We start from the raw sequence: 42,501 nt of genomic DNA on the forward strand, positions 1-42,501 counted from the left end.
ACGAAGATGAATTTAGATTTCAAAAAGATTAAAACTACAGCAGAAGAATATAAAGATGATATGACTAAATTTTTACGTGCCCTTATAAAAGCAAAGGGCGAAAGTACAGAAGAAAAAGAAAAAGTGTATCTAATTAAAGCTGAAATGGAGAAATTAGGCTTTGACAAAGTTTGGATTGATGGAATGGGAAATATTCTTGGATATATGGGAACAGGAGAAAAAATTATAGGATTTGATGCTCATATTGATACAGTAGGAATTGGAGAAATTGAAAATTGGAAATTTGATCCATATGAAGGATATGAAGACGAAGAAACAATTGGTGGTCGTGGAGCTTCTGACCAATTAGGTGGAATTGTAAGTGCTGTATATGGAGCTAAAATAATGAAAGATTTAGGACTTTTAAATGATAAATATAAAGTTTTAGTGACTGGAACAGTACAAGAGGAAGATTGTGACGGACTTTGTTGGCAATATATTATAAATGAGGATAAGATAAAACCAGAATTTGTAGTATCAACAGAACCGACAAATAACAATATTTATAGAGGACAAAGAGGAAGAATGGAAATTCGTGTTGATGTAAAAGGAGTTTCATCCCATGGGTCAGCTCCAGAAAGGGGAGATAATGCTATCTATAAGATGGCTGAAATTCTTCAAAATATTCGTGATCTTAATGAAAATGATACAGCTGAAGATAAAGAAATTAAAGGTTTAGTTAAGATGTTAGATGAAAAATATAACTCAGAGTGGAAAGAAGCTCGTTTTTTAGGTCGTGGAACTGTTACTGTTTCTGAAATTTTCTTTACATCACCAAGCCGTTGCGCAGTAGCGGATTCTTGCTCTATTTCATTAGACCGACGTATGACGGCTGGTGAAACTTGGGAAAGCTGTTTAGAAGAAATCCGTCAGCTTCCAGCTGTAAAGAAATACAATGCAAAGGTAAGCATGTATACCTATGAAAGACCGTCATGGACAGGCTGTGTTTACCCAACGGAAGCTTATTTCCCAACTTGGGTAGTGCCAGAAGAGCATCAAATAACCCAAGCCATGGCTGAGGCTTATAAAGCAATGTATGGAAAGCCCAAAATTGATAAATGGACATTTTCAACAAATGGGGTAGCGATAATGGGAAGAGAAGGTATTCCAGTAATTGGTCTTGGACCTGGTAAAGAGGAAGAAGCACATGCTCCAAACGAAAAGACTTGGAAGTCAGACTTAGTAAAATGTGCTGCAATATATGCAGCTCTTCCAACAATTTATATTAAAAATAATTAGATTTTGACTTTTCTAGAAAATAAAGATTTTATAGTGGGACGGTCTACCGTCCCTAAAGGTTTTTAAATAATTTTAGAGAAGGTGAAGAAGATATGACTAAATCTATGAAACCAATTCCTTTTGAAAGATTCATTGATATATGTATAAATGATTATTATTCAAAAAACAAAATAATGGAAATTGATAAAAGTGATTTTTTTAAGGGAGATAGTGAAAATGTTTGCATGAAATTTAATGGAGAATTTCTAAGGTTTCCTATAGGACCTGCAGCTGGACCGCAAACTCAATTATGTCAGAATCTTTTAACTGCATACTTGACAGGGGCTAGATTTTTTGAGGTCAAAACTGTTCAAGTAGTAGATGGAAAAGAAATGCAAGAAATGATTTCAAAACCTTGTATAGAAGCAAAAAATATAGGATTTAATGTAGAATGGTCAACAGAACTAACAGTAGAGGAAGCAAAAGAAGAATATATTAAAGCTTCAGTATTAATGCAGGTATTTGCAATTGAACTAGGATTGTCAGATATAAAGGATTTCGTAATTAATATAAGTGTAGGGTACAGCTTAAAAGGAATAAAATCAAAAAAAATTTCAAATTTCATAGATGATTTAAAGGATGCTTCAAATACAGAAATATATAAGGAATGCATTGAATTATTGAAGAAGAATATACACAAGTTTAAGAGATTTAAATTACAAGATATAGAAAAGATTACACCTCATATTACTAATACAGTAACATTATCAACTATGCATGGTGCAAAGCCAGAAGAAATTTTTGAAATAGCAGCCTATTTGATAACTGATAAGAAGTTAAATACTTATGTGAAATTCAATCCTACATTACTAGGATATGACAATGTGAGAAAAATTTTATACAACTTAAAATATCATGATGTAGTAGTAAAAATAGAAGATTTTAAAAATGATTTACAGTTTGATAAAGCTGTTGAAATTATTACTAGATTGCAAAAATTAGGCAGAGAGAATAACTTAAATGTGGGAATCAAACTCACAAATACTCTACCTGTATATAACTCAAGAGGTTATTTATCTGGAGAAAACATGTATATGTCAGGAAAACCTCTTTATCCAATAGCTATAAATGTAGCTAAAATATTTGCTGAAAAATTTGATGGGAATATTAATATTTCCTTCTCAGCAGGTATAGATATAAACAATGTTGCAAAGGTTTTCAAAACAGGAATATCACCTATTACATTCTCAACTATTCTTTTAAAGCCAAGAGGATTTATAAACATAAAAGATATCATAAACGAGATAAATGGAAAAACTGTCTCATGTAGCAAATTAGATGTAGAAGCTATTAAAGAACTAGCTAAAGCTGCAAAAACAGATTGCAATTATAAGAACAGAGGGGAAGGGAGATTATTAGAAGATACACTTTCAATATTTAATTGTTTCAAAATAAAATGTGCTTTATGTGTTGATGTATGTCCAAATAGAGCAAATTTAAAAGTTTACGATGAACATTTTGAATCAGCATATCAAATACTACATATTGAAGATAGATGTAATGAATGTGGCAATTGTCATACATTCTGCACAAGAGGAGGATATCCCTATTTCAAAAAACCAACATTATATTCGACATTATCAGATTTTGAAAAATCAAGAAAATCAGGTTTTGTTAAGATTGAAGGAAATAAATTTAGAGTAAGAGATGAAGCCAATGATGTTTATGATTATGAACCTGATTTTGATAAGCCAAATGAAGAAAAAGAAAAAATACAAATATTCCTTGAAACAATAATAAGAGAATACCCTTATTTGATTTAGTAAAAATAAAATAGTAATTGGACCAGGTAAAAATGCTTTAGGAAATGATACTAAATTACAAAAAAGTAGTTGAATTTATATTAAAGCCTGAAAGACAGAGTCTAATTATTTCTTTAGAAAAAGCAGTTTATGATTTAGAAGAAAAGGCTTGAACTTGGATTATTTCTGAATAAAGGAGTAATGAGAATGATTATAGGTAATGGCAGAATAATAACAAATGATTCAAATAATGCTTTTATAGAAAACGGAGCTGTTCTTATTAAGGATAACATCATAGAAGATATAGGATATTTTGAAGCTCTTAAAAAAACGTTTCCTAAAGAAGAAATTATAGATGTAAAAGGAAAAGTCATAATGCCAGGAATGATATGTACACATAGCCATATATACAGTGCTTATGCTAGGGGGATGGATGTAAGTAAGCCTCAAAGAAATTTTTGTGAAATTCTTAAAAATTTATGGTGGAATCTTGATAAAAAGCTGACATTGGAAGATGTAAAACTTAATGCTTTAACAACTTATATAGAATCAATTCAAAATGGAGTTACTACTCTAATAGATCACCATTCTGGACCAAATTCAGTTACGGGAAGCCTATTTACTATAGCGGAAGCTGCAAAAGAAATAGGTATGAGAACTTCCTTATGCTATGAAGTATCTGACAGAGATGGTGAAGATATTGTATTAAAAGAGATTAAAGAGAATATTAACTTTATAAAGAGAATTCAAAAAGATGATGATGGTGATATGATTAAAGGATTATTTGGGCTTCATGCCTCCTTTACATTAACCAATAAAACTCTATATAGGGTAAAAGAGGCAATGGAAGGAATCTATGATGGGTATCACATACATATTGCAGAGGGAATAGAAGACCAATATGATTCTCTAAAAAAATATGGAAGAAGGGTAATTGAAAGGCTTTACGACTTTGGAATTTTAGGTGAACGTACAATAGCTGTTCATGGAGTCCATATAAATCACAGGGAAATTGAAATATTAAAGGAAACTAATACTAATGTAGTACATAACCCTGAATCCAATATGAACAATGCAGTTGGTGCTCCACCAGTAGTAGCAATGATTAAACAAGGCATAAGGGTAGGTCTTGGTACAGATGCATATACCAATGATATGTTTGAGTCTATGAAGGTTGCAAATATATTACAAAGTCATCAATTATGTGACCCAACATTTGGATTTAATGAAACCCAAATAATGCAGTTTAAAAATAATCCTGAAATTCTCAAGAAATATTTCAAAAGGGATTTAGGGGTGTTAAAAAAAGGTGCCTATGCGGATATTATAACTGTAGATTATGAACCATGGACACCAATAAATAAGGATAATTGGTTTGGTCATGTTCTTTTTGGAATGACAGGGAGATTAGTAAATGACACAATAATAAATGGTAAATTTATCATGAAGAATAGGAAGTTTTTATCTGTTGATGTAAAGGAAGTATATGCAAAATCAAGGGAAAGAGCAAAAAAAATATGGACCTTGATGTAGAGTACATTTATGGTTAAATTTAGGGGGGAAAAAAATGATTAGTAACAACAAGACTAATACTTCACTTTTTAGTTTGGAAGGAAATCCAAGTATCAAAGGAGTTATTCCTTTATCATTTCAGCATTTGTTAGCAATGATTGTTGGGAATGTACTGCCTGCATTGGTATTATCAGGGGCAATAGGATTGACTTCAAACCAGCAAATACAACTAGTTCAAGCAAGTATGTTTATTGCTGCAATTGGAACTTTTGTACAATCATTTTCTGTATTTGGAGTTGGTGCAAAGCTTCCTGTTATTATGGGTGTAAGCTTTGCTTATATACCTACAATCCTATCGATTGGTAAAGGATATGGAATAGGTGCAATATTTGGTGCTCAGCTTATAGGAGGTATTATAGCCTTTATAGTGGGTGTGTTTATAAAAAAAATAAGAAAATATTTTCCGCCTATGGTAGCTGGAACTGTAGTATTTACAATAGGACTTTCCTTATATAGAGTTGCTGTAAACTATATGGCAGGTGGCTTTAGGCCTATAGATCCAAGATATGGAGGCTTAGTATATTGGGGTATAGCAATTTTAACTCTTGCTGTGGTATTGATATGTAATATGTTTGGAAAAGGTTATATAAAACTAGCTGCAATATTAATAGGAATTATAGTTGGATATATAGCAAGTTTAATAGCTGGCATAGTATCCTTTGATTCCATAGGGAACGCTTTATGGTTTGATTTACCTACTATATTGCCATACAAACTAGAATTTCCAATAGTTGCAATTATAACTATGTCTGTAATGTATGTAGTTAATTCAGTTCAAGCTATAGGAGATTTATCAGCAACTACTGTTGGAGGGATGGATAGAGAAGCTACAGATAAAGAAATTTCAGGTGGAATTAAAGGAAATGGTATATTGAGTATTATTGGAGCCTTAATAGGAGCACTACCGACTGCTACTTATAGTCAAAATGTTGGGATAGTATCAATGACAAAAGTAATAAGCCTAAAAGTATTTAGAATTACAGCAGCAATGATATTTGCAGCTGGATTAATTCCTAAATTTGGTGCTATAATAACTTCAATTCCCCAATGCGTTATAGGTGGTGCCACAATATCTGTATTTGCACAAATTACCATGACAGGAATGAAATTAATAGTACAAGATGAAATGTCTGTAAGAAATACAACGATTGTTGGACTTGGAGTTGCATTAGGTATGGGAATAACTCAAATACCAGTGGAAGGATTACAATATCTTCCCAATTGGTTCAAAATGATATTTGCAAGCTCGCCAGTAGTGCTTGCTACAGTTGTTGTATTTATTTTAAATATTATATTACCTAAAAAAACAATAGCTGAAGAGCAGCTTGAAAGAGAAATAATAGAGAAAAAACATAACAAATAGGTCCATATTATAGAAGCTTTATATTTTTACGGGATAATCTTTACCTACATTTGATATATAAATAATATGCTTTAAAGCAGGTGATATTTTGGATATGATAATTAAAAATGGTTTAATAGTCAATTCAGAAGGAAGCTTTACTGGTGATATATTCATTGAAAATGGACTGATAAAAAGTATTAAACCTGAAATATATAAAGAAAATTGTAAGATAGTAAATGCTGAAGGCAGACTTGTCCTACCAGGAGGTGTCGATGTACATACACATATGGATTTAGACCTAGGGGAATACAGGGCAGTTGATGATTTTTATACTGGGACAGTTGCAGCTTCCTTTGGAGGAACTACAACTATTGTAGATCATATTGCCTTTGGACCTAAAGAGTGCAGTTTGAATTATATGATCGATAAATACCATGAATTAGTAGAGGGTAACTCTATTATAGATTATAGCTTCCATGGAGTAATTCAGCATGTAAATGAAAATATACTAAAGGAAATGGAAGAAATAGCTAAAAGGGGAATAACTAGCTTTAAGATATATATGACATACGACAATAGACTTAATGATGAGGATATATTAAGGGTTTTAATAAAGGCAAAGGAATTAGGAGTTGTAATTGCAGTACATGCTGAAAACCATGGAGCAATACAATATTTAAGGAATTATTATGCTTCTTTTAAAAGCTCAAAGCCCATATACCATGCTTTAAGTAGACCTGTTGCGACAGAAGTAGAGGCCATAAATAGAATGATTTATTTAAGCGAAATAGCTGGATTTCCACATCTGTACTTTGTTCATGTATCTACTAAAAAAGGCTTAGATGAGATTGTTCGTGCAAGAAAAAATGGAGCAAGTAATGTATATTGCGAAACATGCACTCAATATTTAACATTGACAGAAAAATGTTATAAAGAAGATATCGAAGGATTTAAATATATTATGGCTCCTCCATTGAGAAAACAAGAAGATATAGAGGCTCTATGGAAGGGAATTGCAAGTGATCAGGTTGATGTAATCGCTACAGATCATTGCCCTTTCTTTATCGAAGAAAAAATGAATGGAAAGTTTGATTTTAGAATAGTACCAGGAGGAGTTCCAGGAGTTGAAGAAAGAGTGGAGATTGTATTAACTGAGGGAATTAAAAGAGGAATATCTATAAACAAGTTAGTAGATAAATTATCAAAGAGACCAGCAGAAATATATGGACTCTATCCCCGAAAAGGAACTATAGAAATAGGAGCAGATGCAGATATAACAATACTCGACAAGAGAGAAAAGATTATAAATATAGATAATAGACACAGCAGAGTAGATTACACACCATATGACGGTTTTAAAGTAAATTATGTTGTGGAAAAAGTCATACAAAGAGGAAATATATTAATAGATAATGGTAAACTCATTGCTAAAAATGGTAAAGGAGTATTCTTAAAAAGGACAAAAATATAAAATAGGATAACCTTTCATTAAAGATAAAAATTTCTTGTGAAGGAATAGCAAATTTTATTATATAGAGAGGGGCTTAATATGTTTAAAATAAAAGTTAACGGGAAGGAATATCAATCTGAAAAGGATATGAAGCTAATAGATTTTTTACGTGATGAATTGGGAATAATGTCAGTTAAAAATGGATGTAAGGAAGGTGCCTGTGGTACTTGTACAGTTCTAATAGATGGCAAAGCAGTTCGTTCCTGTGTGCAAAAGCTCTCGAGGTTAAAAGGAAAAGAGATACAGACCATAGAAGGGTTTACAGAAAGGGAGAAAAAAGTATTTTCTTATGCATTTGCTAAAGCTGGAGCTGTACAATGTGGATTTTGTACCCCAGGTATGATTATAGCCAGTAAAGCTTTAATAAATAAAAATCCAGACCCTTCTAGAGAAGATGTAAAAAATGCTATTCGCAACAATATCTGTCGTTGTACAGGATATAACAAAATTGAAGAAGCTATTTTATTAGCAGCAAAATTTTTTAGAGAAAATCTAGAAATACCAAAATTTGAAGATGCAGTAAAAGTAGGAAAGAAAATTTTCCGTATAGATGCTATTCCAAAAGCATTGGCAGAAGCAAAATTTGCAGATGACTATATGTTTGAAGGTATGCTCTATGGCAAAAATGTATTTAGCAAATATCCTCGTGCAAAAGTATTATCCATAGATACAAGTAAAGCTCTTGAGATGCCAGGAGTTGTAGCTGTATTTATAGCTAAGGATATTCCAGGAAATAGATATATAGGTCATATAGCTCAAGATTGGCCGGGTATGATTGATGTAGGAGAGGAAACAAAGTGTATAGGAGATACTCTTGCTATAGTTGTAGCAGAAGCTAGAGAGCAGGCAGAAAAAGCTGCAAAGGCTGTAGAAGTAGAGTATGAAGTATTAAAACCAGTTACAAATCCTGAAGAAGCTATGAAACCAGATGCTCCTCAAATACATGGAGAAGGATTTATGCAATTTGGGAAATTTAGAATTCCTAAAAATAATTTATTTGATTATGAAAAAGTAAAAAGAGGAGATGCAGAAGCTGCCCTTAAGAAATCCAAATATGTAGTGGAAGGTACTTTTTACGTTCCACCGACAGAACATGCATTTATGGAACCTGAAACAGCAGTTGGATTACCAGATGGGGATGGTATCAAAGTTATCACAGGAGATCAAGGTATCTATGATGATAAACGTGAAATTGCAAACTACCTTGGAATTCCAGAAGAAAAAGTAAGAATTCAAAGTGCTTTTATAGGTGGAGGATTTGGTGGTAAAGAGGATATGAGTGTACAACATCAAGCAGCCCTCTGTGCATATCTTTTAAAGAGACCTGTAAAAGTATATTTTAGCCGTCAAGAAAGTATTAACTACCATCCAAAACGTCATTCAATGAAGATTTATTGTAAAATAGGTTGTGATGAAAATGGTATACTACAAGGAATGAAAGCTAGGTTTACATCTGATACTGGAGCTTATGCATCTTTAGGTGGACCTGTACTCCAAAGGGCATGTACTCATGCAGGAGGTCCATATAACTATAAAAATGTTGATATTGAAGGATATGCATATTACACTAATAATCCACCAGCAGGTGCCTTCCGTGGTTTTGGAGTAACTCAATCTGTTTTTGTAGTAGAATCTTTAATAAATCAGTTGGCAGAAAAGGCAGGATTTTCAGAATGGGAGATTAGATATAGAAATGCTATAAGACCAGGTCAAGTACTGCCAAATGGACAAATAGCAGATGAAGGTACTGCTATGGTGGAAACATTGGAAGCAGTAAAAGAAGAATTTGAAAAATATAAAAACAATCATGATTATTATGTAGGAATTGCATCAGCTATGAAAAATTCAGGGCGTGGAGTAGGACTTCCTGATCCAGGCCGTTGTAATTTAAAAATAATACAAGGAAAAGTTCACGCTAGGTCTTCTGCAGCTACAATTGGGCAGGGTGTTCAAACTGTAATACTGCAAATGATATGCGAAACAACAGGATTAACTTTAGATAAGATAGTAGTTGAGCAAGCTGATACGAAATACACCCCAGATGCAGGAACCACAACGGCCTCACGTCAAACAGTATTTACTGGAGAGGCAGCACGTAAAGCTTCTTTAGAGTTAAAAGCTGATTTAGAAGGTGGAAAGACTTTAGAAGATTTAGAAGGCAAAGAATATATTGGAGAATTTGACTTTAAAACAGATCCAATTGGCTCTGATAAACCAAACCCAGTAAGTCACATTGCATATGGATATGCGACACAGCTTGTTATTATAGATAAAGAAGGAAAACTAGTAAAGGTTGTTGCTGCACATGATGTTGGAAGAGTAGTAAATCCTCTTTCTATAGAAGGTCAAGTAGAAGGTGGAGTAGTAATGAGTCTTGGATATGCTTTAACTGAAGATTTCCCACTAAAAGATGGAGTGCCTCAAGTTAAATTTGGAACCTTAGGTTTATTAAAAGCCCATCAAATACCACCAATTGAAATGCATTTTATTGAAAAAAATGATCCGAATGGAGTAGCATATGGTGCTAAAGGAATTGGTGAAATAGCAGCAATTCCAGCAGCTCCAGCAGTCCAAAATGCTTACTATAAGAAGGATGGGGTATTTAGATATAAATTGCCTCTTGAAAATACCTATTATCGTAGAACGAAAATTCAAAAATAGAGGATAAAAATAACAATTTAAGGTGTTGTTGGAAAGATATGACTAAGATAAGTGCGATTGTTATGGCGGCTGGCATGAGTAAAAGAATGATGGCGGATAAACTTCATTTGAAAATAAAAGATAAGTATATATATGAATATATTTTACAAACCATTAAAGGATATAATTTTTTTGAAATTATAGTAGTTGCCAAGGATGAAGAAATTTTAAGAAAAGCAAAACATATGGGATATTTAGCCATAAGAAACCCTAGATATTACTTAGGGCAGAGCGAATCTATAAAGGAAGCTTTGATAAATTCAAAAGAAACAAATGGATTTATGTTTTTTGTAGCAGATCAACCTTTTATTAAAATAGAAAGCATAAAAAAGTTATGTAGTGAATTTCAGTGTAATTCATCCAGTATTGTGCTACCTCATTATAACGGAATAAAAGGAAACCCCGTTATATTTCCATATCATTTAAAAAAACAACTTTTACTCTTAAGAGAAGATCAGGGGGGAAAGATTGTTATAAACAATAATAAGGATAAGGTAATAAGAGTAGATATTGAAACGGAGTACGAAAATTTAGATATTGATACAGTAGATGATTATGAAAAGGCAAAGAAAATACTAGATTATAAATAAAGTTTAAATTAAAGAAGTTAGAATATCAAAGGGTCAATTCCCTTTGATATTTTTCCTAACGTTATATTTTTAAAGATATAACGAAATATGATTTGTGATTTATTATAAGTGGGTGGGAAATATGTATTTCAATTATAAAGTCTGGCTAGTAAATGAAGAAAATAAGAAATTCTTTGGAATAGGACCAGTTCTTCTTTTGAAAAAAATAGAAAAATTAGGCTCTTTGAATAAGGCAGCTATTGAGATGAATATGTCATACAGTAAGGCTGCTATATTGATTAAAAATGCTGAAAAAGAGCTATCTGCAAAGCTATTAGTACGACAGGTAGGAGGGAAGGATGGTGGGGGTTCTTATATCACAGAAGAAGCAAAGGAGTTGATTAAAAAATATGACGAATTCTATGTGCGATCAGGTGGAGCAATTGAAAAAATATATAATGAGATATTTCAAGGAAAGTAAAAAAAGACACTTGCTTATAACAGGCAGTAGAAGGTCAGGAAAAACAGAGATATTAAATGCAATATTAAAATATACAAATTCTTTTGGAGGGATTATTACATATCCAGTAAGAGATAGCAAGTTCTTTCCAAGATGTGTTATACTCGAAGATATTAATGATTCAAGTGAAAGAGGAATAATAGCTGTAAGAAATGAAGTATGTACAGCATTGCTTCCTAATATTGATGGATTTGAAAGAATAGGCAAAAGAATTCTAAATAGGTATGCCGATTCTAATGTAGAATTAATTGTTATAGATGAAATAGGATTTTTAGAGAATAATGCTGAGGATTATCAAAATACAGTACTTAGCTGTATGGATAAAAAGAGGACTATATTAGTTTTAAGAAATGAATCGACTACATTTATAAATAAGATTATAAACAGAAAAGATGTTTACATGGTTGATCTTGATTGCTGTAACAAAAAAATGTTTAGATGGACAAAAAAAAGTATTAAGTGGTATTTAGAAGCAGAAAAAAATACTAAATTTTATAAGAATGTGATAGAAAATATGGAGAAAGATTTAAAATATGTAAAAACAGCACTTGATATAGGATGTGGTCTCGGAGGAATATCAATTGAACTGGCAAAAAAAGATATATCTGTAACTGCTTTGGATATATCGCCTTTAGCTGTTGAAACCTTAAGGAAAAGAGCAGAACAATGTAAGCTTAACAACGTTAAAATAATAAATGATGATTTTGAAAAAACAACTATTAAAGAAAAGTATGATATGGTAATAGGAAGCTATGTAATGGGATTAATTAATTATGAAAATTTTAACAAATTTCTTAATTTGACCAATAAATATTTAGTTTTTATATTACCAATAGAATGTATTAAAAATGATTTCTCAATACAGGAGTTGTATAAAAAGATTAACAATGACTTAATTTCATTAAATCAAAAAACACATTTGGATGTAATAATGATTTTAAATAAAAAAGGGCTTAAATATAAAATAAAATTTTTTGAAACTAAATTTAATCAGCCAATAGATTCTATAGAAGGAGGATTAGAATTTATCAAATATTACTTTAGTGATGCAATAGATTTTGAAAAAGAAATAATAGAGTGGCTAAGGGAGAAAATAAAGGTTGAGCATAATAGATTTTATATTCCTAGTTTAAGAAAAAGCGCTATAATTATTTTGAAAAAATAGGGAGGCAAAGAGAATGTTATTAAAAAAGTTTACTTTAAAAGATTTAATTTATATATCTTTATTGGCTGCTATTGCAACTATAACAAAGATTCCTTTAAAGATGGCATCTAAGCTATTTGCCAGCACCTTTGGATTACCAGGCGGAATTATTAATGGAATGTATTATATGTTTTGGCTTATAGCTGCCTATGGAATAGTGGGAAAAAGAGGGACTGGAATATTATTTTGTATAATTCAGGCGGGATTATCAATATATATCTTTTCAATGCCTAGTATTAAAGTTATTACTTTTATACCTCCAGGGCTTGCTGTTGATTTGCTTAATGTGATTATAAATTGTAAAAAGGATACGAAGGTATTCATGGCATTAGGTGGAGCAGTTGCTAATGTTGCAGGAACTTTGACTATGAGTATATTAGTTATGAAGGTTCCACTTATAGGATTAATTATGGCATCAATGATTGCAAGTATTTCAGGGGGGATAGGAGGTTATTGTGCATATATAGTTGTGAAGAATTTGAAAATCTATCAATTGCAAAGCTAAATTCTAATCTATAAAAGGAAGTGCTTAAAATGTTTAGCAAAAACACTATTGTAGCTGTTCGTGGTGGAGGAGATATAGCAAGTGGAATTATTCATAGACTTTTTAATGCAGGACTTAAAGTTATGGTTTTGGAGATAGAAAAACCTACAGTTATTAGAAGAAAAGTTTCTTTTGCTGAAGTTATTTACGAAAAGGAGATTAATGTTGAAGGTATCACGGCAAGCTTGGCAGTAAACTATGATGATGCAATAAAAATTATAGAAAAAAATCAGGTACCTGTTTTAGTTGATCCTAATGGAGAAATTATTAATAAGCATAATTTTACAGTTGTAGTTGATGCCATACTAGCTAAAAAAAATCTTGGGACTAAGAAAAACATGGCTCCTTTAGTAATAGGAGTTGGACCAGGATTTGTTGCTGGAGAAGACGTTCATGTAGTTATTGAGTCAAATAGAGGACATCATCTAGGTAAAATAATTTTAAAGGGTATGGCTGAGGAAAATACAGGAAAGCCTGGGGAGATACAGGGCTTTTCTGAGGAAAGAGTTATAAGGGCTAACAGCAATGGTATCATAAAGGTTATGAAAGATATTGGGGCAATTGTTGATAGTAATGAAACAGTTGCAGTTATCGGCAAAGCACAGATAAAGACAAAAATAAAGGGGGTAGTACGAGGTATGATTCATGATGGATTTTATGTAATTAAGGGAATGAAGATAGGTGATGTAGACCCAAGAGGAATCATAAACCACTGCTATACCATTTCAGATAAGGCTAGGGCTATAGGCGGAGGTGTATTAGAAGCAATATGCAATTTTTTGAGCAAAAAATAAAAAATATATATGAAGGATTGGATATTAATCTAGAAAAAAAAGAAAATATTTGCTTTATAGGGGCTGGGGGCAAAACTACAGCAATGTTTAGACTTGCAAGGGAATTGAAGTCCTTAGGGAAAAAAGTTCTTGTTACAACGTCAACAGCTATATATTATCCTTCAGAAAAATATATAGATAGAGTTTTAGTTGCAAATAACATTTCAAAAATAAATGATTTAAAATCACAAAGAGGCTTAATGATTGTTATAGGGAAGGATATATCTTGGGAAGGAAAACTATTGGGATTAGATAAATGTTTTATAGATAAAATTTGTAGTAAAAATATATTTGATTACATACTGATAGAGGGTGATGGTGGGAAGTGCAGACCAATTAAGGCGCCTGGTAATCATGAACCTGTTATTCCATTTATTACTTCAATCACTGTAGGAGTAGTAGGACTTGATTCGATAGGTAGATTTATAGAGGATAGATATGTTCATAGACCTAAAATATTTGAGGAGATAACTGGTAGTTTGCCTTATGAAATTGTAACCGAAGAAAAAATAGTGAAATTAATTACATCAGATATAGGATTATTTAAGAATACACCTAAAAATTCAAAAAAATACCTTTTACTAAATAAGGCAGAAGATGAGGAAAGAAAAAAGTCTGCTTATATAATTAGAGATTTGATAAGAAAAAAAGGCTTTAAAATAGATGGAATTATAATATCCTCTTTACTTAATAACGACATTTTTAGAAACTGATTAAAATATTCATAAGAATTATTAAGGTGTCTGGTTCTGATAAATGAATAACGAGAGACAAATCAATTTTTAATATTGATAACTGAGAGAATTTTATTAGGATGAAAGATTTTTTTGGAGGTGTCAATATGGAACATAAGTTACTTGAAGAATTAACAAAAAAAATAAAAAATGGAGCAAAGGCTGCACTAGCAATAATAACAAAAATAAGTGGCTCTACTCCTAGAATAGAAGGATCAATGATGATTATATCAGAGGATGGTACAATACAAGGAACTATAGGTGGAGGAATATTTGAATCTAAAATAATTAGTGAGGCTAAAAAATGCATGGCTGAAGGTAAAAACAAGAGCTATCATTTTAAATTAAATGATGATGAAGGAAGTCTTCATATGCAGTGTGGAGGAGAAGCAGAAGTTTTCATAAAGGTATTTAATACACAGAGTAGGCTTTTAATCGTAGGTGGTGGACACATATCACTAAAGCTTTATCTTTTAGGCAAAATGCTAGGCTATTATACTGTGATATTTGATGATAGAGAGGAATTTTGTAATCACGACAGATTTCCAGAAGCAGATGAACTTCAATTTGGAGATATTAAGGAAAAACTGAGGAACTATTCAATAGATTCAAACAGCTATATAGTAATAGTAACTAGAGGTCATGAAAATGATGAAATTGCTTTAAAAGAAGTTTTGAATAGAGGAGCATGTTATATAGGAATGATAGGGAGCATACAAAAAACAAACTATATAATGAATAATATGATAAAAGAAGGATATGACAAGGATGTTCTCGAGAAGGTTTATGCGCCAATAGGATTAGAATTAGGAGGGGAAACTCCTGAGGATATTGCACTTAGTATTATGGCAGAAATTCAAATTATTAAAAACCAAGGTAAGCTAAGACACATGAAGCGTAGTTTTGTTATCTCTTAAATAAAATTTATGAAGGGCGGTAGTCGGTATCTATAAAAATACTTGCAACTAGAACGCATTGGAATGTATTTTTGATAAGAATTTAATCGAACAAAGTATAGAAAAAGCCATATAAGGCTTTTTCTATCTCAAATTTTTTGAATCCAAAATAATTTTTTGCAAATTTTCTTTACATCCGAATGATAAGAAGTTAAGAATTGGAGAATCAATAATAGAACTAAATTGTTCATCTGTTACACTATAATCATCAAATTTATGGTAGAGTTTTATGGCTTTGAGAAAATCCTTAATAATACTACTTAATTTAGAAGCTGCTTCCTTATCTGATAAAGAATTTAGAGTATTATCAAATATTCTTGCTATAGTTGCAAATTTAGTGGTATTTAAATGATATTGCATATGTAAAAATTCTGGAAAGACAAGAGCCAAAGCTTCACCATGACTAATACCTGTAACACCACCGATAATTTCACTAAGTGGATGTGGCGCAGAAGCACCAGCATTTGATAAGGCAATACCAGCCAAGGTCTGTGCATATAACAACTGCTTTCTATAAAAAATATTATTTAAAGATTCAATTGATTTTGGCAAATAATTTTTAATAACTTTTATTGCTTCTAGAGAAGCTAATTCACTAAAAGGGGAAGCCATAGGATTAATATAACTCTCAAATGCATGGCAAAAAGCATCAAAACCAGTGGAAGCAGTTAATTTACTTGGTAAAGTTAATAATAAATTAGGGTCTAAAATAGCATGAGCAGGATAGTTTAGAGGATGAAAAATAGTATTTTTATCATTATCTATAGAGATAACTGCTGCTTGAGTTACCTCTGAACCAGTTCCAGCAGTGGTTGGTATAGCAATTAGAGGTATATGCCTATTATGTATTGGTTTATAATGGATATGTGGATTATTGTATTTATCAAATAAATTAGACCAATCAATATCCTTAGACTCGTTGAGTAAACAAATTATTTTAGCAGTGTCTATACTAGAACCGCCACCAACAGAGATGACAAAATCGATTTTATTATCTTGAAGTAAACGGATTCCCTTTTCAACGATTTCTGTTGTTGGATTTGGTATTACTTCATCAAAATGAATAACTTCAAAATTATTTTGTGACAGAACTCCTTTCAATCTTGTAAAAACTTTTTCAAGAGGATGTGTGTTTTTGGTTGTAACAAGTAAACATCTTTTACCATACTCTTTGGCAATATCAGTTAGAGTTTCAATTTTACCTATACCAAAGTGTATTTTTGTTGGCACACTAAAAATTGAATCCATCTAATTCATCTCCTTTACTTTTAAGAAATTTTTTAATTGCGTATATAACTAGATTATGATCTTCTTCTGGCTTGAGACCAGCTACTGTAATTGAACCTATTATGCCTGTATTTCTTACTATTATGGGAACAGAACCACCAGTGGCTGAGTATTCATCAACTGGCAAACCATATTTATCAAAAAGATTAGTACCATCTTTCTCAAGTTTTTTTGCTATGTATATGGAACTGGTAAAAAAGTGATGTACTACATTTCTCTTACGTATAATCCATAAATCCTTATCAGGAGTTGTCCCGTCAAAGGAAAAATGAAATAATTGGTGATTAAATTTACTGATATCAATAGTTATTGCATAGCCATTTTTTTTAGCTATATCAATAATATAATTACCAATGGTTAATGCTATTTTGCTATTAAAATTATCAAAAACTAAGTCGTTTAGCTCATCTTTATATTTTTCAATTATTGTTTCATTAATAGTTATCATAACCCCACAACCCTTTAGTTTTGTTAAATTATATCACATTTTAAGGATTGCAAATTATAATTATATTTCTATAATGATGTAGTAAAAATTTAAAATAAAAGAACATGAATCAATATCATTTTATAAACTTCCTTAATTCAAATTATTACCGTATTGATTGGGAAACAAATGATATATTTATAAACATTGAGGTAATTGATTTTAGATTATATAATAGGGCTATGGAAATATAGATATTCCAGTAAAATAGTTAATCTAAATTCTTGGTTTAAGATATTTTAATTTAATGTAGAATTTACTATAATTAATATTTAATAGATGATAATAGGAGGTTTTTATGAAAAATTGTTTAGTTGCACAATCTGGAGGGCCAACATCTGTAATAAATGCCAGTGTAGTTGGTGTTGTAAATGGAAACAAAGAATTAAAGGGTTATGATAATGTGTATGGAGGCATTAATGGTATTGAAGGAATTTTACAGAGTAATATTATAAATTTATCTAAATTAACAGATATAGAGTTAGAGGCATTAAAATATACACCATCATCTTCATTAGGGTCATGTAGATACAAAATGAAGGACTTTAAAATTAATGATGAAGAATATAAGAGATTATTTGCTGTATTAGATTCTTTTGATATTCAAACTTTATTTTATATTGGTGGAAATGATTCAATGGATACAGTAAATAAGCTCAGCGAATATGCCAAACTAAAAGGAATTGACAAGCAAATTATTGGAATACCAAAAACTATTGATAATGACCTATATCATACTGACCATACACCAGGGTATGGGAGTGCTGCTAAATTTATTGCCACAACAGTATTGGAAACATATTTAGATTCTAGTGTATATATTAACAATGGAATTTTTATTATCGAAACAATGGGAAGGGATACTGGTTGGTTAGCTGCAAGTGCAGCTCTTGCAAAAATAAATGGAGAGGCAGTTGTCGATTTTATTTACTTACCTGAAGCTGAGTTTTCAGAGGAGCAGTTTTTAAAAGATGTTGCTAAAAGGTTTAATGAAAAAAATAAAGTATACATAGTAGCTTCGGAAGGCATAAAAGATGGAGGTGGAAGATATCTTTTTAAAACTAATTTTGCAAATAAGCATGATTCTTTTTCGCATGTACAGTTAGGTGGAGTTGGAAATTATTTAAAAAGATTAATAATTGAAAATCACATCACTTCAAGGGTTAAAGTATTAGAACTTGGAGTAACTCAGCGTTCTGCTATGCACTGTGTATCACAAACAGATATTGAAGAAGCATATAAAGTAGGAAAAGCAGCTGTAAAATATTCTATTCAAGGACATACAGGACTTATGGTTGGGATGAAAAGGATACAAAATAATCCTTATACTATTGAAACATATAAAATTGAAGCTTCAAAGGTTGCTAATAATATAAAATACTTTCCAGCAGAGTGGATTACAGCAGAAAAAAATAATGTTACAAAAGAAGCTGTTAAATATATTTATCCATTAATTTTAGGCTCGCCGAATATTATTATTGAGAATGGTCTTCCTAAATATTTGACATTGTATGATAAATATATTGATGTGTAAGCAAGAATAGAAAATAGGGGTCAGGCTAGAACACGTAATTTAAAATAGTTATTTATAACTTTATTTTTATGTGTTCTAGCCTGACCCCTAAAATATACTATGGGTATATTGTAAAAATATTTTTGAAATATTATGAATATGAAAAAAGTAAAATTTTATATTGACTAATGCAAATAGAGATATTAAAATAATAAAAAACAATTTATTGCTTTATCACGATGAAGCAATAAATCAATAAATTAAAGGATTGGTGTTTTTATGGTTTTCAGCAAGGATATTTTTCCAGAGGGAGTAGAGGATTTATATTGTAAAGAGTATGAATTTAAAGAAAAAATAGTTACGGTGATAAAAAATATTTTCAAAAGCTTTGGGTACAATCAGATAGTTACTCCTAGCTTTGAATACTATGATTTATACAATGGAATAGACGGAGTTTTGCCAAGGGAGAATATGCTTAAGCTCATAGACAATAGTGGAAGAATACTGGTTTTAAGACCTGATGCAACTATTCCAGTAGCTAGGATGGCTGCTACCAACTATAAGAATAATAAAGAGATGCTGAAGCTTTCATATGTTACAAATATTTTTAGAGCCAACAAATCGGGAACGGGAGATAAGAGAGAGTTTATTCAAGGAGGAATTGAGTATTTTGGTAATAATAAGCCTGATTGTGATGCTGAAATAATAGCAGTAGGCATTAAATGCTTATTAGAATGTGGATTTAAAGATTTTCATGTAGATTTAGGTCAAGTAGAATTTATGAAGGGACTTATTGATGAAGCTAACTTAAATAAATTTGAAAAACTTAAACTTCATAATTTAATTGAAAACAAAAATTATGGAGATTTAAAGGAATTCCTTGAAAATACTGACATAACATCAAGCTTGAAAGAAAAATTTTATATGATACCTAAGCTGTATGGAAAACCTAAAAAGGTTTTAGATATGGCTAGAGAGTTAGTTATAAATGAAAAGATGGATAAGGCACTTAATAATTTAGAAGATGTATACAATATACTAAAAGATTATGATTTTGATAAATATATATTATTTGATTTAGGATTTACAAAGGAACAGGGATATTATACTGGAATAATGCTTAAGGGTTATGTAAATAACTTTGGTGAAGTTGTTTTAAGCGGTGGGAGATATGATAATTTAACTAAACAGTTTGGTGCAAACAAGCCAGCATGTGGCTTTGGATTAAATATAAATAAAATAATTGAGGTGATGGAAATGTATGATATGAAAAGGGATGTGGACTGTTTTACGGATTATTTAGTTCTCTATAAAGAAAATTTTAGAGGGAAGGCTATAAAGCTTTCTCAAAATTTAAGGGATAGAGGATTTGTGGTTGAAACAAACCCTTATGAAAATGATATTAAATTTTATATAGAGAATTCAACCTTTAGAAACACTAAAAAAATCATTGAAGTAGAAGAGCTTCTAAAAGTAATTAATATCTATAAAAATGATGTTAAAAAATATAATGAAAATCAATTTTATAAAGACTTAGATTATAATGAAATCATTGCTTCTATACATTAGGGGGTATTCTAGTGGATGCAGTTAAAATAGCCTTAGCAAAGGGTAGGTTAGCAGATGATGCAATAACTTTGCTAGGGAAGATAGGTATTAATTTTAATGATTATTCTAAAAAAAGCAGGAAACTTATTTTTAAAGATGACTGTGAAAAAATAAAACTGGTATTTGTTAAATCCTCAGATATACCTGTATATGTTGAAAAGGGAGCCGTTGACATAGGTATAGTAGGTAAAGACGTACTACTTGAAAATGAGGCTGATGTATATGAAATATTAAATCTTAATGTAGGAAAATGTAAAATCTGTGTTGCTGGATTTAAAAACTATGAAAGAATCCATAGCAGGAAATTGATTATAGCATCTAAATATCCTAATATAGCCAAAAAGTACTTTAATAAAAAAGGAATATTCAATGAAGTGATTAAGCTAAATGGTTCTGTTGAGCTTGCACCAATATTAGGGCTTTCTGATGTAATTGTAGATATAGTGGAGACCGGCACAACATTAAAGGAAAACGGATTAGTAGTACTAGAGGAAATACATGACATAAGTGCAAGACTGGTAGTAAACAAAGTAAGTTTAAAGACAAAGAATGAAGAGATAGAAAAGATTATAAGCGGGTTAGAAAGGATTGTTTAAATTGAAGATTATCGAAATACAAGGAGAGAATTATAAGGATGTAATAGATTCTTTACTAAAAAGGGGAGAAGATGATTTTACAGAAGTTGATCAGGTTGTTTATGAAATCATAAGTGATATAAAACGTAATGGAGATAGAGCATTGATAGAATATACAGCTAAATTTGATAAAGCTCGTTTAGAAGGTATTAAGGTTAGTGAGAATGAGATAGCTGAAGCCATAAAGGTAGTAGGTGATGAATTCTTAAAGATTTTAGAAGAAGCTAAGGAAAATATAACTGACTACCATAAAAAACAATTACAAAATTCGTGGATGAGCAATGAACAAGAAGGTATTATACTAGGGCAGGTAGTATCTCCATTAGAAAGAGTAGGGATTTACGTACCAGGTGGAAAGGCTGCATATCCATCTACTGTTCTTATGAATGCGCTGCCTGCAAAAGTAGCAGGGGTAAGCTCTATAGCTATGGTTACTCCTCCTAATAAAGAAGGAAAGGTTAATCCATATATTTTAGCAGCAGCATACATTGCAGATGTTGATGAGATATATAAGGTTGGTGGAGCCCAATCCATAGCTGCCTTAGCATATGGAACAGAAACAATAAAGCCTGTCAACAAAATAGTAGGACCAGGAAATATCTATGTTGCTAGGGCAAAGAGAGCAGTATTTGGACTAGTGGATATAGATATGATAGCAGGGCCAAGTGAAATATGTATAATTGCTGATGAAAATAAAAATCCAAGCTTTATAGCTGCTGATTTACTGTCTCAGGCAGAGCATGATGAGATGGCATCATCAATACTTATTACAACCTCTAAGGATTTAGCTATGAAGGTTAAAGAAGAGGTAAAGATTCAAACAGAGAAAGCTGAAAGAAGAAAAATCATTATGCGGGCTATCTCAAACTATGGATATATATTTATAGCAAGGAATATAGACGAAGCCATAGACATAGCAAATGAAATAGCTCCAGAGCATCTAGAGGTCATGGTTGACAATCCCTTTGAACTACTTCCCAAAATAAAAAATGCAGGAGCAATATTTTTAGGAGAATATACTCCAGAGCCAGTAGGAGATTATTTTGCAGGTCCTAATCATACACTTCCAACTTCAGGGACTGCAAAATTTTCATCGCCTCTAGGAACCTACGATTTTATGAAAAAATCCAGTTTCCTTTACTATAGTAAAGAAGCCCTTAGAAATATAAAGGATAAAGTGATTTCCTTTACTGAGGCTGAAGGTTTATCAGCTCATGGAAATTCAATAAAAGTGAGGTTTTAGTAATGAAGGATTTAATAAAAAAAAGCATAAAGGACTTAAAGCCATATAAGGTTATAGAAGAGGAATATCGAATTAAGCTTGATGCAAATGAAAGTCCCTATAATATTTTTCAATATATAGGAGAATTGATATTAAAAGAATTAACAGCTTTAACACCTAATAGATATCCAGATAATGAAGCTATAGATATTAAAAAAGCTTTGTCAATGTATATTGGTGTAAATGAAGAAAATATATTATGTGGCAATGGTTCTGATGAGATTTTAAAGATTATCATAGATACATTTGTTGACAAGGGAGATACTGTTGTTAGTCACAGCCCATCCTTTGCAATGTATAGGATAATAACTCAGATTGCAGGTGGAAGTTTTTTAGAGGTTGAGGGTGACAAGGATTTTAGTATCGATATAAATAAAATTATTAATAAGGCTAATGAGAATAATGCAAAGGTCATATTTTTATGTAGTCCTAACAATCCTACTGGAAGGATAATTAGCAGAGAGGATATAATAAGGGTTTTAGATAACACAAAGTCTTTGATAGTTGTGGATGAAGCTTATTATGAATTTTATGGAGAGACAATAGTAGATAAAATAGATGACTATGAGAGACTAATAGTACTTAGAACACTATCAAAGGCCTTTGGGCTTGCAGGATTGAGAATAGGATATGGAGTTGCTAGTAAAAATATGATAGAAACTATAAGCAAGGTAAAGGCTCCCTATAATTTAAATTCTATTTCTAAATGTATTGGAAGAATAGTATTGGATAATAAGGAAATTGCTTTTAAAAATATAGAAGCAATAAAAAATGAACGTGACAGGTTATACAAGGAATTAAAGAAAATCGAAGGAATCCAAGCTATACCAAGTAAAAGTAACTTTATATTAATTAGAACAAATAAATATAAGGCTTTAATGACAAGGTTTAAGGAAGAAAAAATACTAGTAAAGGGCTTTGGAACAGAAGGTGTATTGGAGAACTGTATTAGATTGACAGTTGGAACAGATGATGAAAACATGGAAGTATTGAAGATTTTAAAGGAAGTGTAAATATGATAAGAATTGCTGAGATTACTAGAAAAACTACAGAAACAGATATTACTTTAAAACTTGACCTAGACGGTAGTGGAAAAGCTAAAATAGACACAGGCATAGGATTTTTAGATCATATGTTAAATTTAATGAGTAAACATGGACAACTAAATCTTGAAGTAAAGTGTAAGGGGGATTTAGAAGTAGATACCCATCATACAGTGGAAGATTTAGGAATTGTGCTTGGAAAAGCTATTAAAAAAGCTTTAGGAAATAAATCAGGAATAAAAAGATATTCTACGGTTTTTACACCAATGGATGAAGCACTTTCGATGCTTTCAATTGATATAAGCGGAAGAAGCTTCTTAAAGTTTAACGTTCCTTTGACTAGAGAATACATTGGGGACTTTGAGACGGAAACTTTAAGGGAATTTTTTATAGCTCTTACCAATAATTCCAACATAACCCTCCACATAAATTTACAGTATGGAGAAAACAACCATCATATTATAGAATCTATATTTAAAGGCTTTGGTAGAGCCTTAAAGGAGGCGGTGACAATAGATAAAAATATTGAAGGAGTTATGTCGACGAAGGGGATATTATAAAAGAAGTGGAAGATAGGAAAACGAATAAAGGGAGAAGGTGCAACATGATTGCAATTATAGATTACGGAGTTGGAAATATAAAAAATGTATATACTGCATTTAATAATTTAGGCTTCGATGCTGTGATAACCTCAGAAAAAGCCCTTATAGATAAAAGTTCTGCAATAATTCTGCCAGGAGTAGGAGCTTTTAAGGATGCAATGGACAATCTATATAAACACCATCTAGTAAATTGCATTAGGGAAAATGTAGATAAAGGAAAGCTTTTATTTGGTATTTGCCTTGGAATGCAGCTTTTATTTGAAAAAAGCCATGAAGATGGTGAGTGGAATGGCTTAGGGCTTTTAGAAGGCGAAATAGTAAGATTTGATGACAGTTTAAAGGTACCCCATATGGGTTGGAATAAATTGATAAAGGCAAAGGATGATGAAATAGTTAAAGGTATAAATAATGGCGAATACGTATATTTTGTTCATTCATATTATCTAAAAGCTAAAAATAAAGATGATATTGTAGCATTTTCTGATTATGGGGTAAAGGTACCAGCCATAGTAAGAAGGGATAATATAATAGGAATGCAGTTTCATCCTGAGAAAAGCGGAAAAACAGGAATGAAGCTATTAAAGAATATCGAGGAGATGATAAAGTGATAATCTTTCCAGCAGTAGATATAAAGGACGGAAAATGTGTTAGACTTTATCAGGGAAAAGCTGATAAAGAGACTGTATATAATGATGACCCATTATTTTCAGCAAAAAAATGGGAGGAAAACGGAGCAAAGTATTTACATATTGTGGACTTAGATGGTGCTTTTACTGGAGAATTAAAGAATAAGATTATCATAAAAAAAATAGCTGATAATTTGAATATACCTATTCAAGTAGGTGGAGGTATTAGAAACCTTGAAAGAGCAAAGGAAATACTATCTTTGGGAGTAGAAAGAATTATAGTTGGAACCTCTGCCGTTAAAAAAAAGGGTTTTGTAGATGAGCTTGTTAAGGAGCTTGGGCAGAGAGTGGTGGTATCAATAGATGCTAAGGAAGGATATGTTTGTGTAGATGGCTGGGTAAACATCAGCAGTATTAAGGCAGTAGACTTTGCTAAGGAACTGGAGAAAAAGGGTATAAAAACCATCGTATATACGGATATTTCTAAGGATGGTACAATGATAGGACCAAATTTTGATGAGCTTAAAAGACTCAAGGATAGTATAGATATAAATATAATTGCTTCTGGAGGAATAGGAAGTAAAGAGCATGTAGATAAGCTAAAAAACTTAAAGCTTTATGGAGCCATAATAGGTAAGGCACTTTATGAAGGTAAAATAAGTTTAAAGGAATTATAGGAGGTTTTTTATGCTTACTAAAAGGATAATTCCATGTCTTGATGTAGACAAGGGCAGAGTAGTTAAAGGAAAGAAATTTAAAGACATTAAGGATGTAGCTGATCCAGTAGAGCTTGCTAAATATTACTCGAAAAATGGAGCTGATGAACTTGTTTTTTATGATATAACAGCTTCTAACGAAGATAGGGATATTTTTATTGATGTAGTAGAAAGGACGGCAGAAAATATCAATATTCCCTTTGCTATAGGCGGGGGAATAAGAAGTATAGAAGATTTCTCAAAGGTCCTAAGGGCTGGAGCTGATAAGGTATCCATAAATTCAGCTGCTGTAAAAAGACCAGAGCTTATAACTGAGGCAGCCTTAAAGTTTGGAAGTCAATGTGTTGTACTTTCTATGGATATCAAAAAAAATGGACAGAGCTGGGATGTATATATTAATGGTGGCAGGATTAATACAGGACTTAATGCTGTAGAGTGGGCGATTAAAGGAGAGGGCCTTGGAGCAGGAGAGATTGTCCTTAATTCTATAGATTCCGATGGAGTAAAACAAGGATATAGTATAGAAATAACTAGGAGAATTTCAGAAATCGTAAAAATACCTGTTGTAGCTTCAGGTGGAGCAGGAAAAAAGGAAGATTTTTTAGAGGTTTTAAAGATAGGAAAAGCTGATGCAGCGTTGGCAGCATCGGTATTTCACTATAAAGAGATTGAAATAAAAGACCTTAAGGAATATCTTTATAAAAATGGTGTAGAAGTCAGGAGAGATTTTTAATGATAGATATAAATAAACTTAAATACGATAAAAATGGATTGATTCCCGCAATAATACAGGATTGTATTACAAAAGATGTTCTAATGCTTGGATATATGAATAAAGAATCCCTAAAGCTTACTATAGAAACTAAAAGGACTTGGTTTTTTAGCAGAAGCAGGCAAAAGCTATGGAATAAAGGAGAGACATCAGGTAATTTTCATGATGTAAAGGAGATAGGGTATGATTGTGATAAAGATGCATTATTAATTAAAGTAAAGCCTAATGGTCCAACCTGTCATACAGGAGAAAATAGTTGTTTTTATAGGTCTATATATGAAGAAGAATCGAAGGATATAGAAACCTCAAAGGTATTGGATCTACTGTATGAAAGGATTATAAATAGAAAAAAGGAGTCTATAGAAGGTTCTTATACAAAATATTTATTTGAAAAAGGAATTAATAAAATACTAAAAAAGGTTGGTGAAGAAGCCAGCGAGGTTATTATAGCTGCTAAGAATGATGCTAAAGAAGAAGTTATATATGAAGTTTCAGATTTAATATATCATTTACTAGTTTTATTAGTATATAAGAATATATCCTTTGATGAAATAAGAGGAGAATTATATAAAAGGTATAAAAAATGAATAATACTTTTTTATCTACCCTAGTTTATTAGGGTATTTTTATTTTTTGAATAAAACTGTACTCAGCTAATTCACCTCTGAGAATAATCTTAAAACAAATTATAAAAATATTGATAGATGTTTTTGATATTTTACCACATCAATCTGGCAACAGTAGTCAATATACTATTACTTAAAACATGATATGATTAAAACAAGAAAGGATAAATTGTATATAAAAGAATGGAGTGAATAATGATGGAGAAGATTATTGATATAAATTTAATAGATTTAAATCTAAACTGTTTAAATAAAGAGGATGCTATAATATCTATGGCAAATCTACTAGAAAAATGTGGGAGGCTTAACAATAAAGAAGAATATATAAATGAAGTAATTAGGAGAGAGAAATTATCTTCAACTGGAATAGGTTTTGGAATAGGAATACCTCATGGGAAAAGTAATGCAGTTAAAGTTCCATCTTTAGTTTTTGGAAGAACTAAACAAGGAATTGAATGGCAGTCACTGGATGGAAAGCCTGTAAATATTATTTTTTTAATTGCAGTACCAGAAAAAGCATCAAATCAACACTTAAAGATATTAGCTTCATTATCTAGAAAACTTATGAACCAAGAATTTAGAAAACAACTTAGTGAAATTACGAATAAAAAAAAGCTGATAGAGATGCTCAATGGATTAATATATTAGATTTTTAATAAAAATATGAATAAATAAAAGCAATATTATTATAAACACTATGAGGGAATTTATTTAAATACCTTCACAAAAACATTTATGTTCCCATTTCGGCTTTATTTATTAATGACATACGATTGATTATTACATGTGAAAGGTTTAAATTTCCCGAGTGTTATTATAAATTAAAGGAGGGTTTATTAATGAAAGATGAAGTTAAAAATCTAAGAAGCTATTTGATGACAGGGGTATCCTATATGATACCAATTGTTGTAATAGGTGGTGTATTGATTGCATTATCTATAGCATTAAGCGGAGTAGAAGCTGGAACAGGAGCAAATGTAACCAATCCATTTTTACAGAAAATGCTAAATGTTGGAGTTAAGGCTTTTGGACTTATGGTACCTGTATTGGCTGGTTTTATTGCTTTTGGAATAGCAGATAGACCAGGAATAGCTCCAGGTCTTGTAGGTGGCGCCCTAGCCAACGAAATTGGGGCAGGATTCTTAGGAGGTATAATTGCAGGTTTTGTTGCGGGATATACTGCTAGGTGGGTTAAATCATGGAATGTTCCAAAACAGATAAGACCTATAATGCCTATTTTTGTAATACCTTTAGTAACTACTGGAATTGTTGGAATTATTATGTATATAATTGGAACGCCAATCAGCGGGTTTATGAATTTTATGACTGAAGGATTAAAGAGTATGAGTACTGGAAATGCAGTATTTCTTGCTATTGTTATGGGAGCGATGATTGCATTTGATATGGGTGGACCAATGAATAAAGTTGCTTTTATGTTTGCAGCAGCTATGATTGGTGAAGGTGTTTACACAGTAATGGGTCCAGTAGCAGTTGCCATATGTATCCCCCCACTTGCCATGGGTACAGCAGCATTATTAAAGCCTAAAAAGTATACTGAAGCTGAAAAAGAAGCAGGTAAAGGTGCAATAGCAATGGGATTGATTGGTATTACAGAAGGTGCGATTCCATTTGCTGCAGCAGATCCAGTTAGAGTTATTCCTTCTATAATGGTAGGGTCTGCTGTTGGGGCAGCGGTAGCAGCTATAGGAAAGGTTGGAGACCATGCTCCACATGGTGGTCCAATAGTTCTACCAGTAGTAGATAATAAGATAATGTTTATTATAGCAGTTTTGGTTGGTATGGCAGTAACTGTTATTATGGTTAATACATTAAAGAAAGAAGTAAAAGAAGAGAAATATGAAAAAGAATCAGATGAAGTCAGTATAGATTTTAACTAATTTAAATATTGATCACAAATTATTCATAGAAGTTTGCAAATGTCCAAATAGTTTTGAATTTATTAAAGTAATTCAAAGTTAGTCATTTAACATGGCTAACTTTGTTTTATAAAAAAAGAACTTTTACCACATTATTTTGGGAATAGTTATCCATTATGAATATTAATTTATGTGGTATTATGAAAAAAGAAATACAAATATGAAAATTAAATAATTGAATCTACCATAATAAAGTAAAGGAGAGAAAAAAATGAAAATATTAGCTGTAACAGCATGTCCTACTGGTATTGCTCATACTTACATGGCTGCAGAGGCTTTAGAAAAGGAAGCAAAGGAAAGGGGTTTTAATATAAAAGTTGAAACTCAAGGATCAATCGGTATTGAGAATGAAATCACAAAAGAAGATTTAGAAGGAGCAGATGTTGTAATTTTAACTAAAGATATGGTTATAAAAGGTAGAGAAAGATTTAAAGGGATTCCAGTAGTAAATGTATCAATTGGAGATGTGATAAAGAAACCAGGACCATTGCTAGATAAAATTATTGAACACTTAAAAAAGCATAATAGTAAGGTATAGGAAGGTTTTTTATGTATATTACTGAAATAATCCTTAAAAATGAATTAGGATTTCATGCTAGACCAGCTAAAGCATTGGTAGAAGAAAGCTTGAAATTCAACTCTGATATAATTGTCCTAAAAGATAATAAGGAGTATAACGCAAAAAGTATTCTTAGTCTTATGAGTATGAATGATATAAAGGGCGATATATTAAAGCTACAGGCATCTGGTGATGATGAAAAGGAAGCTATCGAAGCCTTAATAACCTTTGCTCAAAAGGATTTCGATGAATAAATACAGGTAGACAGATACGTTAATAGATGTTTTTGAGCATTCAAGGGGGAAAATTTATGGATCGGGTTAAGGAAATTACTAGTATCTTATTAAAAAGTAAAAATCCAATTACCATTAACCAAATAGCTTCTATACTTAAGGTATCCAATAAGACAATACGTAATGATTTAAAAAAGCTTCAAGATTTTGTGGAAAAGGAAGGTCTTCGACTAAATAAGAAAACGGGAGTAGGTACTAGTATAGAAGGACCTGAAGAAAATAAAATACAATTATTTCAAGCAATAAATAAAGACTCACACTATATCGAGCCGTATTCTCGCAAAGGTAGACATAACTATATTTTAAAAAGGCTCTTTATGCATTCGGGAAGCTTGACTACTAAAGAACTTGCTGATGAATTATATGTTTGTACAACAACTATCCATAAGGATTTGAAAACTATCGAAAAATGGATTGCACCCTTTAATTTGAAGCTTATTAAAAAAAGAAATTACGGTATAGAAATTGTTGGTGATGAAGATGATTATAGAAAAGCTATTTCATATTTAATTTCAGAAGTTAAGAATGTTGAAGAACTACAGGAGCTTTTATATTCAGAATATAAGGGAAGAATTGATTATAAAACCTTGGCACAGCTTAAATCGCTTTTTAATATAGATTATAAGAAAATCGAGGACCTCTTGAATAAAGTGGAAACCAAGCTTAAATTTAGATTCTCTCAAGAAGCTTATATTAGCTTGATTATACATATTGCCATATCTATGAAACGTATCAAAGATAATAAGGATATTATTTTATCAAAGGAAATTTTAGAAAGCATAATAGATTTAGAAGAATTTAAATGTGCACAGGAAATGAGCACTCAAATGGAAAAGATTTTTGGAATAACTATTCCAAAATCTGAAATTGGCTATATAACCCTTCATATTTTGGGAAGTAAAATACATCAAAAAGATTTGGAGAATTTAAACTTTTATTTTGAAGATATTGGGGATTTAGAACTAGCAGTAGAAATAGCACAGCAAATTATTGATCTAGCTAGTGATGCTCTATCTATTGACTTAAGGAAAGATAAAGCTCTTTTAAATGGGCTGGTATTACATTTAAGACCAACAATAAATAGATTGAAATACGAAATGACCCTAAGAAACCCTATATTGGATGAAATTAAAAGCAACTATCCCGATATATTTGGAGTTGCATGGATGTGTAGTAGAGTATTTGAAAAATATCTAGATGTTAAAATACCAGAGTCTGAAATTGGATACATAGCAATTCATCTAGGAGCAGCCGTTGAAAGAAATAGAAAACAAATTAGGACACTGGTAGTATGCCACAGTGGGATAGGAACATCACAACTTTTGTCAGTAAGGCTAAAAAGATGTTTTAAAGAAATAGAAATTATTGGGATTGTATCGTCTACAGAATTAACTAAGGATATGCTTGATAATACAGAACTAATTATATCAACTACACCGCTTCAAATTGATAGACCTGTATTAGTGATTAGTCCATTATTTACAAAAACAGATATTAGAAAAGTAGATAAATATATATATGAAGTAAATAAAAAATACGCATATATGGGGTTGGAAGAGAAAAGAGTTGAAAAGGAGATATTTTATAGAAGTAAAAAATTTAAACACCCTAATCAGATTATTATTGAAATGTGTGAAAATTTAGAGAAAAAGCAATATGTTAAAAGAGAATTTATGGAAAGTACACTGGCAAGAGAAAAAATAATGGCAACAGAAGTAGGTAATGGGATTGCAATTCCACATGGCGATCCTAAAGAAGTAATAAAATCATGTATTGCTCTTACGATTTTAGAAAATCCTCTGAAATGGAAGAAAGAAATGGTAAAGTATGTATTTTTGATATGTATTGCTGAAAAAGATGTGGCTAAGACAAAAACTATTTTCAGAAATTTATATAGAAGTATGGATAAACCAGAGTTTTTAAATGGATTAAAAAAGAATAGAAAATTTGTAAAAAGAATGTTAGATCAATTGGAAGCTAATTTTTAGTTTAGGGGGTTAAGCTATGTATCCGCTGAAGTTTCAACCTATATATATCAAGAAAGTTTGGGGTGGAAGAAACCTAACATCTTTCAAAGATAATTTACCAGAAGGAAATATAGGAGAAAGTTGGGAAATATCCTATAATGGTGATTTAATTAGTAAAGTTGCAAATGGCTCATACAAAGGGATGGGATTAGATGAACTGATAATGTTATTAGGTAAAGACTTAATCGGAAATAAAATCTCACAAGAAAATTTTCCTTTATTGATAAAATTTTTGGATGCACAAAGCAAATTATCTATTCAAGTTCATCCAGATGATGAATATGCATATAAAAATGGTTATGATTCTGGGAAGACGGAGATTTGGGTTGTTTTAGAGGCTAAAGAAAATGCTAATATGATTTTAGGAGTTAGCGGCAATGAGCCTGAAAACTTTTACAATGCTATAAAAAATGGCAATTTGGAACAATATTTAAAGCCTATACAAGTAAAAAAAGGAGATGTATATTTTATTCCTAGTGGTTTAATTCATTCTATGGAGGGCGTTTTAGTAGCCGAAATACAGCAAAACAGTGATACTACCTATAGAGTTTATGACTATAATAGAGGTAGAGAACTACATATAAAAAATGCTATAGATGTTATTGATTTTTCATTAAGCACTAAGAAGGTTACAGGTTTATGCGTAAACAAAGAGGAATATGAAAGAATTTATTATTGCTATAACCAGTATTTTGCATTAGAGAAATATAAAATTAAAGAAAGCTATACGGAGATAAGTGATACAGATAGATTTTATACCTATATCTGTATAGATGGAAAAGGAGAGATTCTCTATAGGAAAGGAATAGAAAAAATTAACAAGGGAGATACTATATTTATTCCTGCAACATTAGGAGAATACACTTTACAGGGCCCCTTTGAATTACTTAAAACCTATGTTCCCGATATAGAAAAATTAGAAAAAGAAATATTAAGTCATGTCAAATGTTAATTCTGTATTCTAGGAGTATACATGTAACAGTTATAAACAAGTTAAAAAAAGTTCAAATTGATGCTTGAAATATTAAAGGAATAATGATGTATTATAAATAATTATATTATGTTAAGGATAGAGCGGCTAAGCCACTTTATTTATATATATCCTCCCAATATCCAAAAGTAAATTCTTGCAAATATATAAGGAAGTGATAGAATAAGAAAAAAGGATTAAATTGGGTGAAATATATGAAAAAATATATGAGATTAGATATAACTACCCAAGATAGAGTAGGTATGGCATATAAGGTCTTAGAGGTTTTTTACAAAAATAATGTAAGTATTGAATCTTTAGAAGTATTTCCAAACAAATGTTGTGTAAAATTTAAAAGAGTAGACAATAAAATAATGAATGTCTTGTTAGATGATCTTCATGGTGTAAATGGAATTTTTGCGATAGATAAAATCAAGCTTTTAAACTATGAAATAAATGAAAAAAAGCTTTTTGCAACTATAGATTCTGTTGATAAAGGTATAATAGCTGTTAATAAGAATTTTAAAATTGAAATATTCAACTATTATTGTGAAGAGTATTTTGATAAAAAAAAGGAAGAAATACTAGGGCAAGATATAAGAAGGCTATTTTGGGATAAGCCTGATATAATAGAGCTCATTGAAAAAGGTCAAGAATTTGAAAATGTCAAACTAAAAATAAAAAATGATAAGGGAGAAAATTTATATTTAGTATCCCTTAAGGCAATTAATGATGATGATAATAAAAATCATGGATTTGTTATTTCTATAAAGGATTTTGATAATGCTATTAAGATTGCCAATGTGGTTTTACAAAGTGGTGAGGGAGCTTTTAGAGAGATTATAGGCAATAGCCCTAAGATTGAAAATGTAAAAAAAATGATTTTTGCTGTTGCAAAGAGTAACTCTACCATCTTATTAAGAGGTGAAAGTGGAACAGGGAAAGAATTATTTGCTAAAGCTATTTATAAGCTTAGTGACAGAAGCAATAAGAAATTTGTTATATTAAATTGTGCAGCACTACCCGATAGTTTAATAGAAAGTGAATTATTTGGATTTGAAAAAGGAAGCTTTACAGGAGCTTTAACCCATAAGGAGGGGCTTTTTAAAGTGGCTAATGGAGGAACCTTGTTTTTAGATGAAGTTGGAGAATTATCCATGGCTATGCAAGCAAAGCTTTTAAGAGTTCTTCAAGATGGGACCATTAGGAAAATCGGAGGAATAGAAGAAGAAAAGGTAGATGTAAGGATTATAGCAGCAACCAATAGGGATTTGGAAAAAATGGTAGCAGCTAATGAATTTAGAAGGGATTTATATTATAGACTAAATGTTATTCCAATATATATACCTGCATTAAAGGAAAGAATCGAGGATATTCCTCATTTAGTAAATTATTTTATAAATGAGTTCAATATAAAATTAGGGAAGAACATAAAGTATGCAGACCCAGAATTTATTAATGAGCTTATGAATTATAATTGGAAGGGTAATGTTCGAGAACTGAAAAATATTATTGAGAGATCTATGCTTTTGTGTAGAGGAAGTATTTTAAAAAGAGATGATATAATAGTCAATTATGAAAACGGCATGAACTTTAAAAAACATAAATTAAGCTTTAATAGAGGGGATAAGCTAAGGGACATTATAGAAAGAGTTGAAAGACAAGTTATAAAGGATGTTTTACATGAGAGTAAGAGTATCAGAAGGGCTGCAAAAAAATTAGGAGTTTCCCATACTACCATTATAAATAAGATTAATAAATACAGTTTAGATAAGTGTAAAGAATAGTTTCCATTTGGAAACTATTCTTTACGTTTTTGAAGGAAATGGTCTACAATATAACCAAATATCCAAGGTTAGACATTACTATCTAGGCTTTTCAAGGGATTCAAATTGGCATTTAAATTGCGAGTAATAAAATAAATAATATAAATAAGAGGAGGCGTATTATATGAAGAGGGAAGATTTACAAAATAAGGGTTTTGCTACTAAGGCTATACATGGAGGGAATAAGACTGATCCAACAACTGGTGCATTAGCAACGCCCATTTATCAAACTTCTACCTTTGTATTTGATTCAGCAGAGCAGGGAGGAAATCGTTTTGCATTAGAAGAAGAAGGCTTCATTTATACGAGATTGGGAAATCCGACTAATATGCAATTAGAGGAGAAAATAGCTATATTAGAAGATGGAGAAGCTGCTATGTCCACAAGTTCTGGAATAGGAGCAATAACGTCTGCCCTTTGGACAGCTTTAAAGGCTGGAGATCATGTGATTTCAGCCGATGCAATTTATGGATGCACCCATGCATATCTAAGTCATGGAATTACTAGATACGGAGTTGAAGTTACTTTTGTAGATGCAAGCAATCCAGAAAATATCAAGAATGCAATGAAGGAAAATACCAAAGTAATATATCTTGAAACTCCTGCCAATCCCACACTCAAGATTACAGATATAGCTGCCATATCTAAAATAGCCCATGAAAAGGGAGATTGTATGGTAATAGTAGATAATACCTTTGCTACTCCATATATTCAGAGACCTCTAGAAATGGGAGCGGATGTAGTTGTCCATTCGGCTACTAAATATCTCAATGGCCACGGAGACGTTATTGCTGGTCTTGTGGTAGGTTCAAAGAAGTTTATTGACGAGGTAAGATTGTTTGGGGTTAAGGATATGACTGGAGCTTCATTAGGACCCTTTGATGCATATTTAATTTTAAGAGGTATGAAAACTTTAGATATAAGGATGGAAAAACACTGTAAAAATGCTATGGCAGTAGCAGAGTTTTTGGAAAAACATCCTGCCATTGACAAGGTATATTATCCAGGTTTAAAGAGTTTCAAGCAGTACGAACTGGCTAGAGAGCAAATGTCTTTACCTGGTGCAATAATAGCCTTTGAGTTAAAGGGTGGTATAGAAGAAGGAAAGAAATTGATGAATTCTCTAAAAATGTGTAAATTAGCAGTAAGTCTTGGAGATGCAGAAACCTTGATTCAACATCCTGCTTCAATGACCCACTCTCCATATGAAAGAGAAGAGAGGCTTAAAGCTGGAATAACTGATGGATTAGTAAGATTATCAGTTGGACTTGAAAGTCCAGAGGATATAATTGAGGATTTAAAGGAAGCATTAGATAAGTTGATATAATAAGGTTTTATTAATCAGCTTGAAGATGATATATAGGGACAACGTAAATAATTCCTATGCCAAGTATTTACCTAAAAACATAAAAGAATAAGCTACTTTATTTTTGGGATATATATTGATATAATCATACATGATACACTAATTATAGTAAAGGAGTAAGTTATGAAGAAGAATAAGATATATGTATATTATATACTACTTGGCGTAGGTATAGGACTAGCATTAGGAAGTATTATTAATATGATGAGTCCAAACATAAAGGTAAGAGAATATACGGATGAAGAGATAGTAAAAAGGGCACGGGAATTAGGTATGCGGAGTCTTGATGAAATTATTGAAATAAATAAAGAATTTAGAAATAGTAGCGACAATACACAAAATCACAATTCTAATAATGAGAATAATGAAGAAAAACCACAAGTACAAAATTCCAATACTCCTGATCCAGAGCATGAAAAAAACACTAAAGAGAAGACATTACAATCAAGACAAAAAGGAAAAGCTTATAATTATGATTCTCAAAACAATGAAGAGATAAAAAAAGATATAAAAGATTCTAAGGCGATAGAATATATTGAATTTGAAATAAGAGAAGGAGACTCTAGTGAAAAAATAATAGATAATTTATTTGATGCAAAAATAATAGATGACAAAGAACAATTTACCAAAGCAGTTGTTAGAAGAAAGGCAGGGAGAAAAATACATTATGGTAAATTTAAAATTCCAGTAGAAGCAGATTACGATACTATTATAGATATCTTGACAAAATAAGTAAAATTTAAAAACCTATGAAACTTATTAAGTTCATAGGTTTTTGTTTATGGCATTTGCTTAGATAATGTAATAAAGGAAACATTAATAAGTTTTACTCTTCAATTAATTCACCTACAGGAATCTGATAATGTTCATTAGTACCATCAAGAGTCTTTATAAAGACATTTCCAGTATTTGGGTTAATACTATTAATCCAAACAGATCTTCCATTATAATAAACTTCAATATTATCTTTTGAATTTAGAATTTCCCTAGCTCTATTTATATCCATCATACCCACTCCTTTACAATGTTTAAATATATTTTGTCCAAGTTTAGGAATTTATAAACATTGTTGATGACAAATATGTAAATTAATTGTTTGACTGGAATACCTATAGTAATGTTATAAATTTGTATTTAAAAATCTAAGCTAAATATGAAACTGGCAGTAAGGATATGAATATGTATAGGGCAGTTTAATAACTAATTAGATATAGGTAAAGACAATAAAAAACTAAAAAATTTTAAATATTAAAAAAATTTAAACTATATTTAAAATGTTGAAATGATTAAAAAAATGTAATATAATAATCATATGCCAATCAGCAATTGTCGAATAATTCGAAATATACTATAAACTCTGTTAATAATGTAACAATGTATAAATATTTTAAAATGATTAATACTATCTATATATTTATGGTTAAAGATATTTCTATATTGCTTTACATATATTTCTAAAGGAGGTGAAATAAAGAATTGAAGCTACACAATAACTAAAAAGGAGGAATATAATGGCAAATTTAAACCAAGATGGTCAAAGAGAACAATGGGGTTCTAAGATAGGATTTATATTAGCTGCTGCAGGCTCAGCAGTAGGGCTAGGTAATCTTTGGAAGTTTCCTTATATGGCAGGGAAAAATGGTGGTGGAGCATTTGTACTTGTATATTTTATAATGTTATTTCTTGTTGGATTCACTTTAATGTTAGCAGAAATAACCCTTGGTAGAAAGACTCAATTAAATGCTATCGGTGCTTATAGAAAAATAAGCAAAAAGTGGTCATGGGTTGGAGCACTTGGAGTATTAGCTGGTTTTATAATTCTTTCATATTATAGTGTAGTTGGAGGATGGGTAATAAATTATATAGTTAAGTCATTTTCAGGAGCTTTGAAAATAGCTGATGCTGATGTTTTAGGTGGAATGTTTGGGAATTTGATATCAGGAACAACTGAGCCAATAATTTACCATGCAATATTTATGTTAATTACTATGATTATTGTTATTGGTGGTATAGGTGGCGGTATTGAAAAATCAAGTAAAATATTGATGCCAGGATTATTTATTATGATAGTTATAATTGCACTGCGTGCTATGACTTTACCAGGAGCAGTCGAAGGTATTAAATATCTTCTAGTTCCTAACTTTTCAGCTATAAATATTGGTGTTATACTTGATGCACTTGGACAAGTATTTTTCTCCTTAAGCTTAGGTATGGGATGTATGATTACCTATGGTAGTTATTTAAGCAAGGATACTAATATACCGGAAAGTGCAACAGTAATTCCATTGATTGATACAGGAGTAGCACTACTTGCAGGTCTTATAGTTTTGCCAGCAGTATTTGCATTTGGTTATGAACCATCAGCTGGACCAGGGTTACTATTTATAACTTTACCAGCAGTATTTGCACAAATGCCACTAGGAACATTATTTTCAATATTATTCTTTTTCTTAGTACTATTTGCAGCTTTATCATCATCAATTTCTCTACTTGAGGTATGTGTTTCATATGTTGTTGATGAATGGAAGATTAAGCGTAAGGTTGCTGTATCTGGAATAGGATTTGCTATGTTCTTGATAGGGATACTTGCATCATTATCCTTCGGTAGATTAAGTAATATAACAATTATTGGAGGAAGAAACATATTTGACTCATTAGACTTTGTAGCTTCAAATATATTATTACCACTAGGAGGACTTCTACTCTGCATAGTTGTTGGATGGATTTGGGGTACAGATAAAGCAATCAAAGAAGCTTCAAATGATGGAAAAATAGAATTTAAACTGGCTCCATTCTGGGCAATCCTAGTTAAGTGGGTTGGACCAGTAGCTATTTCAATAGTATTTATTCGTTCATTACTTGGTTAATTATTGTAAAAGTATAAAAATAAAGTCGGGCATTGGCTCGGCTTTATTTTTGTGTATAGATAAAAGGTATTTTTAAATTGAATAAAAACAGTTAAATGAATATAATTGAATATGATATGTAAAAGATAAGAAAGTAAAATCTATGTTAAGTACAATTATGAGCTATTTAAGAACATATGTAATAAATAGAAAGGATGATATTCATGATAAGAATATCTAATATACGTCTAGGTATTAAGGATGATATAGATAGGTTACCATATGAAGTAAGTAAAATACTTAAAATAAAACCAAAAGAAATAATAGATTTAAATATATTTAAAGAATCCATTGATGCAAGACGAAAGGGGAAAATAGACTTTGTATACACTATTGATCTATTAATAAAAAATGAAAAGAATGTTTTAAAAAAGGCTAAAAATAAAAAAATCTCTATTACTCCAGATATGGAGTACAAATATCCTGAGCCAGGAAAGGTACCCATTGATAAAAGACCAATAATTGTAGGGTCAGGACCAGCGGGTCTTTTTTGTGGATTGATTCTTGCCCAAATGGGATACAAACCTTTAATTTTGGAAAGAGGAGAAGATGTAGATAACAGAAGTAAAACTGTAGAAAAATTTTGGAAGACTGGATATTTAAATATAGAGTCAAATGTACAGTTCGGTGAAGGAGGAGCTGGAACATTTTCCGATGGAAAACTAACCACAAGGATAAAGGACCCAAGATGTAGAAAGGTTTTAAAAGAGTTAGTTAAAGCAGGAGCTCCAGAGGATATCATTTATTCCTTCAAGCCCCATATTGGAACAGATATATTGAAAAATGTAGTAAAAAATTTAAGAAAAAAAATCGAGACACTTGGGGGGGAAATTGTTTTCAACTCAAAGGTAACAGATTTTAAAATAAAGGATGGAAAGATATTTGGCTTAGAGGTGAACCATGATGAAGTAATAGAGGGAGAAGCTATAGTATTGGCTATAGGACATAGTGCAAGGGATACCTTTGAAGTGATTTATAAAAGAGGAGTAGAAATAATTCAAAAACCATTTGCTATAGGTGTAAGGATAGAACATCCACAAGCAGTTATAAATAAAGCTCAGTATAAAGAATTTGCAAATCATAAAAGATTAGGTGCAGCAGATTATAGACTTACATATCATGCCTCAAATGGAAGATCTGTCTATACATTTTGCATGTGCCCTGGGGGCAGCGTAGTTGCAGCGGCTTCTGAGGAGTATAGAGTAGTAACGAATGGTATGAGTGAGTATGCTAGAGATAAGGATAATGCCAATAGTGCTTTATTAGTTTCAGTAGCTCAAGAGGATTTTAAAAGTAGTCATCCTTTAGCAGGAATGTATTTTCAAAGGAAATGGGAAGAAAGGGCTTATGACATTGGAGGAGGGGGATATATTGCCCCTGCCCAGCTTGTAGGAGATTTTCTAAAAGGTATTGCATCAAGTCAGTTGAAAGATGTAAAGCCTTCCTATGAACCTGGAATCAAGCTAACTAATATAAATGAATGTCTACCTAGTTATGTTACAGAAGCTATGAAGGAAGCTATTACAAATATGGATAAAAAGTTAAAGGGATTCCAAATGGAGGGTGCTATCATGACAGGAGTGGAGACTAGAAGTTCATCTCCCATAAGGATAACAAGGGACAGTAATACCCTTGAAAGTACAAATATAAATGGACTTTATCCCTCAGGAGAAGGTGCTGGTTATGCAGGAGGGATAGTTTCAGCTGCTGTTGATGGGATAAAGATAGCTGAGAAAATAATATCTAAATATAAATGCTAAAAGTACCCTAGGGGGTACTTGTTTTTTTAAAAGCTTTATATATAAATTACTTTTTATATTAAAAAAAATAATTTATATTGATTGAAAATGATAATTATGCTAAAATTTCATATTAAATGTTAGAAAATTTAGCTAATATAAAATATTTATAATATAAATATTTTTAAAAAAAATAATAATCCTTAAAAAAAAAGAGGAATTTAAAAAAAGATGTAGAATATACTTTATATTAAAAAAATTGTGAAAAAATTGAAAATTTCAAAATAAGCTTTGAGATATTTAATTGGTTTTACCAATTAATATAAAATAAAAAATGAAAAGGGGGAAATAAATTAATGGAAAGCAATAATTTACAAAAAAGAGATGGGTTTGGTAGCAAGCTAGGCATAATTGCAGCAGCAGCAGGTTCAGCAATTGGTTTAGGTAATATATGGAAATTTCCTTATATTACTGGCGAAAATGGTGGTGCTGCATTTATAATCGTTTATTTAATTTGCATCGCACTTATTGGATTTCCTGTAATGCTTTCAGAGTTTATTATTGGTAGAAGAGCTCAGAAAAATGCTATTGGTTCTTTTAAAAAGCTTGCCCCTGGGACACCATGGTTTTTAACTGGTTGGATGGGAGTAGTAGCTGCTTTCTTTATTCTTGCGTTTTATGGAGTGGTTGCAGGATGGTGTTTAGATTACATTGTAAAAGCGATTACAAATAGCTTTGCAGGTCAAACAACCGAACAAATTGGAAATGCTTTTACAGGATTAATCAGCAATCCATGGCAACCAGTAATTTGGCAGATTATATTTATGGCTTTAACTGCATTTATAGTTCTTGCTGGTGTAAAGGATGGTATAGAAAAATATGCAAAGATTTTAATGCCATTGTTACTTGGAATTATAATTATACTTGATATTCGTGCTATTACATTACCTGGTTCTGGTGCTGGTTTAGCATTCCTATTTAAACCTGATTTTTCAAAACTTTCAGCTCAAGGTGTTTTAACGGCATTAGGGCATGCTTTCTTCTCATTGTCATTAGGTATGGGTACTATGATAACATATGGTTCATATATTCAGAAGAAAGAAAATCTTGCTGATACTGCTATTCAAGTTACTATAGCTGATACACTTATTGCGCTTCTTGCAGGTGTAGCTATATTCCCAGCAGTATTTGCCTTTGGTATTGAACCAGGTGCTGGACCAGGATTGGTTTTTGTTACATTACCAAATGTATTCCAACAAATGCCTGGTGGATATTTCTTCGGACTTTTATTCTTTATTTTATTAACAGTTGCAGCACTAACTTCATCAATATCTATTCTTGAAGTTGTAGTTGCATATGTTGTCGAAGACATGAATATTAATAGAAAGAAAGCGGCTGTTGTTGCAGCATTGCTTATTACTATTTTAGGAATTCCATGCTCATTGGCTATGGGACCAATGGCAAATATTAAACTATTAGGTGGAAGGAACTTTTTTGATACTTTAGACTATATAGCATCTAACTGGTTATTGCCTTTAGGAGGATTGTTTATATCAATATTTGTTGGTTGGATATTGGGTAAAGAAAATGTTGAAGACGAAGTCACCTGCGGCGGAGTAAAAATATCATATTTACCATTTTTCATGTTCTTAGCTAGATTTATAGCACCGATAGCTATTGCTATAGTATTTTTAAATGGAATAGGAGTATTGAAATTCTAAATTTAAAAATTATAGGATTTAACAGGCCTACACATTCTAGTGTAGGTCTTTTTTTTGTATTTAGAATACCACCCGCTAAGCGGGTGGTTCCAAAAAGCTTTAGCTATGAGGATAAAAAAATTCCCCCTTTGCTATATAATAAAGTCAGGTCTGACCAACCGACTAAAAAGCAAAGGAGGAAGTCCAATGAAGGACATAAATAGTTTATCACATACGAAATGGAATTGTAAGTACCATATAGTGTTTGCACCAAAGTATAGAAGACAAATTATATATGGGAAAATAAAGAAAGATATAGGGAAAATACTAAGGCAATTATGTGAGTATAAGGGAGTAGAGATAATAGAAGCAGAAGCATGTAAGGATCATATACATATGCTTGTGTCAATACCACCAAAAATGAGTGTATCATCA

The 42,501-nt window shown here is 31.3% G+C and carries 39 protein-coding genes; 36 read left to right on the forward strand and 3 right to left on the reverse strand.

What is annotated here, in order from left to right:
• Positions 1–6: 6 nt before the first annotated feature.
• The 13 genes from BUB36_RS01510 (at position 7) to BUB36_RS01570 (ending at position 15,507) form a co-directional block, all read left to right on the forward strand.
• Positions 7–1,278, forward strand: coding sequence for a YgeY family selenium metabolism-linked hydrolase (locus BUB36_RS01510; RefSeq protein WP_073146625.1), 1,272 nt, complete (start codon positions 7–9; stop codon positions 1,276–1,278).
• A 92-nt stretch (positions 1,279–1,370) separates the two neighbouring features.
• Positions 1,371–3,080 (forward strand): hypothetical protein, encoded by a 1,710-nt coding sequence (locus BUB36_RS01515; RefSeq protein WP_073146626.1) that lies wholly within the window; start codon positions 1,371–1,373, stop codon positions 3,078–3,080.
• A gap of 186 nt (positions 3,081–3,266) precedes the next feature.
• The gene (gene ssnA / locus BUB36_RS01520) at positions 3,267–4,592 is read left to right on the forward strand and encodes a putative aminohydrolase SsnA (protein ID WP_073146627.1); all 1,326 of its coding nucleotides are present in this window, start codon (positions 3,267–3,269) and stop codon (positions 4,590–4,592) included.
• 34 nt (positions 4,593–4,626) lie between these two features.
• The gene (locus BUB36_RS01525) at positions 4,627–5,994 is read left to right on the forward strand and encodes a uracil-xanthine permease family protein (protein ID WP_073146628.1); all 1,368 of its coding nucleotides are present in this window, start codon (positions 4,627–4,629) and stop codon (positions 5,992–5,994) included.
• A 94-nt stretch (positions 5,995–6,088) separates the two neighbouring features.
• The gene (gene hydA / locus BUB36_RS01530; protein ID WP_073146664.1) at positions 6,089–7,447 is read left to right on the forward strand and encodes a dihydropyrimidinase; all 1,359 of its coding nucleotides are present in this window, start codon (positions 6,089–6,091) and stop codon (positions 7,445–7,447) included.
• A gap of 78 nt (positions 7,448–7,525) precedes the next feature.
• The gene (gene xdh, locus BUB36_RS01535) at positions 7,526–10,147 is read left to right on the forward strand and encodes a selenium-dependent xanthine dehydrogenase (RefSeq protein WP_073146629.1); all 2,622 of its coding nucleotides are present in this window, start codon (positions 7,526–7,528) and stop codon (positions 10,145–10,147) included.
• Positions 10,148–10,185: 38 nt separating this feature from the next.
• On the forward strand, positions 10,186–10,776 hold the full coding sequence (locus BUB36_RS01540) for an NTP transferase domain-containing protein (RefSeq protein WP_073146630.1): 591 nt from the start codon (positions 10,186–10,188) through the stop codon (positions 10,774–10,776).
• A gap of 121 nt (positions 10,777–10,897) precedes the next feature.
• Positions 10,898–11,236 (forward strand): winged helix-turn-helix domain-containing protein, encoded by a 339-nt coding sequence (locus BUB36_RS01545; RefSeq protein ID WP_073146631.1) that lies wholly within the window; start codon positions 10,898–10,900, stop codon positions 11,234–11,236.
• Positions 11,199–12,440, forward strand: a complete 1,242-nt coding sequence (locus tag BUB36_RS01550) for a nucleoside-triphosphatase (protein WP_073146632.1) — start codon at positions 11,199–11,201, stop codon at positions 12,438–12,440. Before BUB36_RS01545 ends, BUB36_RS01550 begins: the two co-directional genes overlap by 38 nt.
• Positions 12,441–12,453: 13 nt before the next feature.
• Positions 12,454–12,984 carry an ECF transporter S component gene (locus BUB36_RS01555; protein WP_073146633.1) on the forward strand — a complete coding sequence of 177 codons (531 nt, stop codon included), beginning with the start codon at positions 12,454–12,456 and terminating at the stop codon, positions 12,982–12,984.
• Between the two features lie 29 nt (positions 12,985–13,013).
• Entirely contained in the window at positions 13,014–13,817 is an 804-nt protein-coding gene (gene yqeB, locus BUB36_RS01560; protein ID WP_073146634.1) for a selenium-dependent molybdenum cofactor biosynthesis protein YqeB, read from the forward strand.
• Positions 13,793–14,569 (forward strand): selenium cofactor biosynthesis protein YqeC, encoded by a 777-nt coding sequence (gene yqeC / locus BUB36_RS01565; protein ID WP_073146635.1) that lies wholly within the window; start codon positions 13,793–13,795, stop codon positions 14,567–14,569. The genes yqeB and yqeC overlap by 25 nt, the downstream gene beginning before the upstream one ends.
• A 128-nt stretch (positions 14,570–14,697) precedes the next feature.
• Entirely contained in the window at positions 14,698–15,507 is an 810-nt protein-coding gene (locus BUB36_RS01570) for an XdhC family protein (protein WP_073146636.1), read from the forward strand.
• 123 nt (positions 15,508–15,630) lie between these two features.
• On the opposite strand, the gene BUB36_RS01575 is transcribed toward BUB36_RS01570, so the two are convergent.
• Together BUB36_RS01575 and BUB36_RS01580 are read right to left on the reverse strand one after the other, a co-directional pair.
• Entirely contained in the window at positions 15,631–16,794 is a 1,164-nt protein-coding gene (locus BUB36_RS01575) for an iron-containing alcohol dehydrogenase (protein WP_073146637.1), read from the reverse strand.
• Positions 16,778–17,281: a heme-degrading domain-containing protein gene (locus BUB36_RS01580; protein WP_073146638.1), complete on the reverse strand. Its 504-nt coding sequence runs from the start codon at positions 17,279–17,281 to the stop codon at positions 16,778–16,780. Before BUB36_RS01580 ends, BUB36_RS01575 begins: the two co-directional genes overlap by 17 nt.
• 337 nt (positions 17,282–17,618) lie before the next feature.
• On the opposite strand from BUB36_RS01580, the gene BUB36_RS01585 reads away from it, so the two are divergent.
• The 19 genes from BUB36_RS01585 to BUB36_RS01675 all read left to right on the forward strand — a co-directional run bounded on the left by BUB36_RS01585 (position 17,619) and on the right by BUB36_RS01675 (position 36,453).
• Complete coding sequence (locus tag BUB36_RS01585) at positions 17,619–18,854, forward strand: 6-phosphofructokinase (RefSeq protein ID WP_073146639.1); 1,236 nt, start codon at positions 17,619–17,621, stop codon at positions 18,852–18,854.
• Positions 18,855–19,112: 258 nt separating this feature from the next.
• Complete coding sequence (hisZ, locus tag BUB36_RS01590) at positions 19,113–20,402, forward strand: ATP phosphoribosyltransferase regulatory subunit (protein WP_073146640.1); 1,290 nt, start codon at positions 19,113–19,115, stop codon at positions 20,400–20,402.
• Positions 20,403–20,413: 11 nt separating this feature from the next.
• Positions 20,414–21,037, forward strand: coding sequence for an ATP phosphoribosyltransferase (hisG, locus tag BUB36_RS01595; RefSeq protein ID WP_073146641.1), 624 nt, complete (start codon positions 20,414–20,416; stop codon positions 21,035–21,037).
• A 1-nt stretch (position 21,038) separates the two neighbouring features.
• Positions 21,039–22,319, forward strand: a complete 1,281-nt coding sequence (gene hisD, locus BUB36_RS01600; RefSeq protein ID WP_106406460.1) for a histidinol dehydrogenase — start codon at positions 21,039–21,041, stop codon at positions 22,317–22,319.
• A gap of 2 nt (positions 22,320–22,321) precedes the next feature.
• On the forward strand, positions 22,322–23,371 hold the full coding sequence (hisC, locus tag BUB36_RS01605) for a histidinol-phosphate transaminase (protein ID WP_073146643.1): 1,050 nt from the start codon (positions 22,322–22,324) through the stop codon (positions 23,369–23,371).
• Positions 23,372–23,373: 2 nt separating this feature from the next.
• Entirely contained in the window at positions 23,374–23,961 is a 588-nt protein-coding gene (gene hisB, locus BUB36_RS01610) for an imidazoleglycerol-phosphate dehydratase HisB (RefSeq protein WP_207550735.1), read from the forward strand.
• Positions 23,962–24,005: 44 nt separating this feature from the next.
• Complete coding sequence (hisH, locus tag BUB36_RS01615) at positions 24,006–24,611, forward strand: imidazole glycerol phosphate synthase subunit HisH (protein ID WP_073146644.1); 606 nt, start codon at positions 24,006–24,008, stop codon at positions 24,609–24,611.
• On the forward strand, positions 24,608–25,306 hold the full coding sequence (gene hisA, locus BUB36_RS01620) for a 1-(5-phosphoribosyl)-5-[(5-phosphoribosylamino)methylideneamino]imidazole-4-carboxamide isomerase (protein WP_073146645.1): 699 nt from the start codon (positions 24,608–24,610) through the stop codon (positions 25,304–25,306). The genes hisH and hisA overlap by 4 nt, the downstream gene beginning before the upstream one ends.
• A gap of 10 nt (positions 25,307–25,316) precedes the next feature.
• Entirely contained in the window at positions 25,317–26,078 is a 762-nt protein-coding gene (gene hisF / locus BUB36_RS01625) for an imidazole glycerol phosphate synthase subunit HisF (protein WP_073146646.1), read from the forward strand.
• Entirely contained in the window at positions 26,078–26,704 is a 627-nt protein-coding gene (hisIE, locus tag BUB36_RS01630) for a bifunctional phosphoribosyl-AMP cyclohydrolase/phosphoribosyl-ATP diphosphatase HisIE (protein ID WP_073146647.1), read from the forward strand. The genes hisF and hisIE overlap by 1 nt, the downstream gene beginning before the upstream one ends.
• A 234-nt stretch (positions 26,705–26,938) precedes the next feature.
• Positions 26,939–27,391 carry a PTS sugar transporter subunit IIA gene (locus tag BUB36_RS01635; RefSeq protein WP_207550736.1) on the forward strand — a complete coding sequence of 151 codons (453 nt, stop codon included), beginning with the start codon at positions 26,939–26,941 and terminating at the stop codon, positions 27,389–27,391.
• 191 nt (positions 27,392–27,582) lie between these two features.
• Positions 27,583–28,641, forward strand: a complete 1,059-nt coding sequence (locus BUB36_RS01640) for a PTS fructose transporter subunit IIC (protein WP_073146649.1) — start codon at positions 27,583–27,585, stop codon at positions 28,639–28,641.
• A 250-nt stretch (positions 28,642–28,891) separates the two neighbouring features.
• Entirely contained in the window at positions 28,892–29,218 is a 327-nt protein-coding gene (locus BUB36_RS01645; RefSeq protein WP_073146650.1) for a PTS fructose-like transporter subunit IIB, read from the forward strand.
• Between the two features lie 11 nt (positions 29,219–29,229).
• Positions 29,230–29,493 (forward strand): HPr family phosphocarrier protein, encoded by a 264-nt coding sequence (locus BUB36_RS01650; RefSeq protein WP_073146651.1) that lies wholly within the window; start codon positions 29,230–29,232, stop codon positions 29,491–29,493.
• A 56-nt stretch (positions 29,494–29,549) separates the two neighbouring features.
• Positions 29,550–31,520, forward strand: coding sequence for a BglG family transcription antiterminator (locus BUB36_RS01655; RefSeq protein ID WP_073146652.1), 1,971 nt, complete (start codon positions 29,550–29,552; stop codon positions 31,518–31,520).
• A gap of 16 nt (positions 31,521–31,536) precedes the next feature.
• A complete protein-coding gene (locus BUB36_RS01660; protein WP_073146653.1) occupies positions 31,537–32,511 on the forward strand; it encodes a type I phosphomannose isomerase catalytic subunit in 975 nt (324 codons plus the stop codon).
• A gap of 233 nt (positions 32,512–32,744) precedes the next feature.
• Positions 32,745–34,316, forward strand: coding sequence for a sigma 54-interacting transcriptional regulator (locus BUB36_RS01665; RefSeq protein ID WP_073146654.1), 1,572 nt, complete (start codon positions 32,745–32,747; stop codon positions 34,314–34,316).
• 163 nt (positions 34,317–34,479) lie between these two features.
• Complete coding sequence (gene megL / locus BUB36_RS01670; protein WP_073146655.1) at positions 34,480–35,682, forward strand: methionine gamma-lyase; 1,203 nt, start codon at positions 34,480–34,482, stop codon at positions 35,680–35,682.
• A 162-nt stretch (positions 35,683–35,844) separates the two neighbouring features.
• Positions 35,845–36,453, forward strand: coding sequence for a hypothetical protein (locus BUB36_RS01675; RefSeq protein WP_073146656.1), 609 nt, complete (start codon positions 35,845–35,847; stop codon positions 36,451–36,453).
• A 94-nt stretch (positions 36,454–36,547) separates the two neighbouring features.
• On the opposite strand, the gene BUB36_RS01680 is transcribed toward BUB36_RS01675, so the two are convergent.
• The gene (locus BUB36_RS01680; RefSeq protein ID WP_207550737.1) at positions 36,548–36,730 is read right to left on the reverse strand and encodes an H-type small acid-soluble spore protein; all 183 of its coding nucleotides are present in this window, start codon (positions 36,728–36,730) and stop codon (positions 36,548–36,550) included.
• 502 nt (positions 36,731–37,232) lie between these two features.
• Between BUB36_RS01680 and BUB36_RS01685 the strand changes: the two genes are divergently transcribed.
• From BUB36_RS01685 to tnpA, 4 genes are all read left to right on the forward strand, one after another.
• Positions 37,233–38,588, forward strand: a complete 1,356-nt coding sequence (locus BUB36_RS01685; RefSeq protein WP_073146658.1) for a sodium-dependent transporter — start codon at positions 37,233–37,235, stop codon at positions 38,586–38,588.
• A gap of 203 nt (positions 38,589–38,791) precedes the next feature.
• Positions 38,792–40,387 (forward strand): NAD(P)/FAD-dependent oxidoreductase, encoded by a 1,596-nt coding sequence (locus tag BUB36_RS01690; protein ID WP_073146659.1) that lies wholly within the window; start codon positions 38,792–38,794, stop codon positions 40,385–40,387.
• A 335-nt stretch (positions 40,388–40,722) separates the two neighbouring features.
• Entirely contained in the window at positions 40,723–42,087 is a 1,365-nt protein-coding gene (locus tag BUB36_RS01695) for a sodium-dependent transporter (RefSeq protein ID WP_073146660.1), read from the forward strand.
• A gap of 186 nt (positions 42,088–42,273) precedes the next feature.
• Positions 42,274–42,501, forward strand: a 228-nt coding sequence (tnpA, locus tag BUB36_RS01700; RefSeq protein ID WP_131821201.1) for an IS200/IS605 family transposase, incomplete at its 3' end; no start/stop codon positions are given.

Source organism: Paramaledivibacter caminithermalis DSM 15212, from assembly GCF_900142245.1.
GTDB classification, from domain to species: domain Bacteria; phylum Bacillota; class Clostridia; order Peptostreptococcales; family Caminicellaceae; genus Paramaledivibacter; species Paramaledivibacter caminithermalis.

Bases quoted from the DNA above. Each gene is read 5' to 3' on its own strand.
- BUB36_RS01650 (WP_073146651.1), top strand. From the start codon at position 29,230: ATGTATATTACTGAAATAATCCTTAAAAATGAATTAGGATTTCATGCT.
- BUB36_RS01680 (WP_207550737.1), bottom strand. From the start codon at position 36,730: ATGATGGATATAAATAGAGCTAGGGAAATTCTAAATTCAAAAGATAAT.
- hisF (WP_073146646.1), top strand. From the start codon at position 25,317: ATGCTTACTAAAAGGATAATTCCATGTCTTGATGTAGACAAGGGCAGA.
- BUB36_RS01525 (WP_073146628.1), top strand. From the start codon at position 4,627: ATGATTAGTAACAACAAGACTAATACTTCACTTTTTAGTTTGGAAGGA.
- BUB36_RS01665 (WP_073146654.1), top strand. From the start codon at position 32,745: ATGAAAAAATATATGAGATTAGATATAACTACCCAAGATAGAGTAGGT.
- BUB36_RS01695 (WP_073146660.1), top strand. From the start codon at position 40,723: ATGGAAAGCAATAATTTACAAAAAAGAGATGGGTTTGGTAGCAAGCTA.
- hydA (WP_073146664.1), top strand. From the start codon at position 6,089: ATGATAATTAAAAATGGTTTAATAGTCAATTCAGAAGGAAGCTTTACT.
- BUB36_RS01640 (WP_073146649.1), top strand. From the start codon at position 27,583: ATGAAAGATGAAGTTAAAAATCTAAGAAGCTATTTGATGACAGGGGTA.
- hisC (WP_073146643.1), top strand. From the start codon at position 22,322: ATGAAGGATTTAATAAAAAAAAGCATAAAGGACTTAAAGCCATATAAG.
- BUB36_RS01515 (WP_073146626.1), top strand. From the start codon at position 1,371: ATGACTAAATCTATGAAACCAATTCCTTTTGAAAGATTCATTGATATA.
- BUB36_RS01580 (WP_073146638.1), bottom strand. From the start codon at position 17,281: ATGATAACTATTAATGAAACAATAATTGAAAAATATAAAGATGAGCTA.
- yqeC (WP_073146635.1), top strand. From the start codon at position 13,793: ATGCAATTTTTTGAGCAAAAAATAAAAAATATATATGAAGGATTGGAT.
- BUB36_RS01545 (WP_073146631.1), top strand. From the start codon at position 10,898: ATGTATTTCAATTATAAAGTCTGGCTAGTAAATGAAGAAAATAAGAAA.
- hisB (WP_207550735.1), top strand. From the start codon at position 23,374: ATGATAAGAATTGCTGAGATTACTAGAAAAACTACAGAAACAGATATT.
- yqeB (WP_073146634.1), top strand. From the start codon at position 13,014: ATGTTTAGCAAAAACACTATTGTAGCTGTTCGTGGTGGAGGAGATATA.
- xdh (WP_073146629.1), top strand. From the start codon at position 7,526: ATGTTTAAAATAAAAGTTAACGGGAAGGAATATCAATCTGAAAAGGAT.
- BUB36_RS01660 (WP_073146653.1), top strand. From the start codon at position 31,537: ATGTATCCGCTGAAGTTTCAACCTATATATATCAAGAAAGTTTGGGGT.
- hisIE (WP_073146647.1), top strand. From the start codon at position 26,078: ATGATAGATATAAATAAACTTAAATACGATAAAAATGGATTGATTCCC.
- BUB36_RS01645 (WP_073146650.1), top strand. From the start codon at position 28,892: ATGAAAATATTAGCTGTAACAGCATGTCCTACTGGTATTGCTCATACT.
- ssnA (WP_073146627.1), top strand. From the start codon at position 3,267: ATGATTATAGGTAATGGCAGAATAATAACAAATGATTCAAATAATGCT.
- hisZ (WP_073146640.1), top strand. From the start codon at position 19,113: ATGGTTTTCAGCAAGGATATTTTTCCAGAGGGAGTAGAGGATTTATAT.
- BUB36_RS01510 (WP_073146625.1), top strand. From the start codon at position 7: ATGAATTTAGATTTCAAAAAGATTAAAACTACAGCAGAAGAATATAAA.
- BUB36_RS01555 (WP_073146633.1), top strand. From the start codon at position 12,454: ATGTTATTAAAAAAGTTTACTTTAAAAGATTTAATTTATATATCTTTA.
- hisH (WP_073146644.1), top strand. From the start codon at position 24,006: ATGATTGCAATTATAGATTACGGAGTTGGAAATATAAAAAATGTATAT.
- BUB36_RS01575 (WP_073146637.1), bottom strand. From the start codon at position 16,794: ATGGATTCAATTTTTAGTGTGCCAACAAAAATACACTTTGGTATAGGT.
- BUB36_RS01685 (WP_073146658.1), top strand. From the start codon at position 37,233: ATGGCAAATTTAAACCAAGATGGTCAAAGAGAACAATGGGGTTCTAAG.
- BUB36_RS01655 (WP_073146652.1), top strand. From the start codon at position 29,550: ATGGATCGGGTTAAGGAAATTACTAGTATCTTATTAAAAAGTAAAAAT.
- BUB36_RS01570 (WP_073146636.1), top strand. From the start codon at position 14,698: ATGGAACATAAGTTACTTGAAGAATTAACAAAAAAAATAAAAAATGGA.
- BUB36_RS01675 (WP_073146656.1), top strand. From the start codon at position 35,845: ATGAAGAAGAATAAGATATATGTATATTATATACTACTTGGCGTAGGT.
- BUB36_RS01635 (WP_207550736.1), top strand. From the start codon at position 26,939: ATGATGGAGAAGATTATTGATATAAATTTAATAGATTTAAATCTAAAC.
- BUB36_RS01585 (WP_073146639.1), top strand. From the start codon at position 17,619: ATGAAAAATTGTTTAGTTGCACAATCTGGAGGGCCAACATCTGTAATA.
- BUB36_RS01540 (WP_073146630.1), top strand. From the start codon at position 10,186: ATGACTAAGATAAGTGCGATTGTTATGGCGGCTGGCATGAGTAAAAGA.
- BUB36_RS01690 (WP_073146659.1), top strand. From the start codon at position 38,792: ATGATAAGAATATCTAATATACGTCTAGGTATTAAGGATGATATAGAT.
- megL (WP_073146655.1), top strand. From the start codon at position 34,480: ATGAAGAGGGAAGATTTACAAAATAAGGGTTTTGCTACTAAGGCTATA.